Here is a 52,266-nt window from a genome sequence, read left to right on the forward strand (position 1 = left end):
TTGGTGATTCGTTAAACTCATTGGTCAAATCCTTCGCCAGTTTTTTTGCTTGATCATGGTACTTGATCATAGAAGCATAAGCACTGGCGATTTGGTTATCATACTTTATTTCAGATTGAGTATCGCCAATGGTAGCTGATTCCTGTTTCTGCAATTTCAAAAAACTTAATGAGTCCTGCTTCGCTTGAGCCTGTCGAATCTTTGCGTTGATTTCATTCACAGTAGATTCAATCTCTTTAATTGCTCCTTTGCGACCATTACCCAGACCGCTCGCCAAATTCTTACTAGCTTTTTCACCAGCCTTGCCGAATAGCTCCTCAAAACGTTTCATCTGGTTTTCTGACTGTTTATTCATTTTGTCGAACTGATCCGATAATTTTTGTGTCACCCGGTCAATATCTAGATTTGATTCCACTTTGTCCATGGTCCGGCCAGTAACCTGTTCAATTTTGTTCACTGCTGACTCTAATCGAGGGAGGTATTTATCCAAATTTTGCTGCAGTTTATCAAAGTTTGCCTCAATGATAATCTGCAGAGTTTCCAACTCAATAGCCATTATCACACCTCCATTCTTTTTATGTATGGATTACTTTTTCGCACGTTTTTCTCGTGTCTTTTTAATTGCGTTTGCGACTTCTAGCATTTTCATTTGATCAATTTTCCATTGAGGGAGCTCTTCTTTTTGCTTAGTATATCCAGTCTCTTGGACCCCTAATATCGGAAAAGCAGCTGCCTGTTTTGGCATTTTCTGCGGTGCATGGACCGAATAACTTGTTAAGTTCGCTTGAGCATAAGCCAACTGTGCTTGTTCCTTCAGTTCCTGAATCCGATTTTCTTTATAAGCTTCCACCTCTCGGATAATCTCTTGATAAGACAAGGACCAAAACCGATCTGCTTTAATTCCACATCGAATAGCTATCGGTTCCATATCCTCAAAGAGTTCGCTCAACATTAAGTATTCTTTTACAGGAGGCTGTCCTCTTGTTCCGGAACTTGTTCCGCTTCTTTGATCAGACTGATGTTTGTCCCATGTTGTGACTCTTCTGCCGTTTTCTTCTTGCCGAAAAAACCAGCATCCTCAATCAACTGCTGAGCAAACTCTAACAGATCCATGAAGTCTCCACCGTTGTCACAATATTCATCGAACAAATCCGGCATTTCTTGCATTTTTAAATTATGCGTTAATCGAGTAGCGCTACAATGGATCAATGTCAAAAGTTCCCCTAATCGTGGAAAATCCATTTTCATATCCGCCGTCATAAATAATTTTATTGGGTTCTTTTTAGCGACCCGCTCAAATTCTACAATTGCATTCCCGTCTAATTTACAAGTCAATTCTTTCTTTCCAAAGTTCAATTTACGTGCTTGCATACAATATTCCTCCTAGGTTTTAAGTAAAAATAAAAACCGGATTTCTCCGGTCTTATTGATTTATGCCATTATGCCACTGGTACGAAATCAGGTCCTGCTGACACTACAACTGACAGTGTAAACGTCAGAGCACCATTCACCTCAGCTCCGCCCATTTTTACAGCTGCTTCACCTGTAAAGTCAAAGGTACTGCCATCCGGAAATTTAACTTGCCAGTTCACTTGACCACCTGTTTCTGCCACAGTGTTTAATTCGTCATAAACAGTTGCATCATACAAAATACCGAACTGTAATGTGTCCGTATCTTGCAATCCTTTAATATATGTCTTCTTTGAATCTGCCAAGGTTGTCGTTTCTACTTGATCAGGATCGGACCCTAATTCCGGAGTGCTTTGTAAGCCGACGACCTCCGTAAAAGTTGGCGCACCGCCAACTTTGTAACTCAAAGTGGTATCTTTAGACAATAAGCCTGCAAATAGCTGTAAATCCATTTTTTTCATATTACTTCCTCCTAGTTTCGTGTAATTTGCAATGTGCGGTTATTGACCACTCCGCTTACGGTAATAATTTTTCTGTTTAAATTTTTGATGTTTGCATCTTTTACTCGAACGTCTGAAAAGCCCATTTGATTTATTGCTTGTTGGACACTCTCAGCAATCCGACCAATACCAGATTTATTTGTAAAAAGTTCAATCGTAATTGTCCATTGTGTTAAGAATTCGACTGTACTCTTATTTTTTCCAGCAGGTCTGGATTCGCAAGAATAAACCGCACAAGGCAACACTTTCCAATTTTCCGGATAAGTAGCAGCAACCGCTTTGATTTCTTCAATCTCCTTTAACGCTGCTACAATATCCGCTCGGATACTATAACGACTCATTCCATCAGTCGGCAAGGTCTCTCACCGCCTTGTCAATATGTTCTGCGTAAACTTCCTCGGCATACTCCGATACCTCTTTTAGCGCTGGGTATAGCGCTGGATGAGCAGGCTGTCCTCGTGTCATATAAAATTCAGTTCCTTGAATCTCAATGACTGGCATTCCGTAAAGTGCATTTAAATCTCGATCGACAGAATCGACAGGAAAGAACCAACGTCCTTGTGTATAAACAGGGTTGATACCTTCCGGCAAGTCCTTTTGCGATTCTTGGCCAACTTCACCAGTACCAAATTCAAAGAAAATGGCTTGCATCTTATCCGACCAGACTCGACCAACAATTTTATTCCCACCCGTCACCACTACTTCATTCTGATAAGAACCTGCTAACTCACCAGACGAGTGTTTCGCTGAACTTTGAATAGATAGCTGTGTTTTGCTTAAAACGTCATCTGTGAGCTCCCAAGTGGCATCCTTAGAAGCTTGTTCGATAGCCTTTGGCAAATTATTCAGCTTTGCCAGTAACGATTCTTTACCTCGAACAGTAACGCCCATCTAATCACCTTCTGTCGCTTTCCTAATAAAAGATGAACGATTCTTTGAAGGAGACAAAAGTTCTTTTACACGATCCTTATCAGGCTTGCCATTTCCTGCAGGGTATACATCGTCCTTTTTGTAGTTGTGCCCTCCATTTTTAGAATCATTAAATGGACGTAATACTTTATATTTTTCAGTCACAATCTCGCCTCCAATCTATAATCTTTCAAGTGTGACATTAACATGAGCCGAAAAAGTTTGAATAGCAATGATTTCAAAATCGGGCTTTTCTTCTTTCCCAACATATAAGCAGATGCCATCTTTTTCATTTTTTCCCTCTTTAATTTTGTCGCCTTGGTATTTGCATGATTTGATATAAGGTAGACGTTCACCATAGGTAGCTGCATCCGTTTTCCCTCCAGCTGATTGCACATTCATTTCGAGTTCCTTTGATTCGTCAGCGTATTCTGTAACTTCTTCACCTTCTTCATCAATTGAGACTATTCGCTGTTTCAAATAGACCGTTTCAAGATCCTTCTCTCTCAGGCGCATACTCATAAGGTCCTCACCGTCGCTAAACGATATTTGTTGAGTTTTACTCTAATTTTGGACGGGAGCCCAACCTCAAAAGATTGGGAGACACCACCCTCACTCCTAGCAGTCTCTCCCTCATTTCCTTCCATATTCAAATTGAAAATATAAAGTTCTTTTACTGAAATAGCCATATTTCCTGTTAATGTATCACGGTTACAGTAATCAAGAACTTCAAGTAATGCGTGTTCTAAATCATCCTTAAGAACCAATTTTTCTGTTTCATCAGTGATAGAATACTTTCTCTCCAGCTGTCCCTGTATCTTATCTAAAGCGATTTGATTTGTTTGATTCATAAGATATCACCCTTTTTACAAAGAAGTAATTCCGGCATTCAGCAACAATTCAATAATTTCTTCTCTTGTTACTTCTTCTGGAACTTCAATCTCTTTTTCTTTTGCAAGCTTTCTCAACTGAGTTTCTCTTACACCTTTAAAAGGCGATTCATCATCCTTTTTCTCTTCACATTTTTCAATAAAACTAAAATCATTGTGAGCAAAAGGGGATAATAAATGTTTGATTCTTTCATCATCCACTGCTTGTTCATCGAGTGGATACAAGTCGCCGACTTTGAATAAGTGACCATTTTCAATGAATTGTGATTTAACAATATATGACATAATAATCCTCCTATGGTTGTGCTACAGCATCAAGAATGAAAACTTTTTCCATGTTTTCAAATGTAGGTAAAGAAGTCATGGAAACTTTCGTTTCAACTTGAACTGGATCATCTTGATGCATTGTCGTAACTGCCACACCAGTGTCTACAATAGAAACATTAGATTTCCCACTGGTCATCAAATCAGATTCCTCTGGAGTAATTGCGAAGGCTGTATTGCCTAACGGTGTCCCTGGTAATAATGCAAACTTTTGATCCGGAACATATTTAACCCCATTCCCTGATTCATCCTCATAAAGTTTGTCATAAACAACAACATCCAGTCCAAGTTCTTCACGCAAATACTGCAACACTTTCTGTCTGCCAAGAATAATGTCTCCCCCGCCAAATACAGAAATAGTTTTGTTAATTTTTGTATTGGCAACAATTTGATTTAACGTAACTAAATTAGTGACAGCTCTCGTCGGCGTTTCTCCTGTATCCAATTCAATTTGTTCCTTAGCACGCTGAATGTCAAGAATAGGATTTGATTCGATTGAATCAGACCAAGAAATGGAAGCATTCCCCATATGCTTCGGATTAAACTCATAATCAAGTTCGTATTTCATACCGTTTCCTTCGACCTCTGCTTTTCCAGTCATTAACAACTGCATTCTCATTACTTCACGAGTAACAGCAGCGCCTAACACCAATTCTGTAATATCATCAAAAATCTTATTCAAAATAGTATCAATCATTATTTGATTACCGGAAGCAAGAACCAAGTTTAACTGTTGCCGTAAGTCCTCATCCACATACTTAGATTCCTTAAAGAAACCTAGTTTTGTCAATACCGTATCGAATTCTTTCCGACCACGAGGAACAGCCTTTGCACCAAAAGCTGAAGGTTTCAACAATTTAGGCGCTCCAGTTCCACCTTTTGCCCACTTTATTTCTGTCCCAATCTGCTTAGTATTTGGAAATAGTTCTTCTCCCAAAAACGGTGGCAATGTTTGAAGTTTTTCTGTCCAATATGCTGCAATCTCCGGAGAAGTGACAAAATCATAAATTGATTGTCCAGAAAACATTTGTAAATTCATTTCGCTACCAATATTTGCTAATACTTTTTTACCCATCAAAATCCCTCCTATGCATTCCGCTTAACGAAAGTAATTTTTCCGTCTAAAGCTGCTTTAACGTTGTCATCAATTTCAACACTGGATGCTAAACGCTTTTCATTTACAAAACCAAATACCAAAACTGTTCCGTTTTGAGTACCAGCTGTAACATCTACTTCATACAACAATACTCCTTGAATTTCTTCAATATTTGTTGTCATCTGTAATTCAGCCATTTCATTATCTAAAAAATCATCCGCCCCTCCAACAGGAGTGCCAGCTGGAATAATTTTCCGACCATTACTATCAGCTGTTATGTCAGTATCATTAATCTGTGCACCAAAAGCTTGAAACAATACTGTATTTGCTAAAATCTGTTTGCGGTTCTCTCCTTTAGTAACAACAGTTCCCATCTTTGCCATTGTAGTTCCTCCTAATTATTAAAGAATTTACTTTCTGTTTGTTGATTTAAATTTTGTTTTGCCAAACGTTGACCTGTTGAACCAACTTCATTTCCGCCCGTTCTGCTATTAAACGAACCAGGAGCACCAGCAGAATGAGCCAGACGTTTGTTTACAGCCTCCTCAACAGATTCTTGGAAAGACTTGCTTAATTCTTTGTAGGCTTCTTCCAATTGTTCAGGATCGCCACCACAAAGAGGAGCAAGCGTTTTGGAAAGAGAACTTGGTAACTGATCATCTGTCAGTCGCTTGATAATAGATGTTTCATCTCTATCTCTTTGAATAGCTTGACGCTCTTTAGCCAGTTGCTCCTTCTCTTTATCCAGCTCATATTTCGCTTGTTCTTCAGCAGTCATTTTCCCTTTTCGCTCAGCTTCTTTGATTCGTTCCTGAGCTTCAACATCCCATTTGTTTCGAGCAGTTGTTAATGATTTCTCAAGTTTCTTGTCGATATACGAATCTAGCTCAGATTGACTAGAGAACTTTATTTCACCTTCTCCAGCACCATCATCAGAACCACCTGGCTCTCCACCGGCTCCGTCCCCCCCGCTACCATCAGTAAATAGTTGCAGGTTTAATTCCAAATAATCTTTACATTTACTTAAAACAAAAGTTTTCATAAATCTTACTCTCCTCTTCCCATGCACAAATAAACGACATCACAAAAAGCACTCCATCCACGAGATTTCCCAGACACAGTGCTAAAATATTGCTTATTCAATTTATTCCCACATACGATTTTAGTTGTCTCACTTAATATTTAAAGCCCCAAGTAGGCAATGGGCTAACAGATAGGATGATATACCAATAGCTATCTAATAATCTCCCAATCATCTGCAAAAATATCTCCAATGCTTGGCACCCACATAGAATGAGAATTATCAGCATTCTTTATTTGTAAATAAGGCGCCACTTTGAATAAGTCTCCTTCTTTCATACTCCAAGCTTCAGCTGTCTGTTTATTGCATGGTATACCTTCCGGATATCCTTTTTGCATTACAATGAACATCCCTTTTCCATTCCAACCTAATCGAAATGCTTTTTCTCCAGATTTAATTAATGGTAATATTCTCTCGAAATTCATTATTCTACTACCTCCCAATCATCAGCGAACAATTCAATATTTGTTTCTCTCCAAGGAACTCGACCAAAGCGGCTTTCTACGTATAAATAAGGAGCTGTCATTTTACTGTGTTCATCAGGAAACTGAGCTTTAATAACAACATCTTTCTCCCACTGAGGCAGTCTCATCCCTTTACCTGTTTTAACTTGTTCAAATGCTTGTCCAAAATTCATCCTAATTCCTTCTTTCTATCATTTTATGCTGCTTTAAGCTTTTTCTTTTGTTTTTCAATTTCTTCCTGCGAATACCTCTTTTTGAGAATATTCATCCATCCATCATAAGTAGCAGATTGCTTAATTGTAAATGTTTCATTTGATATTGGATCATTGGCAGTTCTTATCCCTTTGGTTGTTCTTTCGCCGTGATAAGCAATAACGACTGTTCTGCACCATGGATGGAAGGGCGGGTAATTCCCTTTTTCTCCATTGACTACTGCTTCAGAAACTTTATAGACTTTGTCTTCTCTACTTTTTTTCTGACATATTTTTGATGTTCGGAGATCCAACACGACTACTAACTTGTAATGCTTTACACCTCGTGATTCCCATGCCTTCAATTTTGCTTGATTGGCCATATAATTTGCTTCGGTTCTAATCAAACGCCTTGCGACATTAATTGAACGATCAAATTCTTTTGCGATAGCTTTTGCCATTTCGAACTCAGACATTCCAGAAAGAGCTTCAACAGTGAATAGCTCTTCTAATCGCTTGGCTAGAGCCTCAGTGTCTCCCCATATTCGTTCAGAATAGTTAGAACCTAGCCACCTGGACTCTAATATGGTTCTTGTCTTTTGAATAGGAAGCTCTTTAAACTCATAAGTTCTATTTTTATTCCAAATTTCAAAGATTATGCCTTTATTACTAAGCTCGTGAACAAATTCTTCTGCCAAAGTGTCGTTGTAAGCTTCATGAATTTCAGAAATAAAAAAATCAGTAGTTTTGTTCAACTGAACATTAGCTACCCGATTCACCGTAATATGCATTTTTCCTTTTAAATCATCTAACCGAGTGATTCTACCTTTGGCTGCTAAAGCATTCAAAGTTCGTTTTGCTGATTGTTGTAATTCCGGATCAACTATCTTTTTTGCTATTGTTTGTAATTCTACTAAGCTACTTGGTGAAACTGATTCGTTCAAGATGCGTTTAAATTCGCTTGTTTCAAAACTATTTTTATTTTTCACTCGATTAAAAATCTTTTTTACCTGCGACGTAAGATAGTCCTGAGCTTTTAGATAAGCATTAGTAATTACTTGCTCGATATTATCTGTCCTAACTTGCGAAGCTTGTTCTTGTTTTAATGCTCTTTTTTTCCAGTAGGATAACTTTTTTTGAGCCATGATCCTGCCCTCTTATTCTGTAATAACCTTAACGTTATCGGGGTATTGTTCAGCAATTTGTTGCAATCCTTGGTAGAGTGTTTCGGTTAACAATTGAGCATCTTCGTTTTCTGACACAATAAAGAGGTTATCTATTTGATTAACTCCATTTCGCAGCATAAGCATGTTTGAGATCGTTACAAACAAAGCTGAAACAGCTGAACATACAATATCTGTTCCATGTTCGCTATGGTTTGCATGACCAGTTAACTGATAAGAAATAAACTGCTCCTTTTCTGCTTTAAATTTTGCTTTAATCATTTTCTCCATCTTCTCCTAACGGGTCATCTACATTAGAATGACTGCCTTCTGCAGCTATCCCATAAGCTTTTCTATTTAGTTGAATTTCTGCTTCTTTCTGTTTCTTTAGCATCTCCATCACTTCTTCCGGATTATCAATATCATCAAGCCATCCTAAACTAATTAACAAAGGTATAAACTCTTGTGATTCTTTAATTTGGTTGATGATATCCGATCTATTTATAGGCAGATAAGGTTTAAAACGTATCATAGTGCCTTCTACATCCACCTTGTGACCTTTTACCGTTAAAATGTTTTGCAATAGCTCTAACCGTTGAATAATGCCGTCTTCTAAATACCCGATTTTTATGGCTAAAACAAGCAGCAATCCAAATAGCTTATATTTCATGGCTTCCACCACTGTTATCGCAAAGGCTCTTTATCCTCTGCTTCTAGGAGTTTCCTCGCATTACGGTATGTCTTTTCATACCTAGGTCAGACTATCTCATCACCTACATCATTACATGTTTAGGTGTCGGATTTCTTGGATATTTTTCCATACAAAAAAGCAATCGATCATGATTGCTTTGCTTAGGATACTTTATCTAGTCGTTAAACCTTCCGATGTTTTCACATTCGGAGTGGTAATTGATTAGCTTGTTGTTTTCTTTAACCAACGTTCATGATGAACCAGATTGTATTCGGAAGGTTCAAGACCTTCTTTTTTAATTGTGTAATATCTATACCTTAAAGTAGGGAAGCTTATATCATGTTTTAAGCCTATTTTATCTAGGTACTCTCGCAATGCAATACCGTTTACAATTACATTTCTTCTTGTATTCCTTAGATTAATAGCAGGCGTTACGAATCTACAGTTATCAGGACCATAATTTTTGTTGTTATCAATTCTGTCCAACTGAAGTTCTGGTTTAAAACCGTTATCTTCACACCATGATAAAAAATTATTTATATCATGCCACTCATCTTCTACTTCAATACCTCTACCACCATAATGATTGTAAGCACTTTTTTTAGGATTGTAACATCTTGCCATCATTCCATTATAAGTGTCATAAGCGGGATGAAACCTCAATCCGTGTTTCGTGTTTCGTTTAACTAAAGTTTCTCTGTTTAAACATCCGCATGATTTAGTATTTCCTGTTTTAAGGCTATTCATCCTTACTTCTTTTTCATTACCACAATCACATTTTACCCAAGCATACATAATAGCTTTTTTACTTGGTTCTTTCTTTGAATACATTTCTAGTACAGTTAATCTACCATATTTCATCATGCACACCTCCAACACCATTATAACATATATGACGTTGAATAGGTTATATAAATAACAGTTTAGCTTTCCAATTTTAACCCGATTATCATTAAGCTATTTCTAGCAAAAGGGGCAAAGTCTACCCGATATGTTACCCGCAAATTGTTCATCGTTTAAATTTGGAACATAGGTCGTTTTATGAAAATCATCCAGTAGTGAATCTGCTAAAGTTTGGACCTCAGATTCCTGAAACGTATTAGTCACATACTCAGCACCTGTTCCATGCTCTTTGGCAGGAGCTTGAATTACATACTGACCATTCACTTTTTCTGGTTCTTCCTCAGGCAAGCCAAATCCATAGAGGAACATAATCGCTTTAACAAAATTCTCCTTGTCCTTAATGCGATCGGTTTGTAAAAGATTGTATTTATCAATCTGAGAGAGCTGCTGCTCGTAATCACCTTGTTTTTCTTCGTTATTTCTAAATTCAACAACTGGAACAGCTTGATAAAAATGTTCTTTGAATTTCGGCTGTTTGATCATATTATTCTGAGATAATTTTTTTGTCCTAGATAAATAAGTAATTACCCCTTTTTCAGTGTATACAGAGATTTCCCAAAACTTTTCTCTTTTAAGATCCCTTTTTTCAATCATTCGAACAGCAAAAAGCTTTGCACGTTCAATCGTATCATCTACCACTAAAAACATGCCTCGAGGATCGATCCAAGATATTTTCGGCACAGTTTCATTCGTTCCTGATTTAAGAGACAGATAGTGCAATTCCAACCCTACGCCCATTGTTGACAGACCTTTTTCGAGTTCTTTATCATGCTTCTTTATTCTCATTTTTTCCAAAACATCTAAGATGGGCTGTATTTCTTTACCTTTTGCTGCTGTATAAGAAATCGGCGACCCTACAATAAAACCAATCATCATGTCTGTAACGTACTTTGCATTATTTACGAATACCTCCCCTCTTTCGTGTGGAGTGGTTTGCGGTTCTTCATTTAATTTATGCGGGTTCCCTTCGTAGTAATCAAACAGCATTTTCAAACGAGGGATTTCTTTCTCGTGTTCCTCAATACAAAAATTAATTACTTCAAAACTTGGATTATTGATATCTCCAGCTAGTTCTCTATCAATAGCTATAGCCATTGCTCCACTCCTTTCTAATTCAGCCAAGACGGACGATTTGTAATCTTAGCTATTCTGCTCGGAGGCTCGTAAAAGGCAAGTGTCAATGCATCTGCGATATCCGGGCTTCCTACATTTCTCTTTTTCATGTCATCTTTACTTTCAAGTCGGATCTTACCTCGACTCGTTAACTTAAATTTCCGAGTGCTCAGTTCTTTTATTAGTGCACTGTTGTTCGGTAGCTCAATGATTGGCTCACCGCCATTTAAATTACTAGTCATGTTCTCTTCCAGCAATTCTTTAACGTTTCCCCATATTTGAGTACCCAAATTATCGTAATAATCATCTGTGGCACTGGAACCGTTATTTACAGGTATGATTTCAAAAGGCAGTTTTTCGTCTTCTACAATTTCTGACAAGCGGTCAGTAACACCTCCGCCAACTCCAGTATCATCAACCTTAATGATTATCTTAGAAAGAGTCGGGTATTTACTCATCAAATCTTTTGCCATCTTTATTACATAGCCAGTTGTTTTCATCGTGTCTTGTTTGGAATACTTTTCATATTCCAGTGCCTTCATAGCAAGTCGTGGAAAGAGTATTGTTAGGTCATCCCCAAATCTGGCAACATCGACACCGATATGAGCTGTTTTTACATTTTTAATTTGGTGGTCCTTCAGTTTCTTTCCAGAAGCAAGTTCAACAATTTCCAAACTGATAAACGAATCCAAAGCACCTTTAGGAAACTCACCATAGATTCGAACACGTACTACATCACTATCCTTGCCATATTTATTAATCAGCATGTCGATGTTGTCTTGATTTGTTCGCTTGCTGTCATAGCTTGAGACTTTGTGACATTTGTATTTTTCGCGGTCAACTGTGTGAGAATCATGAAACACACCTTCGATCCGGTTCGGATTGCCGCACATCAGCAGTTTATTATTCCCTCCGGATAAAGTACCCAAGATTGCTTCCATAATTGGATCTGCTACACCAGAAGCCTCATCAACAACAAAGAGCATGTTATCTTCATGAAATCCCTGCATATTCTCAGGTTTAGTAGCTGTCTTTGCAGTAGCAAACCACCGTTTTTCATCACCAACCATGTAAATTTTAGTTTTAGTCCACTTGAGGACATTTTTGATCAAGCTGTGGTCTAACCATTTAGCAATCTCAGCCCACAGCACATCATATAGCTGTTGCATTGTTGGTGCGGTTGCTACCACTTTCGCATAAGGAAAACATGTTAAAAACCATATGATTGCCCCAGCTTCTAATGCTGTTTTTCCGACACCTTGACCCGATCGAACTGAAATTCTTGGATGCTTGGCTAAGTCCAACAATACTTCTTTTTGCCAGTCGTCAGGTTCCATTAGAAGGATATCTTCAAAGAAAGCAACCGGGTCGGTTCGATAATATTCGATAGCATCTGCCAAATCTGAAAAAGGAGTAATTTCATTCATATGAATTCACTCTCCTGTTTGCAGCTTCTAATACAGCTGTCTTCCAATCAGTTGCATCTTCATTTCCAGCGCTAGAACCCTTTAGTTCCTCAATTTCAGCTTTCAACTTACCTATTTGTTGATTCATGAGTTCATTTCTATTTTCATATAACAAAGCTTCCTGCAGTTGTTTAACTGATCGTGTCAACTGATTACTAATACGAGTCAAAGCCTCTTCGATAGAAAGAATGTCGTTAATTTTCCTGAAAGTCTTCTCTTTCATTTCTGTCATTTGGAGTTCAGGAATAGAGATTTCAACTTGCTTACCTTTTCCCTCGACAACCTCTCTACGATCACGAAGTTCATACAAGATTTGTTGCTCTTTTTGATTGAGTCCCTTCTCTGCATCGCTAATGCGTTTCATCATTCGTCGCTGTCTGATTTTTAGAATCTTAATTTCTTCAGACAAAACAAAAAAAGGATCATCACTCATAGTTGAGTAAATGTTCCTCTCATCTTCTGACAACATATCAAAGAATATGGTTTCATGCTCTCCCGTTTTCACAGCATTTTTATTCCCGATTGGTGGAGAAGCCCGGCTATTCCCCTTATTTCCTTTAGCATTTTGGTTGCCTGGAGGAGCCCCGACTTTTTTTGTAGTACTACATTCATCATTTGAAGTACTGCAATTGTCGTTTCGTAGTACTTCATTCCATTTATCTCGTGATTTCCACGCCGAAATAGTTTTTTCCGGAACATCCAAAAGAGAGGCAAGCTTTCGATTGCTTATCTCTCCGTTACGTTCTATAAATATTTTCAGTGCTTCATCACGACGTGGGTCTCTTTTTCTAGCCATTCATTACTACACCACCTCACGATCATAGATTTTGAGTTTTGTTTCAGTTATCTTCTTTTATCCTAAGTTATTTATTTTTCAATTTCTTTCAACATCAAATCCGCTTCGATCAAAACTTTTAAATCTGAAATGCTGTTTAACTTTATATCTCCAGCTTTTAGATTTTTCAGCCATTGGCCTAACGCAACACGAATAATCTTCTTGTATTCATCGATTGATTCAGCTTTTTCCAATGCCTTCTCGATTTCATATTTCAACTGTTTTGCTTGGTCATCTATAAACTGAAATTCGTCATTATTGCTTTTCATTTGTGAAACGCCTCCCGCTATGTTTAAATAGTGAAAGACACTGAGTTGTCAAAACCTCGCGAGGTAGTTCTCAGTGTCTTCGGGGTGCTTCGCACTTTGTAGAAAGGGCTGGTGTTAGCGCATCAGCCTCTTTTTATTTGGTTAAGTCATAACGTTTAGAAATTACTTTCATCAAGATTATTCCAAGAATTTGTGATCCTAACTGTCCTAAAGCTACAGTGAACCATGTCATTAAAAATGGTAAATTAAGAACAAGGTTTAACTCAATCGCAACTAAGAAAGTAAAAAAAGTAGCTGAGATTGCTACGACAAGTTGCTTTATGAATTGATTTTTAATATTTTTATTTATAAAAATTGCAGCTCCTAAACCTAAAATAGATGTCCCTACTCCAAATACCAAATCATACCAGCCAAGTGGACTAAACATATTTGCGATAAACACTCCTAAAATAATTCCAAAGTAGTATTTTTTATTAAATGCTACTAGCTGATAAAGTGTGTTTGATAATCGTAGTTGAATTGCTCCAAAACTTGCTGCACCTAGCACTGTATTTATCACAACATACAACGCTGCTATTATTCCATTGATTGCAATATTTTTCTGTTTCTTCATGTGTTTCTTCCTTTCGCATCGATAAAATGTTGATATCTTATCCATTCTTTTAAATTGTTTGTATGAAGATTTTTTCTAATTCCTCTTTTGCTTTTAGGCTTTTCCTTAGAAATCATTTTTTCACCATCAAAAATGGCGCGTTTTCCAAATCTCTCGCCACCAGTCCAAGTGGACGAATCAACACTATAAAAACCGTACTGATAAGCATCTTGCCTCGTAAAAGCTAATCCGTGGACCTTGGTGTCTCTTTGGTTAGCGTACTTGACCATATTTTTTACTTTGTCATATTCACTTTGCTTGATTTCTCTATTTCCTAAACCGCCGATACAGATATAGTCATAATGAGATACAATTTCTTTGTAGGCTTCTATCCCTCTTGATTTATGCCAAACTGGAACACATTTCTTTCCCGTTTCTTTTTCAAGACGTTCTCTATAATCAAGGACCTTCTCATAACCTACAACAGAATCAATATCTAGTTCGATAAAATATTTAATATCATGTTTATTAATAAAAGCAATGTAAGAGTCTAAATATGTTTCAAAATCTATGCTTTTCGACTTACTTGAAAAAAGTGTAAAAGCTCCACTATCAAGCAAAAAATCTCCAGATTCATTCCTTTCAAGAATTAGCTTAAGTAATTCAGGGCGTTTCTCAATATTTTTAAGATAAAAAAAAGAACAAAGTACATATTTGCTCATATTTACTAACTCCCAATCTGCGACACTTCCATTATCGAAACTTGCTAACATAAGCTTCATAGTGTATTTACCAGCCATTCAACAAAAGTAAGATTTGATTCTGCTTCATTGAACTTCTTGTAACTTCTATCCATTGTTGAAACATCTTCTCTGGTAATCTTAATACTAGTTTCGCCCCACGACATTCTTTCTGCAGTTTCTTTAGGGGTTTCTACATTTAAATCTTCATATAGTTCTTCAATCTGTATTTCCTCATTTGAAAACAATGATAGTAGCTCTTCGATTTCAAACTCTGAAAAACCTGTCAAAGTCAAAAGTTCAGTATCTAACTCTGATATTAGTTTTGCCAATTTAACATTTTCCCATTTACCCTCAATCTTATTGAGAGCTAAATTAAGCGTCTTTTCTTTCTCGATAGGCAAATCTACAACAGATACCTCTATCTGGTCACAGAGACAAATTTGTTGAGCTACAGCTACACGTTGATGACCACCGACTAAGTTTCCAGTTTGTTTATTGAAAATTGGTGGATCGACAAACCCAAACTCTTCTAATGATCGTTTTAAACTTTCATATTCTTCCATTCCAGGTTCCAGATTAATTCTAGGATTATATTCTGCCGGTTTCAGTTCTGATAATTTCATTTTTGCTATTTCCATTATGATTCCTCCGTATAAAAATAGAGTGGTAATAAGTAATTAGCCACTCTGAATTCAGTATATTTTCTTTGTCTAGGATTTTCCAACAATGTTTTTGGTCGTTTAAACGTTGTATATTCTCGATCTTTTTCAACGATCTCGCAATTTAACTCAGGTTCCGTATATTGCCGACGATTCCAAGCTAATTTTACTTTTGCAATCATAGATGATTCTCCTCTGTCTATTTTTCGACACTATCATAATAACATCAAATTACCGAACCTAATCAGTACATTTACTGGATATTTTCCGTACTAGAACCCGATAAAAAACCGATTTCTAACGGAATTCTACAAGATCGAGTGCATCAGCGAACTGTATGATAGCCAATGCAGCATCCTGTGACACTAGATCCTCACTCACATTCAGCCGCTGAGCACACATATAGACGGCATCTCCTTTTATGTAACGATCGTAGAAAACCCGCTTACGCCTTTCGCAAATATCTGGCTTGAATGGATGCTGAATAGCAGAATAGCCCATGATGAAAAGATTGTGGAGATTCTCGAAATTCTCCTTTGCTTCCTCGTTCTCAATCAATATCTGTTCAGCCTCGGCATTATTTCCAATGCTGGTAGCAGGAGGAACCAAAGAAAAACTTGAGGTTATTTTTGGTTCCCGTGGCTGACCATAGCGTGATCTTGCTGCAAGATACGCTTTTAGAAACACCCCTACGTTGTATTTTGTCCGATCAAGATTGACGTCTTTTGGATCTGGAGTTTCATATTTGCTAACATCAAATAAGACCATGCTCCTTGATTCCTCCTATTGTGTTATAATTTAGCTGTCGGGCTGGGAGGAATCTCGGCTTTTTTTATTTCTCAGTTACTAATCCAGAATCAACTAAGTTTTTCAGGTATCTTAGTTGTTGTTTAATATACGGTTCTTCTTTACAGCACTGCAAGCGATAATTAACATCAGTTAGAATTTCTAAAGGAAAATCATATTTTTCAACTAAACTGTTGATTTCATCAATAGCTGCCAAAATAGCTGCCAATGGCTATCACCTCTTTTCCTTTCAAATCCCCCTCTCTTTTATTTAAACGCCACTTCTAAATGTTCGCTTGATCTCTTTCGCAAATAATGAATTGAGTTCATGATTCTTTGCGTCAATTCCTGATGAAGTTGCTGATCCTATTGTTGCTGAAATCATCTGTGAAGCAGCTTGTTTGATTACCCTTTCTTCTAAAAGTTTTTTCACTTCTTTGTACAATTCCCCTTTCGGAACAAAATTGAATTTGTATTTTTCAAAAAAGAGATCGTTCGACATTTGAAAGTAATCTAAAGCTAATTCAAATTTTGAATAGCTTTCGTAATATCCATACTTCGCTTTATAGTGACTCATATTAAAATCTTTGACAGTAGCTAGGTTCTTTTCTTCCACACGCATATCAAGAGCTGCTTTCTTGGCTGACTCCATATTCGGCTTGTCAGTGCAAATTCTTAATATTTTTTCTAATGCGATCGTTTGGCTTAATTCATCGCCTAATGCTTCAATGGCTAATACTGCTATTTTTGAAAGTTTACTCATTTTTATCTCTCCTTATCTTTATAATCTTTAAAAGCTACATAGATAAACTCTGCTGCTATTAATGTAATGAGCAGAGCTGTTAAGACTTCGAAGCTCATTGTTCATCACCGTCTGAGTTAAGTTCGTCTAGAATGTCATCTAAAGCTGTGCGTTCTCTTTTGAATTTCTTTCCACGCATTGGACAGTAATTGATTTTAGCTCGTTCGACGTCATCACCCATAATCACTAATTCTTTACTCTTAACATCTATAGCAGCTTCTTCATAGCCAGACTCCACTATTATTTTCCCTAGACAGGCATTTCCCAACTCCGTTTCTTTGACTTCACAATATTTACAGTTCATTCCGTCACACTCCTTCCAGTAATATACGCAGAATTATAGTAATGTCATTTGTTTGCCTTTTTCCATTCTATAAAATAGATAAAAATTTTTACGGGTCCGAAAATCAATAGCAGAAACACTGCAACACCTAACAAAACCACTCCGATGTTGAATACTTTTTCAACGATAGAAGCTGCCCAATCAACATTTGCTACAACTGCAGTCAAAAGGACTAACAAAAATATAAATGATATTGATACAAACATTTGAACAAATGCATTGATGATCAAATCATCCTTATATTTTAGAAAATACATAAATTTTTTTATTTTTTTCATAGTAACTCCTTTTACAGTAATGTCATTTGACCCGAAGACTCGTAGTTCATCCATAAGACTTCAGTTCTGCTCTGGCCGGATTCTGCTTGAGCATTGATATAGACTTTGTAACAATCGTTCAGGATCTCGTCATACAGTTCATTATCATATCCGGACAGGATGAATTTTCCTTTGAATTTCTTCAGCACTTCTAACAGTTCCGGTTGCTGATCGTCTTTCATGTCTGTTTCATAGTATCTGCCTTTGCGGGTTGATAACAGATACGGTGGATCGACATAAGCGAATACATCTTTTCTGCTGTATCGCTGCAGCAGCTTAACTGCATCTTGATTTTCTATCTGTGCGTGTTTGAGGCGGGCGGCTGCTTCCATTACCCTTTCAGGTATTTCGTTCCACTCATGTAACTTACCTCCGATTTTGTCTATATTTGAACGCCATCCGCTTTTATATCGTTGAACTCCACCCTGTGTCTGCCAAGACTGGACAAGAAATTTTCTGGCATTCTCTATCGGGTCTGAAGCCTCTTGATTGCTTGTTTGCTGTTCCTGTCTGCTGTGCGGTGTTAAGTAAGCTAGCTTCGCCAGTTTCTCTGGTTGATCCCTACAAACTTTGAAAAAGTTATATACACGTTCATTCAAATCGTTGATCGTTTCAATCTGTGACGGATCCTTTGAAAAGAAAACGGCGCCGGATCCGAAAAACGGTTCTAAATATGTCGTGTGACCTGGAATGTTCTCTATGATGATATCTGCAAGCCGCCACTTCGAGCCTGGATAATTTAATATTCGTTTCATATATTCACAAAGGAGTCAAAGCTTTGTTGTGCGCGCGCACTCCGCTCCTTTCGATTAGTTAAAATCCTTTGCGGTTCTTTTCTAACTCTTTAGCAATTTTTTTAAGATTGTCACTGCAATCTCTGATATTTGTATTTATCGCAAATAAAGCAATAACGATACCCAGCAGGTGTATTGTCACTCTCTTACCTCCTGTGCTGCTTCAAGTTCTTCAGCTGTCATGATTAAAACAAGATACAACGCACCTGTACATTTGTAATTTGAAGTGTTTAATACTTTATCGGATTTATAAACGACAACTACATCGCCGTCTTCATCCACATGCTGAGCGTATCCGATTTTGCCAGTCTTTTTATTTTGAACGATATCTCCGTTTTTGAATTCACTGTACTTGCGGTTTTTGCTGTGAAAATGCTCTGCACGTTTGAAGAGTCCGATTTCTTCGGCGGTGGCTTGTCTGTCTTTTCCAAAATAATCTTTATGCCAAACGTGCGCAGTTCCGAAAACCTTCTTTTTCTGATCGAAACAGTCAACAGTGTAAAGTTCTCTATCTTGACTGTATCCACGGATTTTATAAATGCGCTGATCTGGCGTGATGTAATACTCCCAGACCTTGAAAGTTTGCTGATTCCCTAACACTTCATCAAGAATAGATACACAGTTTTCAATGATTTCGTCAGGATCATACATATCTGAGTGAGGTGCCCTTAGTAACTCTTCGAGGTTATCTCTTACTGATTTCAGTTTTTCTTTCTGTTCTGTCATTGTCAGTCCTCCTGTCCGCACAGCTCGAAACAATCTTTAAATCGTTCGGCCGGAATCCCTAACCAATCGCCATCCTCAACATTATCGAGCATGACATCATAGTCGCTTGGGTTGTCTCTTCTTTCCCAGATACTATCTTTTTCAATTTCCATTTGCTCAGTAGGTTCATCATCGCGTTCTTCTGATTCGTAACGATCTACGAAAAATGGAATAACGCATTTATACTTCATCCCTGTTCCTCCTTCGTTGCATAATCCTTCCGCTTGTTCGTTCTTTTGTTGATTAAAACCTTCAATCTTGCCACATTGATAATAACTCTATTAAGTTCAATGTCAGTGCTTAATTGCTGAGTTGCTAACGAATTACTAGTATTTACGTCTAGCAATACTAGGTTTTCTAACTTCCAATTCGTTTCATCCCCGTCAAGATATTTCAAAGCGAATCCAGTGGGAATTTCCCCATTTTTTTCTTCCCAAACCACATGACTTTTTTTCATCCACTTGCTTTTATTATCACGAATAACTTTTATCCATTTCCTTTTTTTGCAATCTGTTCGTTCGCTTCCGATCAACAAATAATTAGGGTGTTCTTCGCCTGATTTATATCTCATATCTACACCGCTGACTATGTTTCTATGGCTATAAAAATTCTCCAATTGAGCAGGTGTAAATTCCTGGCAAAACTCTTTTTTTAATTGTGCCAGCATATCAATCTTCCTTATCCCTTTGTAATTCCGGAGAATAAAAGCTTGGACTTCTTCATCAAAAATTTGCTTGTACTGACCTCTTTTTTTGTAGCTCTTAATATTGTGTCTGTATTTAGCACTTTCTATTTGTTTCGTTGTCAGATCAATGTCAAACTCAAGTTTTAATGATTTTTGTAGCTCTTTTAACGTTTTACCTGCTGATTCCGACTTTAAATAATCAATCATCTTTTGACTCCATCTGATGTTTTTTCGCATCGCTTTTCCTCACTCAATCATTTTAGGTAGTTTTACATCAGAGCCCATATATTCTAACTTTAACTTTTCTGCTTCTAAAGACAATTTTGCATTGTCAATGATTTTACCAGCGATATCAGTCATCGCTTTTCCTCTGGCAGCTTCTTTTCTTAAAGCTTCATCAGATAATTTTTCATTATTCAATCGTTCAAGTTGTTCAAACATATGGTTATTAAGAGCTAGTAGTTTATTACTTTCCAATTAGATCGCCTCCATTAGTGCAATGATAGTCTCATTGTCCTTTTCCTCTTGTTCTTGCATCAGATGTATATAAACATCTTGTGTAATACTTAAGCTAGCATGCCCCAGACGTTTCGATACAGAAATCATTGGGATGCCTTGCATCAACAGCAAACTTCCGTGAGTGTGCCGCAATCCGTGAAATGAGATTGTTGGAATATCTAACGATTCACACAGTCTTTTTAATCGACGATTGATTTGCATCGAATAAATTGAATCCGGAAAAATCATTTTATTTTCTGTGATGTTATTCAAAAAAGTGTAGTGCTTGATTGCATCGATAGTGTTCTCATCTACAGAAATATTCCTAATGCTAGTTTTCGTTTTTGTTGTTTTGAATTTTTTAGTATATTTATAGTCGAATGTTTTGTTAACATGTATGGCTGATTCAAAGACATCAGCCGTTGTTAGACCTAAAATTTCAGCAAATCTCATCCCTGTTTTTAACGCTACAAGAATCATTAAATCGCATGGTCTTTCTAAAACTAACTGCGCAATCAATTTTTTTGCATCTGAAACTTCAAGATATTTTTTCTTTTTTGGCTTTTCTATGCCCGAAAATCGAACACCTGATGTAAAATCTCTCTTGATCTCTCCGTCCTCTAGCAAAGATTGAGAACAAGCTTTCATCTGTTGCAATATAGTTTTTACTGTCAATTTTCCATACTTTTTAGACAAAACATTCAGAAACACTTGGACGTTTTTTCTGGTTATCTGATCAACAGTCGCCTGTTTGAATTGTGCCTGAATCTTCTGATGTGTATTTTCATATTTTTTCCATGTCACTTCTTGAACAAAAGGCTTTCTGTACACCTCAGCCCATTCCATGAATGCATCACTGAATATCAAGTAACTCACCAACTCTGTTTTTAGCATCAATAAAATACTGAAGGCAATGTTCTAAAGTAGCGATGTTTTTCAAATCGTCTATTTCTCTATTGTTGCGAAGTTGGAAATTATATTCAAAAAGCGCATCGTTTTTCAATATTGTTGTCCTGTAATCTCGAATAGAAAAGGTTGCGTTAAACTCCTTAAATGCTGAAGAATAAGTAAGCGTTAATAGATACTTTTGCTCCTTAAATTCAGCCACGTTTTCTAACACTCCTTTGAACGGATGACGGTCAATTGCTCTATTGTCGTATTTTCTTTCAGCTGAATATGTTTTGTATTCTTCTCTTATGGCGTTTATTTCATCGACCGACAATGGAATTTCATCACTTGATGTTTTTTTATGAAAATATAATCTATCCCACTCTTCTTCGCAATTTAAATCTCTTGTAAATCTTAAGTTATTTTGATCACAGAATTCATGTAAACCTTTCCTCTCCAATTGTTCCGAAGTCTTGTGTTTCTCATAATCAATGTAGTTTGTCCCTAGTTCGATTATTTCCAAAATTTCTTGACCCAATATCTTTTTTCTTCGAAATTTCATTTTGCACCTTGGGCAACACAGTGGTGCTTCAGCACTGTATATTTCTTTATTACATCTTGAACAAATCGTCAAACTATTCATTTTTTATCCTCCTTCACCAGCACTATTCCAAGCACTACGTATCCAGGCTTCTGTTCATAATCAGTCATACAAGTCACTCGGACTCTGCACTCTCTGCCTGTGAACTCTCCTGTATGTGAGTCGATCGGATCATATTCTCTGAGAACAAGAATATTCCCTATTTGATAATTCCTGTCATTTTTGCGAATTTCAAATGTCTTGATGCCTTTTGCTACAGCATCAAAATAATCAACATGAAGTTTTAGTATTTGATATTTCTGCTCCTGTTTCGCGGTGTAGTTGCCAGTTAGCCATGCTTGCAAATATTTTTCTTGATTCTTAATATCTTGTTCTGTAGTGTCGTTGTCATGCAACCAGTCACCTACATTATTTTCTAATTCTGCAGCGGTTCTCATTGAATGATACGGTGTTCTATAATCGCCTTTGTATTCTTCCATCCAATCAGCAACAAACTCAGGAATCTCAACAGGCTTGTTCTGCTCTTCGAATAGCTCAATGATTCTGCAAGCGTGATGTCTCACAACTGGCTCAGATTCTTCCGCATTATCGCATCTCCAAGAATCTTCGACAAAATCTTTGAGATATGAAACGATTTTGTCTTCAACCTCTCTTCGTCTCTTAGCATCTATTGGGGTGTTCGTATTACTTGCTGCACTCGCTAGCGAATCATAAGCACCAGCTTTCTTCCGCAAATCTTCCTGCTCTGCTTGGATTTCTTTCAAGTCTTTCAATACAGTGTTTTTTTCAACAATTTCTATATCAGTTCCGCTTAGTGTGACTATTGATTTTTTCTCATATTTCTTGATCTTTTCCTCTACCTTACTCATCCCAACACCTCCAGAAGTTCATGATTTTCGTACATGTTGCCAATAACAAACAATTCAGTCGAATGGTCATAAGTGCTTGATACATCAGCAAAACTAAAACTGTCTAAAGGTGATATTCCATCAATGTAAAAGTAATAGCAATCTTCAGTCACGACTCCTATATATCCAAACTCTCCATCTTCGTACCGGACAATATCTCTTTCGTAAATCTCAACGCCGTTCTTGTCTTTTAAGCCTGTGTATTGCATTAATACGAATGGTTTATGCCAGTAATCCGTTTCCTGTTCTTTGTTTGGGCTAGTAACTCCGCTATCGAAGTAAACAGTCTCTCCCTTAAAATCAATGGATGTTATGTTGTATTCCATTTCTTTGGTAGGCTCACTCCACGCCCGAAACTTAATTTCTCTCATTCTGCTTCACTCTCCTCGATAAATGCTGACAAATCATTTTTCATTACATCAAAAGCGCTTGTATGGCCAACGACTATAAAAGCTGGTTCTCCGTCATGAAATAATTCTTGCAAAGAGTGTTTGTAATACTCACATTCCTTAATTCTATTTGTCCAATGATCGAGCTCTAGCCCTTTTATATATTTCCCTGAGACGCCTAGATAAATAAAATATCCCACTGACGGATGACCAGCCCATCGATTTAAGACTATGTCACCTTTTTTAAATTTAGAACTCATTCACTCATCCTCCTCGTCATCATCTATATATTGACCTTCATCGAAAATACTACACGCCATTTGACCGTCGTCATTTTCTGTTTCTCCCAGGCAATCTTCATCAAGAAATGCCACATAGCCGATTGGATAAAGAGTTACGCAGTCTTTGTGATAATAGTCATCCCTTACTTCGATCACTTCATCGTTCCACTCAAACGGCTCTAAGCATGCTGCACATTCAATAAGTCTACTCATTCTGATACCTCCAGTAATTCAGGGTTCTCCCAAAAGGTCCCCACCCATTCCATTTTTGAAACGTCAGATATGCCTTTATCATCAATGCATGGAAACAAATCAAAACCTCGCCATTCAAATACCACAGCTGTGATTCGAACTTTTGAATATTCGCCTACGAATTCTGGATGATTTCTGACTTCACGATCAAGAGTCTTTATTCGGATTCTGAAAATACGAACCTCTCCATCTGGCAATGTTAGTTTTACCAAGTCGTCATCAAATAATTCACAATTATTTCTATCGAATTCACCAATTGACTGCATGATATGAAAAGGGTAACCATCTAAAACATCTGAAAAATCTCTAATTATTTCACCATAATCTCTCTCTGACAGAATTGTCTTAACAATAAATTCATGATTTAACATTTGCTTGGACTCTACATTCCAAGCTCTAAATTTATTACCTATCAAATTATTCGACCTCCGACAAAATTGTGCGAGTTTGGATTTTAACAATCTGACCGCCATATTCTTCTGCGATTTTTACTGCATGTTCTTTCTTTTCCGATATGTCTGTTGCTTCAAGGTGATCAAGTGAGATAGAAACATCTTTTTCTTGAAAATCAATTTTCATAAAACCTTTGCCAAGCATGATGCATGTTTTCTCTGATTCATTCAAAAGAAGAGTAGTTTTTGATGTGATACTTTTTTCTTTTGTGATTACTGCCATTTTTTTGGCTCCTTTCAGTGGTAACTTCTTAGAACTTTCATTAAACTCCCACTCTGCAAGATCATCTGTGGTAATTACATTCCTAGTTAATTCGTTTTCCTTAATCCATTTGTCAAATTTTGCCCTATAAGTTCTACAAGCTTTGCGGATTGAATCATTTGTGTACCCTAAATATTTAAGGTACAGATAATTGTCTGAAGTCAGTTTTTCAAAGTCTAACTCAGGCAATGGAGAAGACTCTGAAATATCATCTGAACTCAGCAAATTCCCGAGGACTTCTACCCTTGCGACTATCTCAGAATCGCTCTCCCAATCGATTTTGTCGGTTAGGAGAGCTAGTTCCTTTATTGCAGAACGTTTTTGCTTCTTATTCATCTTCAGCATAAGGATCTTCGCCATCATGATCATTTGTTACAGCTTCATCTGATTCCGTCTCAGTTTCTGATGCTTCGGTCACAGAACCTTCGTTTTCGTTATCAGAATCGTTATTTTTTGTATCGTCTGCCGGTTCTTCTTGTTGAGTAGCAAAGAATCCGTCCCGTTGACGTTTTTCATCCCAAGCAGCTGCATAAGGAGCATAATAATCACGTGCTTTTTCAAGTTCGTTAATAACTGCAGTTTCAGACATTTCAAACTGATCTGCAATTTCAGTGAATGCCGCACCGTTTTCCAATTCAAAAAGAGCTGCACGAGGATTGATGTTCCCTGGGAATTCTAAACTTGGTGAATTCATGATAAATTCGTCAATGATTTCTTTTTCAACAGCAAAGAATCTGTTTTCGATATCATCAGATTTGTTTTCAAGATCAAGCGATAGTTGTTCTTCAACTACTTTTTGAACGATTCCAGTATTGTCAACGTCATAGCGAATCCCAGGTTTATTATCTATTTTGCTATAAGGGATAGCGTATTCGTATGATTGCTTTCTTAACAGGGCAGTGATCGTCTTACCTTCCAACTCAGCGATATCACCAAGTTTCTGTTTAACTGCCGTTTTATCTACTTCGAGAGTGATCTTGACTTTATCATTTGCTACTGTTACATTTTTGATCGATGGGTTGAATTCTACTGACATTTATTTATCCTCCTTCGAAGATAGGATTTTTGTCCATAATCTTCTTTCTTTTATAAAATTTCGAATCAATTGTTCATCTCTATTTGCCACAGTGACACTGTCTTTTATCCCGTGATTTCTTTCATGAAGAATAACGTTCTTCTTGCCTTTGAATGCTCTAAATACTTCCCAAGTCCCTTTAGGCTCCTCTATTCGATAACCTTTAGCTTTTAACCATTTTTCTAAATCAGGAAGATGCTCTTTTTTTAACAATGTTCTAACTGCCATAATTTCGTTCCCTTTTCTTTCTGATATTCGTTCATGTTAGGGCTCGTTTTCTTTCAGCTCTAACTTTAGCTCTCTGTCCTTGAAGATAGGCTGACTCAAAGCAACTCATTTCAATAAACAGGTCTCTGCTACGTTCGTATTTTGCAAAAATAACAGGAAATCCATAGCGAGAAGCAAACATTTTCATTTTTAACTTGGATAATGAATCCTGATATCCTTTCACATCGACAACTTTTACAATGTTTTGACCATCATGAAATACAAAATCGGCTTTATATTTAATTGGCTGATGTTTTTTTCCATCCAAGACGAAAGAATCCTGAAGAATAATATCTTCTTGCATAGCACAATATTTTCCAGTAAGTGGCATAAATGAAACCCCAGCAGCTTTAAGTTTTTCATAATATCTAGCTTCTGCTTTTGAATCGAATTTGATACCATCAACGGTTATCTTCTTGTTTGAATATTTGTTGTATACCAAGTTCTCTCCTCCTAACATCGCGTTCATTTTCAATATTTTCTGTTTCAGTTCTTACGAAATTTCCGTTTAAATTGCAAGCGGGACAAGGATTACAAGTAGCTCGGCCAAAATTGTCCTTAGTCCAAACAACCTGCTGATCATGACAGTTTATGCAAATCACAACTCCAACCTTCTGTCCAAACTAATCTGACAATCAAAGATAAATGATTCCAATTTCCTTTTGTTAAATTGGAATAATCGTTCACTTTCAGCCCAAGGACCTGTTAAAGTCAGTTTCAATCCTTGAAAAGATAAATACCCATTGTTGTCAAACTCCCTATCATAGTATTCATCATAGTCGCCACTAAAACTTTTTGCTTCTTTGGGTTCAAAACCATTCCAAAGTTTGTTACCTTGCTCAATTAGATATTTTGTCAATTCTTGAAATTGATAGTCATCAAACTCAAAAATCCATTTTTTGTCCATAGCAGGTTCTTTGCAAGAAAGAGTCAATTGAATGTTGCTCTTATTCGTGACAACCAAAAGCTCTTTGTTATCAGTTGAGTAGAAAGCATGGAAATCAATCATCTTAATTACCACCTCGCATCCAAGCCTGATTAGTCAAAGATTTTTTCTCCAGCTTATTTACTTGAGAAATATTTTCCCGTTTTTTCGAAACATTTTTCTCATGAACAATCTTTTTATGCACTGAACCTTGACAAAGAACTGCAGACAATTCTGCTTTTTCTTTGTCCGCAAAGACGGCAGCTTTATCAGGATGAAATGTTGGATTTCCGTGTTTATCCAGATAAGGATACCTGTCGAATTTTACAACATAGCTCATACGATCACTCCTCAATTCCGTGAATCCTCTTGTCTTTTGTCGTTTTGAATGTAAAACCAAATCCATTTGAATTGTTGGCCATACGAGAAACAATTCGTCGACCATAGGTTTGCGTTAGTTGGTTCACATTCAGATTTGTTGTATAAATCGTTGGCTTATTTTGCCTTGCATCTGCAATTCTAGTTAATGTGTCGTTGTTATATTGACTGCTAATCGTCTTTTCAGTAAAAACTCCAAGTTCTGCTCCTATATCATCGACTACAAGCATGTCAGCCTTTTGAATTTCAGACATCAACTCTCCAGTAATCGATCGACGAGCTTGTTCATCATTAAAAGCAAATTTCAACGAATCTAGTAATTTAGGGTAATTCACATAAAGACTCTGCTTGTTGTAGTTTGATTTTTCAATCACGTCCCAGCATACTCCCATTGCTAAATGACTTTTGCCAACACCTGGATTGCCAAGGAAAATAGCTTGTATAGGTTCACCAAGAAGAACTCTCGTGACAACCAAATTAGCTCTGGCTTGCGCTCGTTTAGTTTCTTCATCTACGATTTTGAAATTAGATATACGACAATCTAAGATTGCTTTATCAGAAAGTAGTGATCCGAATCTCAAAAAATTAACCACTTTCCCTCGAGTACTTTCTTCCGACAATTTTTTAGTCGCTACTGCTTCTTTTTTCTTTAACATTTTATAACCACAAGCCATACAAGTTGGACCACATCGATCTGACCCATCCCTATTTTTTTGCCGCCATGCATACATATCATTGGAACAGTGTGGGCAACTATCACCAGTAACATACAGTAGCTTAGCAATCATTATTTGAAATGCATTTTTCTCTGTTTTCATTTGCTACCCCCAATCAGGAAGATCATTTTCTGATATTTTTGAATGCTCTTTTTCCGCTGCCTGCATTTTCTTGTGCAACTGACCAGCTTTGGCATCAGCAACGGATAGATATCTCTTCTGTTCCCAATCTTTCAACACTTTGTTGGTATAACCGTAACTTCGCTTGTTATAGTCAACAGCAAAGCCCATTGCAAAAATTATTAACTCTATTGCATCAGACTCAGTAGCTCCAATTTTTTTAAAATCATTAATCCAATAATCAAAATCTTCCATGGTTTTTGGTGCCAATGTTCCAAATCCATTCGACTCATAAAACCGATAAATATCCTTCACACTTTTTTCGTTGTCAGTAGTATTACTAATTTCATTTAATTTACTTTCATTTACTTTACTTTCATTTACTTTACTTTGTTGATTAATGTCATCATTAACTACAGTTGAACTGAGGTTTCTGTCAACATTAATCACATACAAGGAAGGTTTTTGTATTTTTCGCCTTTTTGTCGCTTCGAAATAGGTGTCTTGGATTGATATACTCGTTAGTATCTCCGACGAATCAAACAGGGCTTTATCAAAAAACTCCCATAAAACTAATCGGTTCACTACACTTTCTAACATATCCTTGCTAACCCCTGGAAGGCGTTTTAAAAGTTTCATCTTCAGTAGTTCATTCCACAATACAAAATATCCTTTTTCATATATCGTGCAGAGCAGCTTGACTACTATAAGTTCTCCTTTTAAGCCAAATTCACCGGAAATAGCTTCTACCTTTTCATTTTCAAAAATTTTTACATCAAGCGGGAAATAACTTAGCCCTTCCTTTGCGGGTCTAGCCATAATTTCACCACCTATGCTATATAAACTGGAACGCCAGTAAGTTTCTGTGTTTCTTTTTTGAATAATGCTTCATCACTGTTTGAATCTGACAAATGGAGCAGCCAAATTTCTTGAAGTTTGTGAGACTTATTCGTCTTGATAAACTCAAGCGTATTTTTAAAATCAAAATGGCTTTCCATGAGTCTTGTTTTGTGTTTTCTACCAAAGCCAGATACAAGTTCTTTGTCAATGATGTCCTTGGAATAATTCGCTTCAATCATCATGTGAGTAACGTTTGGAAATTGATAACGAACATAGTAGCTGTCAGTGACAAATACAAGGCGATCACCAGCTGTATTGTCAATAAGGAATCCGCAAGGCTCTGATGCATCATGCTCTGTTTTGAATGGTGTAACACGCCATGTTCCGATCGACTCAGTCTCTTTATATTTAAGCGTCCTGAACCGATAATAATCGCTCTGCACGAGTTTTAGAACGTCATCAGAAAATAATCCATCAGCTGTTCCTCGTGTCGTATAGACGTCAACAGACGTCAAATCAAGCAACTGTTTAACTGATTTACAATGATCCCGGTGCTCATGCGATATTAAACATCCAGCAACTCGTGAAAAATCAAAATCCATTTCACGCTGAATAGTTTTGAATGAAACCCCACACTCAATCAATAGTTGAGAATGGCCATCATTGATAAGATAGCCATTCCCTTTACTGCCAGATCCGAAACTTTTAATTTTAAGCATACGGATCAACATCCTCAATTGGTTCTGATGCATTAGCTTGTTGTTCATGGGTCGTTTCAATATTATCTGCAGAACTTAATTTCTCAGTCTCTGCCGATGGAGTTTCAGGCTCTGGCTCAAAGACTTCTTTATTTGCTTCCTCATGAATTTCTTCTATGATTTCGGCTTCTTTCATTGCCAACCTTCTGCTCATGAAATCATCTTCAGCTTCTTCAAACTTAGTTGCTACATAAGCATTAGAAAAATCTTTAGGAATTTTTTTAACAATCCGATTCCGCATTTTACGAACTATCATAGATTCACGACTTTGAGGATCTTTCCAAGCAGGACTAATCTTTCCGAGTACTTGCATATCTTTGTCATTCAACATATCATCTAGACTATGTGTGTCCGCAAAAACACGAATTTTTTCTTTCTTGTCGTTTTTTTCTTTGTCCCACATTAGGTTATTGAACATATGAGCAATAAGATTGGCTTTCACATCTTCACGTTCACAAATAAAATATTCGATCTGTCCATCTTTATATTCAATAGGATAAACAACACGAACGACTTTTCCGCTTCCTTTGGGTACCCAAGTTGGCGGGGTTACACTTATTCCTGAGTAACTCATATACGTGAAATCATCATCTTCCTTAACTTCCCAGTGTCGGTGAACCTTCTCAATCCCACGTCCAAACCGTGCAAGTAATGCGTCGTTTCCATCTCCCTCGATTCCCATTTCAACAACTGTTGCCTTTGGATTCCCTTGACCACGAGACTCTCCTCTTTTGATAAAATAGACTTCTCGAGGTGTTGCTGCTGAATTTAGTTGTAAGGAAGCAACTGTCAGTAATATTTGAGTTAAATTGCTTTGATCAATTTGATTAACTGTCAGACCCTCTTTGAGCAGCATCTCATTGATAGATGAAATAGAATTCATCACACAAGTCCGTTGATATTCAGTCATTTGAATGCCGTTATCATACAATTGACTTTCTACCATTGGCATAAACGTGTCGTTGAGTTTAGTTAAACCTGTTCTGTATGTTGCTGGAGTTTGTTCAGTCATTCAACTTCAGTTCCTTTCCGATTTCATTAAAATGCGTTTCAATTTCTTCTTTTCTTTTTTTGATTTCTGCAGAAAGTAAAGTGGCGATAGTATCATTTAAGTTTTCGATCCCGAAATCATTTTTTATAAATCCGCCACACTTAGCTGGTTTTAGTTTCGCTGCATAACCATCCCAAATAACAACGTCAATACTAAAGTCCCTGAACCTGCTAGCCAATTCTTTTTCTAATTCTGACAGACCTTTATACTGTCTAAATAGACCGTCTGCTTCCTTGCTTTTCTTATCAAATCTATCTTTTATTACTTGTATGTTATCCATCCTTTACACCTCGACTTTCAATTTTTTATCGTCTGACACACGTAGCTCAATCACCTGTGATTCTGACTCAATCAACTCATTTACAGCCTCAGCATTGTCCACAAAGAGCGGCAAATACAGATCATGATGCTTGGAAAGAGTATTCACTATATCGATGTCACAGTTGATCTTAGCCCCTGTATTAAGAGATGAAGAGTATTCAATCCCTTCATAGGTCGCCTCGCAAACTTCGTTAAGGGCGCCGTTTTTTTGAACATCAAACAGTTTGAATTTTACGAGTTCAAATTTTGAATTGATACTTTCTTCCAGCATTTTTACTTTCAACCGGATAAATTCGTCAATCATGAACAGTTGGCGTTCAACATCCTGATTCTGTTGCTTTAATTCAGCATCTTTTTTCCGAATATCCGCAATGCGATCTTCAAAAGGCTTAACCTGATCAAATTTCATGAGTTGAGCTTGCACCTGCTCTTTTTGTTTAATTGCTTGCTCAAGCGCCTGCTGAGCTTCCTGAATAGCCAAAGAAGAATCTGCCTGAGCTGTTAACACTCTATTTTGTAGTTCGTCAATTTCCTGCTTAACTTGCTTGTAGGATTCAGTGTCTTCAAATTTTCCATTTTTCGATTGTTGGAAAGTCAACTCATCATTCAACAGGTCCAGCCCTTTTTCTTTGTCAGACAACTGAGATTCAATAATTTTTCTTTCCTCGTTAAGGTCAAGCAGTTTTGCATTATTGACTAAAAACACTTGTCTCTTAGCTTTTCCGGTCTCTACATTTTTTTCTAGTTTATCGGACTTGTCTTGATTGAATTTCTCAACCATTTGAGCTACCTGATCCTCTGGTAAATCTTGTCCGCAGGTTGGACATTCCTTCTGATGCTCGTCAAAAGTGAGTGAACTAAGTTGTTTGTGATCGGATCTTAAACTTTCCAATTCTTCATTTTGAAGTTTTACAGTCTGCTCAGTTTGGTAATAATCAACTTCTAATTGAGATTTTTTACTTCTCAACTCGTTGACTGTCTTCTGAAGTTCAAAAACTTGAGTTTGTAAATTTCCAGTAGCTAAATTTCCTCCAGCGAGGAATTTGTTCTTTTCTTCGTTCAATTGGATATTTAACTTAGATATCTGTTCTTGATAATCAAGAGCTGGATCGCCGTTCTTAGAAATTTGAAGGCGTTCCTCTTTTTCTTTTATCAACAATTCAACTGAATTTAGTTCTGTTTTGAACTGCTGCACATCAATTTCTTGTCCTTGTTCATCAAGAGTCAATCGGTCAATAGCATCCTTGTTTTCTTGAATCTGAAGCGGAATACCTTCGATCTGCTGCTTAATTTGTTTCTTTTGTTCAGCTAATATTTTCTTTTTATCATCAACCGAATGACCATCTAAAACCTTAGATAAGTCTTTCAACGATTCATTTTTACTGATGATCTTTTCATCAGTCATTCCAGAAAGCTCAATCAAGAGTTCTCTACGAGTTTTCCAAGGGAGTTTCATAAATGTTCCTGGATTTGAAAGGACGGAAAACAGAGCTTCATCAGCAATCTTAGAAATATAAACCTTCCACTCTTTTTCTTTTACTGGGACAGTGTCGATGAAATACTTTGTTGTGTCACTGCCACGTGTCTTTTCAATACTGCTACGTTTAGTAGTCCATTTTTCTTCCTGAACACGTTTGAGGATGACAATTTTTCCATCAATAGAAATCTCTGCTTCCACTTCTGGATTCAGCCCAAGTTGCTCCTTGTTATCAGAATCCAAAGGCTTAGGGTTTAATTTTTCATCAGATAGATTTTTTCCAAACAGAAGCCAGCGGAAACCATCTGCTAGCGTTGTTTTGCCGGAAGCATTCCGACCAAATGCCTTTGCATCTTGAGAATTAAGGTCAAGTTCATAATGAGAAATGCCTTTGAAATTTTTATATACAATTCGATTAATCAGGATTTTAGTCATTTTGAACTCCTTTCATCATTTTTGCCAACATGGAGAATACCTCATCTTTATTGATAGAATCACCTTCACGTTCTTTTTCTGCAGCTCGACGGTTCTGACAATGAGGGCAATTGCAGTTTTCGGATAAGGTATCAAGGAGAGAGAGTAGTTGCCTAAAATGATTCGCTTTCGCTCCGACTCTGTACACTTCGTTAGCACGCTTTTCTTTTTCTTCTATAATTACGATTGCAGAAATTCCATCTTCTATGCATGCGTTTAATAGTTCATTCGTTAATTGCTTGATTGTTTTCATCTTTTCAGTTTCACTCTTTTCGTGATATACTTTGTTTAGATTATTTTGTAATTGGTCGAACTCGTTGGCAGACGGTTCGTCCTTTTTTATTTTTGTTCCACAAATTCCGCAATATACGTGATCTGATTTAACATTTTTGTTTTGACACACTGGACATCTCACCTAAGTTTTCCTCCTCTGCAATAAGTGATTTGAACGTAAACACTTTCTCAATCGAAACACCAAAAACTTCTGCGATGTTATGTGCAAGCAGCAGAGATGGATTATAACGATCTCTTTCTAACTGAATAATTGTCTGACGTGAAACCCCAACTTTGTCAGCAAGTTCTTGCTGAGTCATACGCTTCATCGCTCTGAATACATGAATACTACTTTCGAATCTTGATAATTTTTTTGGCATGGCTAATTTCCTCCTTGAAATCTAATTAGATACAGCATTTCCATTTTTTTGTTTATCCACTGGATTTGTGTTTCTTCTGCTTCAGTAAGCAGTCGTTTCTTCGTTTTCATTCGATTGATAATCTCTTGTTTCTGCAGCATCAACCGACATGAGAATCTAATTACTGATGAATCGTTCAACATAATTCTTCCTCCTTGCAATATCAGCAAAATTGCAGTTCCATCAACTCATTTTCTTGTTGTCGCTGGATCACGTTGAACATCATTTTGAGTTGTACATCGTTCATTCCCTTCGCAACTCGTTCAACATGTTCTTTGTTCTGAATAACTTCAATCAGATACTTGATCATGTCCTGTCTGCTCATTTTCCTGTTCCTCCATTTCATTAATTAAGTATTGAAGTTGATTACGTTTGCAGCTGCTTACTTCCCATAAATGGAAATCAAACAATTCTGCTGCTAAAAAGTAGATTGTCATTATCAACACATATGCAATCGCTAGTCTTGAAACACCCTCAGAAATAACAAAGATTATCAATCCGATGAAGAACAGTGTTAAAGTGATCCTATTTAGTTCTTTTAGATTTTTTCTCATCTTCATCCCTCGTTATCTTTTCTTCTTTTGGATAGGCAACCTGTCTAAGCGCAGATTGCCAAATCATTTTCACTTCGTCGGAAACATTAACTTTTGATAAATCTTCGATAAGTTCTCCGTCGCAGTTGAAATTTCTCACTATCATTAATATCCCTCCTATGCTGTTTGTTTTGGTATACTATTCCTATCAGCAAGTGCAGTGCTGAAATTTTAGGAAAGTGTGGTGAAAATTATGAGTGATAAAGATACTCTTGATGAACTGATAGCCGACGCCCTCGAAAATCTGTACAAAACTGATTACAATGAAGAATCTACCGTAAAAAGAGCGGAAGAGTTTTCGAACGCAGACGGTTCAATGGGTCCATCAGAAATGATTCAATACGTGAACGGCGAAGCTAGACATTTCTCGACTCGCCTCTTACGAGAGACATTACAGATTCTCTTTGATAAAGGTTACTTGGTAAAACCTGATGAAAAAACTGACCACCAAGAGAACTAGAAATATCCTTTTCGTTTTGCTCCTCGCTACTCTCAATAGCTTGGAGCATTTTTGCTATTTCTTCTGGAGTACCTTTTAATGTTAACTCCATGTTTCCTAATCCTCCTATGCCGTTTGTTTTGGTATACTATTCCCTCTATTTCTCACTTCCTGTATACTTGATTTAAAGGAGGTGGAAATTATGAAACATACTAATGCAGTTGTAGATGTAAAGCTAAAGGCAATTGAGATTGCCAAAGAAATAACTATTGCTAAATTAGCAACATCAGCTCCTCAAACTACTGATGAAGCAGCTGGAACAAAAATTGGGCAACTGTTCCTAGCTATTCATTCTGAAGTCGAGAAGGCTTTTAATGAGTCTGAAACAAAATAGTAACTAGTACATTTGCGACTGCCGGCAGAACTTCTACTTCTTCGGCAGTTGCTTCTTGTTTACTTGCACGTTCCACAAATTCAATAAGCGAATTTTCTAGTCGTTCATACGTATTCTTTTCTTCCACATTTTCTCCTCCCTATGCTGGTTGTTTCGGCTTTTGTTCACGTTTTATGAACTTTTTCTTTAAAAAAATAACTTGGGATGTCCCCAACGGTTAAATCCAAAAGTTCTAGAACTTTTGCGATATCCGAATCTTTCCACCTTACTTTATGATTTAGTTTTAAAGATAAAGTTCTTTCGGAAACTCCCAATGCAACAGCAAAATTGTATTGCGTTCCATATTTTTCTGTTATTCTTCCTAATAATTTAGAATAATCAAAACTCATAGTCTTCCCTCCTTCTTTTAGTTCACGTTTCATGAACTTTGTAAACTTATAATACACAAACTCAAAAAACAAGTCAAGCATAAAATTCATTTTTCATGAACTTTCTATTGAATGTAAGTTCAATGGATTGTATAATGTAATTTAGAGAGGTGATATTATGAGGATTTCTACATCTCAAAGGCTCAAACAAATAATGAGTGAGAGGAATTTAAAACAAGTTGATATTTTGCGGAATTCGATCCCACTGCAAAAAAAATTAGGTATCAAAATGGGAAAAAGCACTCTGTCACAATATGTTACAGGCAAGCAATCTCCAGATGATCAAAGATATTACTTACTATCTAAGTTGTTGGATGTCAGTGAGCCGTGGTTAATGGGATTCGACGTTCCGAAGGAGCGGATTCCAGACGATAAAAGAGGAACAATAAAAAAAGATAATGTTTCTAATGCTGATATCACCACCCTTTACAATCAACTAGAACCACCTCGTAAAAAAGTAGTTTACGAAACAGCTGAACAACAACTAGAAGAACAGCACAAAGAACAAAATAACGTGGTCAATTTAAAAGATGACCCGTACAAAGACTCTATAGTAAAACATGGAGTAGACACCATGGCAGCACGCTTTACTGATCCTGAAAAAGGACTCCCAGAAGGCGTTACTATAGAAGAATTGAAAGCCTATTTAGAAGCAGAAGCTAAACGACGTGGCATTGAAAGCCGTCCAGATTGAATTATTTTTCATTTCCTAACACTTGTGATTTAATGTATAGAGAATAGGAAAGCGAGTGTATTTTTGTGGACAAATACGAAGAATTATTTTTGCGAATATATGATGAAGTGCCTATAATTGAAATGGATCTAACTACTTATAATCTAGACGGTTTTTACTGCAATAATGTCATTTATATAGAAAAAACTCTTTCGTCTATAGATAAATATGAAACTCTTTTAGAAGAATATGGACATTATAAAACGTCCAGCGGCATTATACTAGATTTAAAGAAGCAAACTAATAGGCAACAAGAAACTTTAGCGTTTAGTCATTCTTTAGGGGCTTGGATAACAATCGAGGATATTCTGGATTGTTATGAACAAGGCATGAAGTATTACTGGGAAGTAGCTGAATATTTAGGTCTATCCTCAGAATTTTTGTACAACCTTGTGCAAGAAGTACAACGGCGATATGGTTTAATCATTGAATACAAAAATTATGTAATCAAGTTCATTACTGAATCAGTATTACTTGTTTCACGAAAATAAGCTAATCAGAATTTATCATATTATGGAAATGAGGGATAGAATGAGTTTTTGCCCAGCATGTGGGAATAAGATTGATGGAATGAAATTCTGTTCGAAATGTGGACGAAAGATAATTCGGAAAAAAAGACCGCCTCAAAGCGAATCAAGCAATCAATTGTCAAATGATAACAATGGGTTCATTACGAAGATGAAAGATTTCTCCAATAAAGTACTTGAACAACATCACGCTCAGAAAAACTCCCCTATTAGATTAGAAAAAAATATAATCAAGAGCGAAAAAAAAGCTGAAAGAAAACGACTAGCACAAGATAAAAAAGTGCAAGCTAGAAAAGCTGGATTATTCCATAAGGGCGTACATTGTCCAAAATGTCGAAGCCTAAATGTGCATTTTATGCAGAACAAGAAAAAGGGGTTCTCTATAGGAAAAGCGATTGGTGGGACGATACTCACTCACGGACTAGTAATCGGATCTTTAGCTGGTTTCGCAGGAAAAAGGGGAAAGAAAAATCAATGGCATTGTATGCATTGCGGAAAGACATTTTTCAGTAAAAAATAAGCACATCCCAGCCGGCAAGCTTCAAGGATGTGCTATCGAAAATAAAACCTAATAGGCTTATTTAGCTATGCCTATTTTAACAGAAAATAGGAGTGTAAACAATATGGAAAGAACAGCAATCTATGTAAGAGTCTCAACCCTTGAACAAGCTGAAGGCGGCTATTCCATCGACCAACAAATCGAGAAACTTAAACAGTTCTGTGAAATTAAAGATTGGAATATCGCTCAAGTATATAAAGACCCTGGCTTTACTGGTTCAAATACAGACAGACCAGCTCTTACAAAACTCATTAAAGATGTTAAATTAAAAAATGTAGATACCGTTTTAGTTTACAAGCTTGATCGGTTATCACGATCACAGAAAGACACTCTGTATTTAATTGAAGATGTCTTTTTGAAAAATGATGTTGCTTTTGTTAGTCTGAGTGAAAACTTCGATACAAATACTCCTTTTGGCAAAGCAATGATTGGAATCCTTGCTGTTTTCGCACAATTAGAAAGGGAACAAATACGTGAACGAATGACCATGGGAAAAATCGGGCGTGCTAAATCAGGAAAGCCAATGAGCTGGATTCATGCTCCTTTTGGATACAAATTAGTTAATGGAGAGTATGTAAAGAATGAACTTGAAGCAGCTATTGTTAAGCAGGTATTCGATGATTACTTATCCGGCATTTCTATTACAAAGCTCAGAGATAAATTAAACTCAGAGGGACATATCGCGAAGGACATCCCGTGGTCCTATCGAACAATCCGGCAAACTTTGGATAATCCCACTTATGCAGGATATACAAAGTATAAGGATCAAAGATTCCCAGGTAATCACGAAGAAATTATTTCAAAAGAAACTTTTGATTTAGTACAAAATGAGCTTGTGATAAGACAAAAGAAAGCATATGAGAGAAACAATAATCCTCGACCGTTTCAAACAAAATACCTCGTCTCTGGCTTAGTTCGTTGTGGCTACTGTGGTTCAATTTTTGAATTGCGCCAATATGGAGTCAAAAAAGATGGCACTAGAACAAAAAAATATTTCTGTGTATCTCAGTCCACGAAGAAAAACAGGACAAACAAAAGAGCTTCTAGTTGTTCTGCTCAAAACTATAGTAAAGACTTTTTAGAGCAACAAATATTAGGACAGTTAGAAAAATTTAGAATCAGCCCCAGTCTTATAGATTTGATTGTTGATAAACCTCAAAAAGTAGATACAACCATATATAAAAAAAGAATCAAAGAACTTAATAGCCAGCTGGAAAAATTAATTAATCTATATTTGGAGGAATCGATCCCCCTTGAAATTTTAAACAATAAAAGAGAAGTGCTCCAGAAGGAAAAATCAGCCATTGAGGACAAGTTAGACAAAACAGAAAGCCGTAATAAAGATTTTACTGGAGAAGACGCTAAAAACGCTCTAGCGAACATCCAGGGGTCTGTATTTGATTTGGAATATGAAGTTCAGAAGAATCTTGTGAACAGGCTTATCGAAAAAATCACAATAAAAGATGATAAAATGGATGTTTCCTGGAAGTTCAAATAATCGGTATATTTACTATCCTTTATTTCTAAAAGTGTAAAGCCCTTCAATTGCCTCTGTCTGCATTTGGATATCTGCTGGTTGCGCAAGTTAACAGCTATTGCTTTATTTCTCTTTTTCATAAATTTTCTATCCCTCCGTAAATTGGCAGCAGCATCGCCGCGTATATGCTGACTACTGCCAGTGCAATGATTAAAAATATAATCGGCTGAATCCACTGAATAAGCTTCTCTATTCTGATAAAGAAATTTTTACGACAAATACTGCTGTAAATCATTAATTCTTTTCCCAGATTTCCTTTTACCTCACCTTGTCTGATGATCATTGACAACTCTTTAGCTAAAAAGGGGAAGCCATCCAACTGATCATAAACAGGCAGCCCTTCAATCAGTCGGTTCTCAATAACTACAGAAAGCTCCTTCATAAGAGAGGCTGTCATAAGTTCTTTCATTACACTGATAATTTGCTTAATCTCCATCCCTTGAGAAAAAAGCTTCCCCCATTCCAAGGCGAAAAAAGCTGAAGTATACTGGATATAATAGGAGCGAATCACAGGTATCCGTGCAAACAACTCGGAACGTTCAACCATTGTTTTCCTCCGTAAATAAAGAATCAGACATATCACAGAAAAAAAGCTGAGCAGCAGAAATCCGCTGATATAGTAAGGACTCTCCCGTACAAAGCGAATACCCGGATTATCAGCTGTAGTCAACCCGCTCATTTCGAGCTGCGGCAGTAAAAATTGACGCATCCCTAACAAAGCAGAAAAGAGAAAAAACAACAGAATTAACGGATATATTAAGATTTTTGATAGACTTTCCCGTTGTTTTTGCAGAATATTCATATGCTCTTCAATCCCCTGCAAGGTTGTTGAAAGGTCGCCATGCTTTTGAGCGAATTCTATTTGAGTGATATTTTCAGCTGAAATACCCAAGCGAAACAATGCAGCTGCCAATTCTTCCCCATTTTCAAGTTCTCCGATCAGATAGGTCAGCAGTTTTTCCGGAAAGACCTTTGCTTTCTTCATAAAAACAAAGCTTTCATTAATCGAAAAGCCATTTTTAAGCAGTTCTGCCAGCAACTTAAAAAGTGCAGCCGACTGCTTTTTAGAAAGTTTACTTCCGCTGTTCATTCGAAAAAGTGATATCATCAATATAGCCATACGCCCATACCTTTCTCAGCATGTCATTCCATGCTGTTACATTTTTTTCCGAAAAATAATATTCCATCAGTAACGCTGAAACTTTTTTCTCTCTTATTTTTGCAGGCAGCAGTCTCTGATAAATGACACTTTGCAGACATTCCGCCAGTTCTCTTTCCTTTACACCTAATTCGATCAGACGCTCTGTCACGCCTGCTATTCCTCTGCTGTGAATTGTTGCAAAAACAGTATGTCCGGTTAGCGAAGCTCTGATGGCAGCTTTTGCAGTCAATGAATCTCTAATCTCACCAATAATCAAAATATCAGGTCTATGCCTCAAACAAGCCTTGATTAACGCATCATAAGTTAAATCAATTTTTATATTCGTCTGCAGCTGAAGAAAACGCTCTTCCTCAATCTCTACAGGGTCCTCAATACAGATAACTTGATGACTCCCGCGCTTTTCTTTAGCCAATTTATACATCAAGGTTGTCTTTCCGGAACCGACAGGACCGCAAAATAAATGAAGTCCTGATGATTTTACAGCTGTTCGAATTTTTGAAAGCTGCCACGGCAGTAAATAGTGTTCTTTGCTGTCACCAAAATAGTGAAGAAAACGAATAACCAGACTTTCCCGCTGCTTAAAATCTCCAACTGTCGATAACCTCAACCTCCTTTCCTGATTATCAACCAAGTAAGATACGGCACCCACCTGAGCCTTTCTTTTCTCACCTACATCCATCTGACCAATAAATTTAAAATGAAAAATCAGTTTTTCTCCATACTCTTTTGAAAGCTGCTTATATCTCATATTAGACTGAGCTGTTCGAAATAAAATATTGTAACGATCTCTTTCAGGGAGAATATAAAGATCCTGAGCTCTGTTACGTATCCCCCATGTAATGAGTTCTTTTGAAAAATCCTTAATATCCATCACATCCTCCTCACAACTAAAATACGAAAAAAAAACTGAAAAGTTTTCCACTTTCCAGCTTTTTTCTTTTAATCTGTATAAAATGTCCAAGAGTTTCTACAACGAAAGATTTGAAATACTATATAGCATCTATATATAACTTAAAGAATTTCATAAAAAAATAGTTTTAGTTACTTATGTACTAATTCGTCAGAAAAAAATAATAGAGCAGATATCATTTCAATGATATCTGCTCTATTATTAAGAGTTTTAATGCACTATCTTCCCCAAAATAGTTTATTGCTTTTGATACAATTCATTATACTAAAAAAATCATCTTTGTGACTTTCAAAAATTATTAGTTTTTTTAAAATTTTTGAGAAAAAGAGGTATTTATCCGAAAGGGTCAGATAAATACCTCAGTTTTATACTAAGATAAAACACTAGATCTCTTTCAGTTTAACAAATAGTTGATTGAATATCCTCTCACTTTTTTTATGAAATATACCTTTTTTTGATAAAAGAAAAAATAAAATTCAACTATTTGAGAGACAAGCTACATACACTTATTGACCGTTTACTGTATTTCAGCCGTCCGAGACTCTTCCATTCTTTTTCACAAATAAGTTAAAATAACTAATTAAATCCTGCATGGTTGTTATTGTCCATAATATGCATTTTTTCCATGCTTTCTGAAATAGTGCTTATCCAGCAAATACTGAGGGATCGCTTTGATCTCTGGGTTATTGTTCTCCGTTAGAGTGCCCATCTCTGCAATTTCATCCAAAACGATACTGATTTCGACTGCTTTTTGTGGTGATACTCCCCAAGTGAAAGGTCCATGACCATATACAAGAACGCCCGGTACAGCCAAAGGATCAATCTGTTGAGTAGTAAAGGTTTCAATAATTACGTTGCCGGTTTCAGTCTCATAATTATTTTTCACTTCTTCTTTTGTAAGCTGTCGAGTACAAGGGACAGCTCCATAAAAGGTATCAGCATGTGTTGTTCCATAAGCAGGAAGTTCACGTCCCGACTGAGCCCAGGTTACAGCATTCTTTGAGTGAGTATGGACTACCGCGCTTATTTCTTCAAATTCTTTATATAGAACCACATGTGTAGCCAAATCTGAGGAAGGCTTCATTCCCTGTTGAACAACTTGCCCTTCCAAATCTGTTACAACCATATTCTCAGGAGTCATTTTGCTGTATGGAACACCGCTTGGTTTAATAACGATTACGCCAAGCTCACGATCAATCTCACTGACATTTCCCCAAGTCAGCTTTACCAGTCCGGCTTTAGGTAGCGCCAAATTTGCTTCAAAAACTCGTTCCTGTATTTTCTTGATTCTTTCATTACACAAGATATCCAGCCTCCTTCAAATAAGGTAAAAGAAACTCTTTTGCCTGCTGTATTTCTTTTTCAGGATTGGGGCTTGTCTCGCTCCACATTTCAATTAAAAAAGGACCATTATAATCCAATCGTCTCAGCGTTTTCAGACAACCACTAAAATCGACACAGCCTTCTCCAAATGGAACCTCTTTAAATTTACCGCCAAACCCCTCTGTGACTGCCAGCGTATCTTTTAAATGAACTGCAGAAATTTGGCTGATGCCTGCTTCCAGTTCATAGCCGACATCGTTCTCAGGCCATGCTGAAAGATTGCCTAAATCAGGATAAACCTGAAGATAAGGGGATGGAATCTGCTTTTTGATTTTAAGAAATTTCGAAATAGAGTTAATAAATGGATCATCCATAATTTCAATAGACAGGACAACTTCTTTGGCTGCTGCCATGCTGACTGCCTTTTTCAAGTTTTCAATGAAATAGTTTCGGGAAGACAATGCTTTTTCCTCATAGTAAACATCATACCCGGCCAGTTGAATAGTTCGAACGCCTAAATCAGAAGCCAAATCTATTGCTTTTTTCATAATCATCAATGATTCTTCACGTATCTCCTCTTTTTTTGATCCAAATGGAAAACGCCGATGTCCACTTAAACAAATGGATAAAATTTTGGTTCCCGTTTCATGAATTGCATCAATAACTTGTTTTCTTTCTTCTTTTGACCAGTCAAGTCTGGCTAAGCGTTCATCCGTCTCATCAATGGACATTTCAATAAAATCAAAGCCCAGTTTTTTTGTCAGCGACAGTCGTTCTGCCCAGCTGATATCCTTTGGCAAGGCTTTTTCATAAATGCCTAGCGATGTCATCTTTTCACCCCCAAATGCGTTTTATTTCATCTTTAAATGCCTGTGCTGCAACCTGGGGATCATCGGCCGAAGTAATTCCTCGTCCGGTAATAAATGTATAAACATCTACTCCTTTAAACAACTCAAGTGTCTCAACATCCAACCCACCGGTTACAGAAACCCTAAATCCCATATCAATTAACGTTTTTACTTTTGACAGATCTTTTTCTCCCCATGTTTCTCCTGCAAGCAGGGCATCTCGACTTTGATGATAAATTGCCTGAGAAATTCCGGCATCCAGCCATTTTTGTGCCTGCTCATAGGTCCAGTCCCCATATAGCTCTACCTGGACCTCCTTAACTTCAGCAGCTGCTGCTTTCATCGTAGGAATTGTTGCACAGCAAATCACCGTCATCCAGTCCGCTCCTGCATCTGCACAGTTTTTAGCGACTGTTCCTCCTGCATCCGCGCATTTGGTATCTGCTACAACCAGCTTTTCCGGATACAAAGCACGAATGCAGCGAATGGCTTCTTCACCTGCCTGCAAGCATAAAATCGTTCCGACCTCCACAATATCCACTATTTCTCCGACTTTCACTATGTCTGCCAATGCACTGGCTAAATTAGAATGATCCAGTGCTATTTGTAAATTGGGTAAACTCATTAATTTGCTTCCTCCTTATTTTCCTGTTAGTATGATAATTTGAACTTTATAGATTTGAAACATAAAAAAGAAGGCAGTCTAAGATACTTCATTTCTATACTGCACTTTTTTTCTGACTTCCTTCTTTAATCTTTTCAGCAGTAAAGCAGCTGATTGCCGGCAGCATTGTAGTATACTTGACTCCTTCATATCTGTTCAAAGTACTTTCATATAGACCAGCGCCAGCTGCTTTCAACTTCTGTTCAGCCATATTTCCTATAAGTTTTTACAGGAATCGTTCTCCCAAGTCCGTTTCCTTCACTTTTTCCTGTACTTCTTTTGCTGACATCACATTTTTAATTCCAATGACAGTGATACCTTTTTCTTTTGCATTATCAAACATATTCAAAAAGTTCATTGGTGTAAATACAACATCATATTGAGCAGCAGAGCTTTTCCCTTCTGCAATCGAACAATGGTGAATTTTCGTTATTTCAAATCCCAGATCCTTCAGACCTTTTTCCACACTCTTTTTCATCATTAAGCTTGTTCCTGATCCGTTTGCACATGATACTAATACTCTCATAATAAAATCCTCCTAAATTATTTTTTTCTACTGAGCTTAATTAAACAGCCATTTTTTTTACATATTCATCATAATCTTCTGTAATCAGGAAATAGCCTTCCGGATTCGCACGATACTGGAATTGAGGAATTGCCAGAAGAATCAGTACAACAATACCAATACCGGCATATCCCAGGAATTTCATGATGACAGTGAATGCAGGCCAGACTGTTGCCCAGTCAAACATTCCAAGATAACCTCCATATTGTGCAAGTCCTACAAAAGAAGCAATCAGTGCTGATCCAATTACCTGAATAATTCCTGACAGGAACGGGAAAATGCACGCCGCTTTTACTCCGCCTCGATGATTTGCAAAAAGTGCGATTGCTGCATTGTCAAAGAACAATGGAATAAACCCGGCAATAACAATAACCGGCGACTTGAATAAAATCATTAATCCGATTGTTAGAAATTGTCCCAGTGCTCCAAAAAGAAAACCAATCGTTACCGCATTTGAAGAACCAAAAGCCAGAGATGCCGATACATCAATTCCCGGAACAGCTCCCGGCAGAAGTGTGTTGGAAATCCCCTGGAATGATTCTGTCAGTTCATCCACAAAGGTACGAACTCCCAACTGCAGAATAGCCAGATAAACAGCAAAGTACAGAGAGGTTTGCAGAATGTAGAAGAAAAAGCTTTGACCTTCAACCATAAATTCTGCTTGAATCAGATAATCCTTGCCAAGTACCAGCATAATAATTCCAAAGAAGAATAGCATCAAAATGGAAGTGGAGACCATATTTTCATTAAAGATAGAAAGAAAGCCGGGGAATTTCATATCCTCAATCCGTTTATTCTTTTTCCCTTTTTTCATTTTCTCAGCCAGTCTGGCAAAGATATAAATTCCAAACATCTGCTGATGGGCGATCGCAAATCCGGCACCCTCCGTTAATTCCTGTGTAATTCCAACAGTTAGATTAGAACCGACTGCCCAGTAGCAACCAAGAACCAATCCCATAACCAGAAGCATTTCCACACGTCCCAAATCAGGGAAACAGAATAGCAGCAGCCAGAATGCGGTTGCAGCCTGTTGAATCTGAACGTTGCCTGTTGTAAATACTGCCCGCAGCTTCGTATATTTTTTAAAGCGTACCAGCAAAATATTCATGACAAAGGCAATCAGCAACAAGATCATCGTATCACTGAAAGTCCGTCCAAATGTCTCTTCAATCCCTGCTGTCACTGCATTTTGACCGAAATAAGGGTCAATAACCATTGCATCCAGATTAAATCGTTCTTTTAAACCAACTAGAATAGGGCGGAAATTATTAACTAGCCCGCCGGAGCCCACGGTTAATATCAAATATCCAACTGTTGCTTTTAAAAAACCGGCAACACTTTCATAAAATGGTTTTTTCAATAACATGTAACCCAATAACACTATAAATCCAATAAGAAATGCTGGCTGTGTCAGGATGTTTGCAGCAAAATAATCCCAAATCCCTAATAAAAAATCTAAAACCTGTTCCATTCTATCCTCTTCTTTCTTATAATTGATATTTCTCCATCACATCTTTATAATCCGACATTGTTTCAATTGCAGATAAATCATCAATCAAGCCGTCCACCATCAGCATTTCCGATAATTTTGAAATATTTTGAACATGTTCCTCGCTGTTTTTTGCTGCCAGAGTAAAAAACAGGCTCGCATTTTTTTCAGCATTTCCCTCTTCAAAAACAATCTCCTTCGGCATTTTTGTAAAAGAGATTGCCGTACCAAATACTCCTTCACTTTTTTCTGATGAATGAGGCATTGCGACACCCGGAACAATGACAATATAGGGACCAAATTCTTTTACACAATCAATGATTTCGTCTATATACGTCTGATTAATGATTTCTTTTTCCAGAAGATTTTCGCAGCTGATTTTAACAGCTTCTTCCCAATTCTCAGGTACTTTTTCACTCAATCGAATCAAATCATTTTCATAAAAATAACCAAGCATGTTGAATCCCCTTTCATTTTTGATAAATCATTTATTAACCTTTTTAGTTCTGATTACTTACACTCCAGTTGACTCCGTGGATATCGGAATCAACTGCAGCTTATCCTGCTAAATTTCCAGCGACTTTTCTGACGATTAGAGGAACGATGGAAACGGTGTATCGTTTTCCACTGTAAATACATCATCAAATCCACGATAGAAATTGAACTCAAGCTTGTCCTTATCATTCGGATAAATGAATTTTCCGCCAACCTGCCAGATAAACGGCTTAAACTGATAATTCAAACGATCTTTTTTAAATTTCCAGATTTCAGTAATTTCTTTGGGATCAGCCATGAAATTTGCCCAAATATCATAATGCACCGGAATCACTACTTTGGCATTCAATGATTCTGCCATTCTCAGCATATCAACTGACGTAACTTTATCTGTTATTCCTCTTGGGTTTTCTCCGTATGCACCCAGACAGACATCAATTTTATGCTCATTCCCGTGTTTGGCAAACATATTGGAATAATGGGAATCTCCTGCATGGTAGATATTTCCTCCGGATGTTTCAAATAAGTAGTTTACTGCAATTTCATCCATATCCTGAGGCATTTTTCCTTTCAGAGTCACTTCAGGATTTTCGCATGTCACTAATGCTGTACGATCGAATGCTTCCAAAGCAACCACCTCAATATCTTTGACTGTCACACGATCGCCCGGTCTTACCACAGTCGTTTTTTCTTCAGGAATGCCCCAATTCAGCCAGGTATTAACAACCTCCCGGGGACCGATAAAACGAGCTTCCGGACAATTTTGATGAACAGCAGCAGCTGTGTTAATATCCAAATGATCAGAATGAATATGTGTAACAATCAGTGCATCTACATTTTTTACCGCAAAGGGATCAATGACAAACGGCTGTGTTCTTAAGTTTGGCTGCATATTTTCACAACCGCTCATTCGCATCATTTGATGCCCTTTTTTCATTTTTCCATCTCCATGGCTTCGTTTACCTGTCCCGCACCACAGATCACAAAGAATATTTGTTCCTTCATGCGACTTAAGCCAAATACCTGTACAACCCAACCACCACATCGCCACAGTTCCTGCCTTAACTGCTTCATTTTCTATTTCCTCGTTTAAGTAAGTTCCCCATTCCGGAAACGTGCTTAAAATCCAACTCTCTTTTGTCACATCATTAATTGTTGCCATATGCTACCTCCATTTTGCTTTTTCTGTTTCGTTTACATTTTCATTCTACAATAAATTTAACCGTTTTCAATCCATTTATACGATCATTAAACATTTTTAGGATCATTTATATTGATATACAATTATTTTTAGATCGTTTAAGTATTTTAATGTTGATTTAAGAACGTTTTGTGATATTATTGCGATGAGGTGATGGAAATGAAGAAAATATTTTGGTCTTTTTTTTATACTAGTAAGAAGATTTTACTTTGGATTATTTATTTGATTTTCACGGTATATATCATATATTTAGTCAGCAATACAGATGGACTAGGTGCGAAGATTATTTTTGGTTTGATCGGCAGTATCGTTTTGACAGTGGTCCTTCTTTTTGAGTATTTAAAAAGAAAATATGAACAGATGATTTATGCTCTAACGATTGATTGTGATATTCCTCGGGCTGAGAACTTGAAAATGGTGCTGGAAATAAAAGATATTTTTAACGGTTTCAAGCGTTCTATGTATATTTTTGATGCATTGCTTCTTCTTGATAAGGGAGAATACAGAAATTGCCTGGAACACTTAGCAAAACATGAAAGGTTTTTCCGTTCAACCTATGACTATCTTTTCATTTACTATCATACACAGCTTCATTGCTATTATTTTTTAGAAGATTATGAGAATGCAGAGCATATTTTGAATTCAATAGTAAAACTTAAATCATTGAAAAAGAAGCAGCTCAGCGGACTCTATTCATGGCATGAAATTGAAGGAATCAAGTTCTATTTACAGGGAAGAAACAAGAAGAGCCTTGAAGCCTTTAGCCAAGTAGATACAAGTCGCCTGAACAATCGGGAACTCGCTTACCTGTTTTATATGCAGGGATGCAGTCTTATTAAAAGCGGAGATACATCAGAAGGCAATCACTTCATTAACAAGTCACGGTCTGTAGGCAAAACACTGTGCATAAATATAGTTTAATGCGGGGAGAGAATAAACATGAAAAGTTCGTATAAAACAATTCAGAACAGACGAGATCAGATTTTTGAGATAGTAAAGGAAAAAGAAATAGTTACTGTCAGAGAAATCAGTGATATGTTAGCTGTATCAGAAATTACTATTCGTCGAGATTTGAATGCTATGGAAAAAATGGGCTTGATTTTAAGAGAGCACGGAAAAGCAAGGATTCTTCAGAAAGAGAACGGACAGGTGTTTAACAAGGAACTGGAAAGTCTAAAATGCTGTATTGCCCAAAAAGCCGCAGAGTTCGTCAAAGATGGAGATACTCTTTTTATTAATACTAGCTCTACTGCTTTGGCTGCCATAAAAAAACTGGAAGAAAAGCGCGTGACAATCGTTACAAATAATGTGAAAGTTGCCAACATTGATCATAATCCCAATTCAACAGTCATTCTTTCGGGAGGAGAAATTCGATTTCCAAAAGAAGCACTGGTTGGCGATATTGCCATTGAATCTTTTTCAAAAATGTCCTCCGATATTTCCATTATCGGCTGCTCCGGATTGAGTCTTGAAAATGGCATCACTACGCCTGTTCTGCATGAAGCAAAAATCAATTCTCTGATTATAGAAAGAACAAGAGGACCAGTAATTGTAGTAGCAGATTATCGAAAAATTGGAGTTTCTTCTAATTTTACCAGCGGGAACATAAAAGATATTGATTATTTAATTACAGATTCTTTTGCCTCACCTGAATCTCTGAATACCATTGAAAAAATGGGAGTTCGGGTGATACAGATTGAGATATAAAGCAAAGAGGTTGTGACAGCTCTTTGCTTTTCTGAGGAGGAATGCAAGTACTTGCTCCTACGCTTCTTCGAATGCTTGAATAGGCTACACTTTGTTTGACAATTTTTCTGTGGAAAATAGAGCGTTAAAAAACACGATCTACGGTGGTTCGTTGGCGAAGCGAACCATTGACAATGAGTTGAGGGATGTTATCCGGAGGGAATCGTCTGTGCCGTTTCTAGGCTCAGGCGACAAGACGAAAACACATACCCCAGAAGGCTCATTGTCAATGGCAACCGTAACAGAACAAACGGATGTGCCTCAATTATTTATAGAAACTGTCAAAAAATTGTTGCCATTCCAGCTCGTCACATATCTGAGAGTCCTGCAAGTACTTGCTCCTACGCTTCTTCGAATGCTCGTCGCATGTCTGAAGGTCCTGCAAGGGCTTGCTCCTACGCTTCTTCGAATGCTCGTCGCATGTCTGAGGGTCCTGTAAGAACTTGCTCCTTCGCTTCTTCGAATGCTCGTCGCATGTCTGAAGGTCCTGCAAGGGCTTGCTCCTTCGCTTCTTCGAATGCTCATCGCATGTCTGAGGGTCCTGTAAGAACTTGCTCCTTCGCTTCTTCGAATGCTCGTCGCATGTCTGAGGGTCTTGCAAGGACTTGCTCCTTCACTTCTTCGATTGCTCGTCACATATCTGAGAGTCCTGTAAGAACTTGCTCCTTCGCTTCTTCGAATGCTCGTCGCATGTCTGAAGGTCCTGCAAGGGCTTGCTCCTTCGCTTCTTCGAATGCTCATCGCATGTCTGAGGGTCCTGTAAGAACTTGCTCCTTCGCTTCTTCGAATGCTCGTCGCATGTCTGAAGGTCCTGCAAGGGCTTGCTCCTTCGCTTCTTCGAATGCTCGTCGCATGTCTGAGGGGGTTCCTTGCAAGGCAGGCCAATACTTTTTCAAATAGGTGCACATTTGTATTGAGAATCGAACAATGTGAGACTCGTAGAGACAGAAGTACCCAGTTTTAAGAACTAGGTAAGTACTGTTTAACGCTAGTATGAACTAAACTACGATGAGTGTTCTATAAGAAACCTCGGGCAAGCCCGAGGCTTTCTTACAAAATAGTGATTCTCAACAATTTCTAAATGGCTTTGCCATTTAGAATTGAAGGCTCTCGCTCCAATCCTCAAAGTATATACAGACTGGAACACCGTTTATTCGGTTGCAAATATCCAAGACAGACTACTGTCACAAATCCTCTTTTCGATTCTAAAGTCAGCCAAACTTCCCCCATTCATTTCTTTTTTTGCAGGTCGTCTGTTTTTCTCTTTTCTTAAAAAGAACATCTATTATCAGCCCACTTCTTCACACTCTCTGCTACTATTCCCTGCCAAAATCTTGTATACTAAAAAAAATAAGGAGGGATGCTTATGAGTGAAAAAATTGTTTTACTGCTTTTAACCGATGAATGGGCAGATTGGGAAGCCAGCTATGCAATTTCCAACATCAATCATACTGCTCCATACAAAGTTAAAACCCTTTCTATAGATTCCGATCCCAAAGCTTCAATCGGCGGCCTTAGAGCAATGATTGACCTGACAATAGACAGCTTCGAAGATTTTGAAAAGACTGCACTTCTGATTATTCCCGGCGGTCTTTACTGGAAAGAGTCTGTGGCGGAGCATAAGCAAATCAGCACATTCATTGAAAAAATCAGAACACATGAAATACCCATTGCTGCTATTTGCGGAGCAACCATTTTTCTAGCCAGACATGGTTTTCTGGATTCCGTTGATCATACCGGAGATGAATTTGCTTACTTCAAAGATGAGAAACCGGCTTATCAGGGAGCTGATCATTTTAAAGAAGCTCAGGTCGTCGTCGACCAAGGATTTATCACAGCTAATGAAACCGCAGCAGTAGATTTTGCCCACGCCATTTATACATTACTTAAAATTGACACGACAGAAGAAATTGAAGCTTGGCGGGATAATTTCAAGTTTGGATTGGTTCGTTAACAAAAAAATAATTGGACACCAAAAAAAGACTCCTTCTGCAACAAACTCAAAAAGTTAGATTTTCGGTCTAACTTTTTGAGTTTGTTTTATTCCAAAGTCTTCTTTTTTCTATTTTGCTGTTACTTTCTTTTCTTTTTGGATTTGCTTGCTTCTCAGCTGTCCGCAGGCTGCATCAATATCGGTGCCATGCTCCTTGCGAATCACGCAATTTACTCCGTTTTTCTTCAGAACATCATAGAACGCCAATACATCTGCTTTATCACTGCGGCTGTATTGGTCATGTTCGCTGACTGGATTATAAGGAATCAGATTGACATAGGTTAATTTCTTCTTATCCTTCAGAAGCTCTGCCAACTGACGGGCATGCTCCGGGCGATCATTTACATGGTTCAGCATAATATATTCAAATGTAATTCGTCGATTTGTTTTTTCAAGATAATTGTCTACTGCTGCCATCAGCTTCTCTATTGGGAAGCTTCGGTTAATTCTCATAATGGACGTTCTAACGTCATTATTCGGTGCATGAAGTGAGATAGCCAAATTTACCTGCAGACCATTTTCTGCAAACTCATTAATTTTAGGTACAAGACCGCTAGTTGAAACTGTAATATGGCGTGCACCAATTGCCAGTCCTTTTGCATCATTAATGACATGCAGAAAATCCATTAAGTTATCATAATTGTCAAATGGTTCGCCAATACCCATGACAACTACATGACTGACACGTTCTTCTTTCTGGCGTTCATCAAAATAATGCTGAACTTCCATAATCTGCGCCACTATTTCCCCGGCAGTCAGATCTCGTTGTTTCGTCAGAAGTCCGCTGGCACAAAACGTACAGCCGATGTTACAGCCCACCTGAGTTGTTACGCAAACAGACAAGCCGTATTCCTGACGCATCAGGACTGTTTCAATCATATTTTTATCAGGAAGTTCAAAAAGATATTTAACTGTCCCATCTTGAGACTCCTGAATAATCACCTGACGCAGCGGATTAATGATAAATGCTTCTTCAAGAACTTCAATCAGCTGTTTGGATAGATTCGTCATTTCACCAAATGTTCGAACCCGTTTTATGTATAGCCATTCCCAGACCTGAGTTGCTCGAAATTTTTTCTCACCATGTTCTATAAACCAGTTGATCAGTTCGTCTTTTGTTAATCCATAAATGGAGATCTTTTCCACCTGTTTTCCTCATTTCTTCTTAACTTCGTTTCATTACTATAACTCATTCTTACAGTCATTGCAACAGAAGCTGCTATGCTTTTCACAAAGTTCTAATA

At 37.3% G+C, this 52,266-nt stretch carries 84 protein-coding genes and 1 pseudogene (1 of these 85 cut by a window edge); 8 read left to right on the plus strand and 77 right to left on the minus strand.

The window, feature by feature from the left end; translation table 11 throughout:
* The 64 genes and pseudogenes from IW492_RS17935 to IW492_RS02945 form a co-directional block, all read right to left on the minus strand.
* Positions 1–556, minus strand: partial view of a phage tail protein gene (locus IW492_RS17935; RefSeq protein WP_236671749.1) — the 5' portion only. 3,131 nt of this gene lie to the left of the window's left edge; the window shows 556 of its 3,687 coding nt (coding positions 1–556); its start codon is at positions 554–556; its stop codon lies beyond the left edge, outside the window.
* 30 nt (positions 557–586) lie between these two features.
* Positions 587–952, minus strand: a complete 366-nt coding sequence (locus IW492_RS02640) for a hypothetical protein (RefSeq protein WP_202064840.1) — start codon at positions 950–952, stop codon at positions 587–589.
* An 11-nt stretch (positions 953–963) separates the two neighbouring features.
* Complete coding sequence (locus tag IW492_RS02645; RefSeq protein WP_202064842.1) at positions 964–1,371, minus strand: DUF6096 family protein; 408 nt, start codon at positions 1,369–1,371, stop codon at positions 964–966.
* Positions 1,372–1,439: 68 nt separating this feature from the next.
* Entirely contained in the window at positions 1,440–1,871 is a 432-nt protein-coding gene (locus tag IW492_RS02650; RefSeq protein WP_202064844.1) for a phage tail tube protein, read from the minus strand.
* Positions 1,872–1,882: 11 nt separating this feature from the next.
* Positions 1,883–2,266 (minus strand): hypothetical protein, encoded by a 384-nt coding sequence (locus tag IW492_RS02655; RefSeq protein ID WP_202064846.1) that lies wholly within the window; start codon positions 2,264–2,266, stop codon positions 1,883–1,885.
* Positions 2,256–2,801 (minus strand): HK97 gp10 family phage protein, encoded by a 546-nt coding sequence (locus IW492_RS02660; protein ID WP_202064849.1) that lies wholly within the window; start codon positions 2,799–2,801, stop codon positions 2,256–2,258. The genes IW492_RS02655 and IW492_RS02660 overlap by 11 nt, the downstream gene beginning before the upstream one ends.
* Complete coding sequence (locus IW492_RS02665) at positions 2,802–2,984, minus strand: hypothetical protein (protein ID WP_202064851.1); 183 nt, start codon at positions 2,982–2,984, stop codon at positions 2,802–2,804.
* Between the two features lie 15 nt (positions 2,985–2,999).
* On the minus strand, positions 3,000–3,335 hold the full coding sequence (locus tag IW492_RS02670; RefSeq protein WP_202065051.1) for a hypothetical protein: 336 nt from the start codon (positions 3,333–3,335) through the stop codon (positions 3,000–3,002).
* Between the two features lie 2 nt (positions 3,336–3,337).
* Entirely contained in the window at positions 3,338–3,670 is a 333-nt protein-coding gene (locus tag IW492_RS02675) for a phage head-tail connector protein (RefSeq protein ID WP_202064855.1), read from the minus strand.
* 15 nt (positions 3,671–3,685) lie between these two features.
* On the minus strand, positions 3,686–3,994 hold the full coding sequence (locus tag IW492_RS02680; protein ID WP_202064857.1) for a hypothetical protein: 309 nt from the start codon (positions 3,992–3,994) through the stop codon (positions 3,686–3,688).
* 10 nt (positions 3,995–4,004) lie between these two features.
* On the minus strand, positions 4,005–5,108 hold the full coding sequence (locus IW492_RS02685; protein ID WP_202064866.1) for a major capsid protein: 1,104 nt from the start codon (positions 5,106–5,108) through the stop codon (positions 4,005–4,007).
* A gap of 11 nt (positions 5,109–5,119) precedes the next feature.
* Positions 5,120–5,512, minus strand: a complete 393-nt coding sequence (locus IW492_RS02690; protein ID WP_202064868.1) for a hypothetical protein — start codon at positions 5,510–5,512, stop codon at positions 5,120–5,122.
* Between the two features lie 11 nt (positions 5,513–5,523).
* Positions 5,524–6,171, minus strand: a complete 648-nt coding sequence (locus IW492_RS02695) for a DUF4355 domain-containing protein (protein WP_202064870.1) — start codon at positions 6,169–6,171, stop codon at positions 5,524–5,526.
* A 191-nt stretch (positions 6,172–6,362) separates the two neighbouring features.
* Complete coding sequence (locus tag IW492_RS02700; RefSeq protein WP_202064872.1) at positions 6,363–6,635, minus strand: DUF2829 domain-containing protein; 273 nt, start codon at positions 6,633–6,635, stop codon at positions 6,363–6,365.
* The gene (locus IW492_RS02705) at positions 6,635–6,847 is read right to left on the minus strand and encodes a Thoeris anti-defense Tad2 family protein (RefSeq protein ID WP_202064874.1); all 213 of its coding nucleotides are present in this window, start codon (positions 6,845–6,847) and stop codon (positions 6,635–6,637) included. The genes IW492_RS02700 and IW492_RS02705 overlap by 1 nt, the downstream gene beginning before the upstream one ends.
* A gap of 23 nt (positions 6,848–6,870) precedes the next feature.
* Positions 6,871–8,010 (minus strand): minor capsid protein, encoded by a 1,140-nt coding sequence (locus tag IW492_RS02710; RefSeq protein WP_202064875.1) that lies wholly within the window; start codon positions 8,008–8,010, stop codon positions 6,871–6,873.
* Positions 8,011–8,022: 12 nt separating this feature from the next.
* Positions 8,023–8,310 carry a ribosomal-processing cysteine protease Prp gene (locus tag IW492_RS02715; protein WP_202064876.1) on the minus strand — a complete coding sequence of 96 codons (288 nt, stop codon included), beginning with the start codon at positions 8,308–8,310 and terminating at the stop codon, positions 8,023–8,025.
* Positions 8,303–8,698 carry a phage portal protein gene (locus IW492_RS02720; RefSeq protein ID WP_236671750.1) on the minus strand — a complete coding sequence of 132 codons (396 nt, stop codon included), beginning with the start codon at positions 8,696–8,698 and terminating at the stop codon, positions 8,303–8,305. The genes IW492_RS02715 and IW492_RS02720 overlap by 8 nt, the downstream gene beginning before the upstream one ends.
* A 243-nt stretch (positions 8,699–8,941) precedes the next feature.
* Complete coding sequence (locus IW492_RS02725; RefSeq protein ID WP_202064877.1) at positions 8,942–9,580, minus strand: hypothetical protein; 639 nt, start codon at positions 9,578–9,580, stop codon at positions 8,942–8,944.
* Positions 9,581–9,682: 102 nt separating this feature from the next.
* Complete coding sequence (locus IW492_RS02730; protein WP_202064883.1) at positions 9,683–10,717, minus strand: phage portal protein; 1,035 nt, start codon at positions 10,715–10,717, stop codon at positions 9,683–9,685.
* Between the two features lie 14 nt (positions 10,718–10,731).
* Entirely contained in the window at positions 10,732–12,162 is a 1,431-nt protein-coding gene (locus IW492_RS02735) for a DEAD/DEAH box helicase family protein (RefSeq protein WP_202064886.1), read from the minus strand.
* A complete protein-coding gene (gene terS, locus IW492_RS02740; RefSeq protein WP_202064888.1) occupies positions 12,155–12,997 on the minus strand; it encodes a phage terminase small subunit in 843 nt (280 codons plus the stop codon). The genes IW492_RS02735 and terS overlap by 8 nt, the downstream gene beginning before the upstream one ends.
* A gap of 71 nt (positions 12,998–13,068) precedes the next feature.
* Positions 13,069–13,305, minus strand: a complete 237-nt coding sequence (locus tag IW492_RS02745) for a hypothetical protein (RefSeq protein WP_202064890.1) — start codon at positions 13,303–13,305, stop codon at positions 13,069–13,071.
* Between the two features lie 133 nt (positions 13,306–13,438).
* A complete protein-coding gene (locus IW492_RS02750; protein WP_202064892.1) occupies positions 13,439–13,918 on the minus strand; it encodes a QueT transporter family protein in 480 nt (159 codons plus the stop codon).
* A complete protein-coding gene (locus tag IW492_RS02755) occupies positions 13,915–14,619 on the minus strand; it encodes a hypothetical protein (RefSeq protein WP_202064895.1) in 705 nt (234 codons plus the stop codon). The genes IW492_RS02750 and IW492_RS02755 overlap by 4 nt, the downstream gene beginning before the upstream one ends.
* 266 nt (positions 14,620–14,885) lie before the next feature.
* Positions 14,886–15,278 (minus strand): annotated as a pseudogene (locus tag IW492_RS02760) (DNA modification methylase); the annotation flags it as partial.
* Complete coding sequence (locus IW492_RS02765; RefSeq protein WP_202064898.1) at positions 15,278–15,481, minus strand: hypothetical protein; 204 nt, start codon at positions 15,479–15,481, stop codon at positions 15,278–15,280. The pseudogene IW492_RS02760 and the gene IW492_RS02765, both read right to left, overlap by 1 nt.
* 115 nt (positions 15,482–15,596) lie before the next feature.
* On the minus strand, positions 15,597–16,067 hold the full coding sequence (locus IW492_RS02770) for an ArpU family transcriptional regulator (RefSeq protein ID WP_202064899.1): 471 nt from the start codon (positions 16,065–16,067) through the stop codon (positions 15,597–15,599).
* 64 nt (positions 16,068–16,131) lie between these two features.
* A complete protein-coding gene (locus IW492_RS02775) occupies positions 16,132–16,305 on the minus strand; it encodes a DUF6877 family protein (protein WP_330927513.1) in 174 nt (57 codons plus the stop codon).
* Positions 16,306–16,356: 51 nt separating this feature from the next.
* Entirely contained in the window at positions 16,357–16,848 is a 492-nt protein-coding gene (locus IW492_RS02780; RefSeq protein WP_202064900.1) for a hypothetical protein, read from the minus strand.
* Positions 16,849–16,942: 94 nt separating this feature from the next.
* Positions 16,943–17,191, minus strand: coding sequence for a hypothetical protein (locus tag IW492_RS02785; RefSeq protein WP_202064901.1), 249 nt, complete (start codon positions 17,189–17,191; stop codon positions 16,943–16,945).
* Positions 17,192–17,235: 44 nt separating this feature from the next.
* A complete protein-coding gene (locus IW492_RS02790; RefSeq protein ID WP_202064902.1) occupies positions 17,236–17,508 on the minus strand; it encodes a hypothetical protein in 273 nt (90 codons plus the stop codon).
* An 11-nt stretch (positions 17,509–17,519) separates the two neighbouring features.
* Entirely contained in the window at positions 17,520–18,302 is a 783-nt protein-coding gene (locus IW492_RS02795; RefSeq protein ID WP_202064904.1) for a DNA adenine methylase, read from the minus strand.
* 58 nt (positions 18,303–18,360) lie between these two features.
* Entirely contained in the window at positions 18,361–18,483 is a 123-nt protein-coding gene (locus tag IW492_RS18280) for a hypothetical protein (protein ID WP_269160905.1), read from the minus strand.
* On the minus strand, positions 18,480–19,067 hold the full coding sequence (locus IW492_RS02800) for a hypothetical protein (RefSeq protein WP_202064906.1): 588 nt from the start codon (positions 19,065–19,067) through the stop codon (positions 18,480–18,482). The genes IW492_RS18280 and IW492_RS02800 overlap by 4 nt, the downstream gene beginning before the upstream one ends.
* Positions 19,068–19,069: 2 nt before the next feature.
* Positions 19,070–19,297 (minus strand): hypothetical protein, encoded by a 228-nt coding sequence (locus tag IW492_RS02805; RefSeq protein ID WP_202064908.1) that lies wholly within the window; start codon positions 19,295–19,297, stop codon positions 19,070–19,072.
* Positions 19,294–19,998 (minus strand): HNH endonuclease, encoded by a 705-nt coding sequence (locus IW492_RS02810; protein ID WP_202064910.1) that lies wholly within the window; start codon positions 19,996–19,998, stop codon positions 19,294–19,296. Before IW492_RS02810 ends, IW492_RS02805 begins: the two co-directional genes overlap by 4 nt.
* Positions 19,999–20,037: 39 nt before the next feature.
* Positions 20,038–20,268 (minus strand): hypothetical protein, encoded by a 231-nt coding sequence (locus tag IW492_RS02815; RefSeq protein ID WP_202064912.1) that lies wholly within the window; start codon positions 20,266–20,268, stop codon positions 20,038–20,040.
* The gene (locus tag IW492_RS02820) at positions 20,269–21,135 is read right to left on the minus strand and encodes a tyrosine-type recombinase/integrase (protein ID WP_202064913.1); all 867 of its coding nucleotides are present in this window, start codon (positions 21,133–21,135) and stop codon (positions 20,269–20,271) included.
* 7 nt (positions 21,136–21,142) lie between these two features.
* Positions 21,143–21,820, minus strand: a complete 678-nt coding sequence (locus IW492_RS02825; protein ID WP_202064915.1) for a hypothetical protein — start codon at positions 21,818–21,820, stop codon at positions 21,143–21,145.
* Positions 21,817–22,647 carry a DUF3850 domain-containing protein gene (locus tag IW492_RS02830; protein ID WP_202064918.1) on the minus strand — a complete coding sequence of 277 codons (831 nt, stop codon included), beginning with the start codon at positions 22,645–22,647 and terminating at the stop codon, positions 21,817–21,819. Before IW492_RS02830 ends, IW492_RS02825 begins: the two co-directional genes overlap by 4 nt.
* Positions 22,644–23,057, minus strand: a complete 414-nt coding sequence (locus IW492_RS02835) for a YopX family protein (RefSeq protein ID WP_202064920.1) — start codon at positions 23,055–23,057, stop codon at positions 22,644–22,646. The genes IW492_RS02830 and IW492_RS02835 overlap by 4 nt, the downstream gene beginning before the upstream one ends.
* Positions 23,054–23,335 carry a hypothetical protein gene (locus tag IW492_RS02840; RefSeq protein ID WP_202064921.1) on the minus strand — a complete coding sequence of 94 codons (282 nt, stop codon included), beginning with the start codon at positions 23,333–23,335 and terminating at the stop codon, positions 23,054–23,056. Before IW492_RS02840 ends, IW492_RS02835 begins: the two co-directional genes overlap by 4 nt.
* Entirely contained in the window at positions 23,336–23,569 is a 234-nt protein-coding gene (locus tag IW492_RS02845; protein WP_202064922.1) for a hypothetical protein, read from the minus strand.
* Positions 23,566–24,024 (minus strand): YopX family protein, encoded by a 459-nt coding sequence (locus IW492_RS02850; RefSeq protein ID WP_202064923.1) that lies wholly within the window; start codon positions 24,022–24,024, stop codon positions 23,566–23,568. The genes IW492_RS02845 and IW492_RS02850 overlap by 4 nt, the downstream gene beginning before the upstream one ends.
* 1 nt (position 24,025) lies before the next feature.
* The gene (locus IW492_RS02855) at positions 24,026–24,667 is read right to left on the minus strand and encodes a hypothetical protein (protein WP_202064924.1); all 642 of its coding nucleotides are present in this window, start codon (positions 24,665–24,667) and stop codon (positions 24,026–24,028) included.
* Positions 24,651–25,358 (minus strand): hypothetical protein, encoded by a 708-nt coding sequence (locus IW492_RS02860; protein WP_202064926.1) that lies wholly within the window; start codon positions 25,356–25,358, stop codon positions 24,651–24,653. Before IW492_RS02860 ends, IW492_RS02855 begins: the two co-directional genes overlap by 17 nt.
* Complete coding sequence (locus tag IW492_RS02865; protein ID WP_202064928.1) at positions 25,359–25,625, minus strand: hypothetical protein; 267 nt, start codon at positions 25,623–25,625, stop codon at positions 25,359–25,361.
* 31 nt (positions 25,626–25,656) lie between these two features.
* Positions 25,657–26,106: a DUF1064 domain-containing protein gene (locus IW492_RS02870; RefSeq protein ID WP_330927511.1), complete on the minus strand. Its 450-nt coding sequence runs from the start codon at positions 26,104–26,106 to the stop codon at positions 25,657–25,659.
* Positions 26,107–26,262: 156 nt separating this feature from the next.
* Positions 26,263–26,673 (minus strand): hypothetical protein, encoded by a 411-nt coding sequence (locus IW492_RS02875; RefSeq protein ID WP_202064931.1) that lies wholly within the window; start codon positions 26,671–26,673, stop codon positions 26,263–26,265.
* Position 26,674: 1 nt separating this feature from the next.
* Positions 26,675–26,929, minus strand: a complete 255-nt coding sequence (locus IW492_RS02880) for a hypothetical protein (RefSeq protein ID WP_202064932.1) — start codon at positions 26,927–26,929, stop codon at positions 26,675–26,677.
* A 4-nt stretch (positions 26,930–26,933) separates the two neighbouring features.
* On the minus strand, positions 26,934–27,785 hold the full coding sequence (locus tag IW492_RS02885) for an ATP-binding protein (protein WP_202064934.1): 852 nt from the start codon (positions 27,783–27,785) through the stop codon (positions 26,934–26,936).
* Positions 27,786–27,788: 3 nt separating this feature from the next.
* Positions 27,789–28,622 (minus strand): Lin1244/Lin1753 domain-containing protein, encoded by an 834-nt coding sequence (locus IW492_RS02890; protein ID WP_202064937.1) that lies wholly within the window; start codon positions 28,620–28,622, stop codon positions 27,789–27,791.
* A gap of 11 nt (positions 28,623–28,633) precedes the next feature.
* Positions 28,634–29,362 carry an MBL fold metallo-hydrolase gene (locus tag IW492_RS02895; RefSeq protein WP_202064939.1) on the minus strand — a complete coding sequence of 243 codons (729 nt, stop codon included), beginning with the start codon at positions 29,360–29,362 and terminating at the stop codon, positions 28,634–28,636.
* Positions 29,355–30,413: a hypothetical protein gene (locus tag IW492_RS02900; RefSeq protein ID WP_202064940.1), complete on the minus strand. Its 1,059-nt coding sequence runs from the start codon at positions 30,411–30,413 to the stop codon at positions 29,355–29,357. The genes IW492_RS02895 and IW492_RS02900 overlap by 8 nt, the downstream gene beginning before the upstream one ends.
* Entirely contained in the window at positions 30,406–30,732 is a 327-nt protein-coding gene (locus IW492_RS02905; protein WP_202064941.1) for a hypothetical protein, read from the minus strand. Before IW492_RS02905 ends, IW492_RS02900 begins: the two co-directional genes overlap by 8 nt.
* A 3-nt stretch (positions 30,733–30,735) precedes the next feature.
* Positions 30,736–32,685 carry a hypothetical protein gene (locus IW492_RS02910; RefSeq protein ID WP_202064942.1) on the minus strand — a complete coding sequence of 650 codons (1,950 nt, stop codon included), beginning with the start codon at positions 32,683–32,685 and terminating at the stop codon, positions 30,736–30,738.
* Complete coding sequence (locus IW492_RS02915) at positions 32,678–33,139, minus strand: hypothetical protein (RefSeq protein ID WP_202064943.1); 462 nt, start codon at positions 33,137–33,139, stop codon at positions 32,678–32,680. Before IW492_RS02915 ends, IW492_RS02910 begins: the two co-directional genes overlap by 8 nt.
* Positions 33,105–33,377, minus strand: a complete 273-nt coding sequence (locus tag IW492_RS02920) for a helix-turn-helix transcriptional regulator (protein ID WP_202064944.1) — start codon at positions 33,375–33,377, stop codon at positions 33,105–33,107. Before IW492_RS02920 ends, IW492_RS02915 begins: the two co-directional genes overlap by 35 nt.
* Before the next feature lie 2 nt (positions 33,378–33,379).
* Positions 33,380–33,559 (minus strand): hypothetical protein, encoded by a 180-nt coding sequence (locus IW492_RS02925; RefSeq protein ID WP_202064945.1) that lies wholly within the window; start codon positions 33,557–33,559, stop codon positions 33,380–33,382.
* Between the two features lie 20 nt (positions 33,560–33,579).
* Positions 33,580–33,741: a hypothetical protein gene (locus IW492_RS02930; protein WP_202064947.1), complete on the minus strand. Its 162-nt coding sequence runs from the start codon at positions 33,739–33,741 to the stop codon at positions 33,580–33,582.
* Positions 33,707–33,970: a hypothetical protein gene (locus tag IW492_RS02935; protein WP_202064950.1), complete on the minus strand. Its 264-nt coding sequence runs from the start codon at positions 33,968–33,970 to the stop codon at positions 33,707–33,709. Before IW492_RS02935 ends, IW492_RS02930 begins: the two co-directional genes overlap by 35 nt.
* Positions 33,942–34,115 carry a hypothetical protein gene (locus tag IW492_RS02940; RefSeq protein WP_202064951.1) on the minus strand — a complete coding sequence of 58 codons (174 nt, stop codon included), beginning with the start codon at positions 34,113–34,115 and terminating at the stop codon, positions 33,942–33,944. Before IW492_RS02940 ends, IW492_RS02935 begins: the two co-directional genes overlap by 29 nt.
* 250 nt (positions 34,116–34,365) lie before the next feature.
* Entirely contained in the window at positions 34,366–34,560 is a 195-nt protein-coding gene (locus tag IW492_RS02945) for a hypothetical protein (protein WP_202064952.1), read from the minus strand.
* 90 nt (positions 34,561–34,650) lie between these two features.
* Between IW492_RS02945 and IW492_RS02950 the strand changes: the two genes are divergently transcribed.
* Entirely contained in the window at positions 34,651–34,842 is a 192-nt protein-coding gene (locus IW492_RS02950) for a hypothetical protein (RefSeq protein WP_202064953.1), read from the plus strand.
* On the opposite strand, the gene IW492_RS02955 is transcribed toward IW492_RS02950, so the two are convergent.
* Both IW492_RS02955 and IW492_RS02960 read right to left on the minus strand, forming a co-directional pair.
* Positions 34,820–34,969 (minus strand): hypothetical protein, encoded by a 150-nt coding sequence (locus IW492_RS02955; RefSeq protein ID WP_202064954.1) that lies wholly within the window; start codon positions 34,967–34,969, stop codon positions 34,820–34,822. The genes IW492_RS02950 and IW492_RS02955 overlap by 23 nt on opposite strands.
* A gap of 37 nt (positions 34,970–35,006) precedes the next feature.
* Positions 35,007–35,231, minus strand: a complete 225-nt coding sequence (locus IW492_RS02960) for a DUF739 family protein (protein ID WP_202064955.1) — start codon at positions 35,229–35,231, stop codon at positions 35,007–35,009.
* Between the two features lie 157 nt (positions 35,232–35,388).
* Here IW492_RS02960 and IW492_RS02965 point away from each other — a divergent pair, with 157 nt between their 5' ends.
* The 4 genes from IW492_RS02965 (at position 35,389) to IW492_RS02980 (ending at position 38,587) form a co-directional block, all read left to right on the plus strand.
* The gene (locus tag IW492_RS02965; protein ID WP_202064956.1) at positions 35,389–35,964 is read left to right on the plus strand and encodes a helix-turn-helix domain-containing protein; all 576 of its coding nucleotides are present in this window, start codon (positions 35,389–35,391) and stop codon (positions 35,962–35,964) included.
* 65 nt (positions 35,965–36,029) lie between these two features.
* Positions 36,030–36,494, plus strand: coding sequence for an ImmA/IrrE family metallo-endopeptidase (locus IW492_RS02970; RefSeq protein WP_202064964.1), 465 nt, complete (start codon positions 36,030–36,032; stop codon positions 36,492–36,494).
* A 40-nt stretch (positions 36,495–36,534) separates the two neighbouring features.
* Positions 36,535–37,050 carry a zinc ribbon domain-containing protein gene (locus IW492_RS02975; protein ID WP_202065067.1) on the plus strand — a complete coding sequence of 172 codons (516 nt, stop codon included), beginning with the start codon at positions 36,535–36,537 and terminating at the stop codon, positions 37,048–37,050.
* Between the two features lie 103 nt (positions 37,051–37,153).
* Complete coding sequence (locus tag IW492_RS02980) at positions 37,154–38,587, plus strand: recombinase family protein (RefSeq protein ID WP_202064965.1); 1,434 nt, start codon at positions 37,154–37,156, stop codon at positions 38,585–38,587.
* 115 nt (positions 38,588–38,702) lie between these two features.
* Here IW492_RS02980 and comGB read toward each other — a convergent pair whose 3' ends face one another.
* The 10 genes from comGB to ulaG all read right to left on the minus strand — a co-directional run bounded on the left by comGB (position 38,703) and on the right by ulaG (position 47,244).
* Positions 38,703–39,746 carry a competence type IV pilus assembly protein ComGB gene (gene comGB, locus IW492_RS02985; RefSeq protein ID WP_202064969.1) on the minus strand — a complete coding sequence of 348 codons (1,044 nt, stop codon included), beginning with the start codon at positions 39,744–39,746 and terminating at the stop codon, positions 38,703–38,705.
* Positions 39,700–40,659, minus strand: a complete 960-nt coding sequence (gene comGA, locus IW492_RS02990; RefSeq protein WP_202064977.1) for a competence type IV pilus ATPase ComGA — start codon at positions 40,657–40,659, stop codon at positions 39,700–39,702. Before comGA ends, comGB begins: the two co-directional genes overlap by 47 nt.
* A 637-nt stretch (positions 40,660–41,296) precedes the next feature.
* Positions 41,297–42,004: an L-ribulose-5-phosphate 4-epimerase gene (locus IW492_RS02995; protein WP_324254745.1), complete on the minus strand. Its 708-nt coding sequence runs from the start codon at positions 42,002–42,004 to the stop codon at positions 41,297–41,299.
* Complete coding sequence (locus tag IW492_RS03000) at positions 41,994–42,851, minus strand: L-ribulose-5-phosphate 3-epimerase (RefSeq protein WP_202064979.1); 858 nt, start codon at positions 42,849–42,851, stop codon at positions 41,994–41,996. Before IW492_RS03000 ends, IW492_RS02995 begins: the two co-directional genes overlap by 11 nt.
* A 4-nt stretch (positions 42,852–42,855) precedes the next feature.
* Positions 42,856–43,494, minus strand: coding sequence for a 3-keto-L-gulonate-6-phosphate decarboxylase UlaD (locus IW492_RS03005; protein ID WP_202064982.1), 639 nt, complete (start codon positions 43,492–43,494; stop codon positions 42,856–42,858).
* A gap of 94 nt (positions 43,495–43,588) precedes the next feature.
* A complete protein-coding gene (locus IW492_RS03010; RefSeq protein WP_202064985.1) occupies positions 43,589–43,744 on the minus strand; it encodes a hypothetical protein in 156 nt (51 codons plus the stop codon).
* Positions 43,745–43,759: 15 nt separating this feature from the next.
* Positions 43,760–44,059, minus strand: coding sequence for a PTS sugar transporter subunit IIB (locus tag IW492_RS03015; protein ID WP_202064987.1), 300 nt, complete (start codon positions 44,057–44,059; stop codon positions 43,760–43,762).
* Between the two features lie 40 nt (positions 44,060–44,099).
* Entirely contained in the window at positions 44,100–45,569 is a 1,470-nt protein-coding gene (locus tag IW492_RS03020; protein WP_202064989.1) for a PTS ascorbate transporter subunit IIC, read from the minus strand.
* A 16-nt stretch (positions 45,570–45,585) separates the two neighbouring features.
* Entirely contained in the window at positions 45,586–46,044 is a 459-nt protein-coding gene (locus tag IW492_RS03025; protein ID WP_202064992.1) for a PTS sugar transporter subunit IIA, read from the minus strand.
* 135 nt (positions 46,045–46,179) lie between these two features.
* A complete protein-coding gene (gene ulaG, locus IW492_RS03030) occupies positions 46,180–47,244 on the minus strand; it encodes an L-ascorbate 6-phosphate lactonase (protein WP_202064994.1) in 1,065 nt (354 codons plus the stop codon).
* A gap of 198 nt (positions 47,245–47,442) precedes the next feature.
* Between ulaG and IW492_RS03035 the strand changes: the two genes are divergently transcribed.
* The 3 genes from IW492_RS03035 to IW492_RS03045 all read left to right on the plus strand — a co-directional run bounded on the left by IW492_RS03035 (position 47,443) and on the right by IW492_RS03045 (position 50,983).
* Complete coding sequence (locus IW492_RS03035) at positions 47,443–48,204, plus strand: hypothetical protein (RefSeq protein WP_202064997.1); 762 nt, start codon at positions 47,443–47,445, stop codon at positions 48,202–48,204.
* 18 nt (positions 48,205–48,222) lie between these two features.
* Positions 48,223–48,990, plus strand: coding sequence for a DeoR/GlpR family DNA-binding transcription regulator (locus IW492_RS03040; RefSeq protein WP_202064999.1), 768 nt, complete (start codon positions 48,223–48,225; stop codon positions 48,988–48,990).
* 1,405 nt (positions 48,991–50,395) lie between these two features.
* On the plus strand, positions 50,396–50,983 hold the full coding sequence (locus tag IW492_RS03045; protein ID WP_202065001.1) for a DJ-1/PfpI family protein: 588 nt from the start codon (positions 50,396–50,398) through the stop codon (positions 50,981–50,983).
* Positions 50,984–51,091: 108 nt separating this feature from the next.
* On the opposite strand, the gene rlmN is transcribed toward IW492_RS03045, so the two are convergent.
* The gene (gene rlmN, locus IW492_RS03050) at positions 51,092–52,168 is read right to left on the minus strand and encodes a 23S rRNA (adenine(2503)-C(2))-methyltransferase RlmN (protein WP_202065003.1); all 1,077 of its coding nucleotides are present in this window, start codon (positions 52,166–52,168) and stop codon (positions 51,092–51,094) included.
* Positions 52,169–52,266: the final 98 nt, after the last annotated feature.

This window comes from Enterococcus sp. BWB1-3, from assembly GCF_016745275.1.
Lineage (GTDB): Bacteria > Bacillota > Bacilli > Lactobacillales > Enterococcaceae > Enterococcus_L.

Bases quoted from the DNA above. Each gene is read 5' to 3' on its own strand.
- IW492_RS02640 (WP_202064840.1), bottom strand. From the start codon at position 952: ATGTTGAGCGAACTCTTTGAGGATATGGAACCGATAGCTATTCGATGT.
- IW492_RS02645 (WP_202064842.1), bottom strand. From the start codon at position 1,371: ATGCAAGCACGTAAATTGAACTTTGGAAAGAAAGAATTGACTTGTAAA.
- IW492_RS02650 (WP_202064844.1), bottom strand. From the start codon at position 1,871: ATGAAAAAAATGGATTTACAGCTATTTGCAGGCTTATTGTCTAAAGAT.
- IW492_RS02660 (WP_202064849.1), bottom strand. From the start codon at position 2,801: ATGGGCGTTACTGTTCGAGGTAAAGAATCGTTACTGGCAAAGCTGAAT.
- IW492_RS02670 (WP_202065051.1), bottom strand. From the start codon at position 3,335: ATGCGCCTGAGAGAGAAGGATCTTGAAACGGTCTATTTGAAACAGCGA.
- IW492_RS02675 (WP_202064855.1), bottom strand. From the start codon at position 3,670: ATGAATCAAACAAATCAAATCGCTTTAGATAAGATACAGGGACAGCTG.
- IW492_RS02680 (WP_202064857.1), bottom strand. From the start codon at position 3,994: ATGTCATATATTGTTAAATCACAATTCATTGAAAATGGTCACTTATTC.
- IW492_RS02685 (WP_202064866.1), bottom strand. From the start codon at position 5,108: ATGGGTAAAAAAGTATTAGCAAATATTGGTAGCGAAATGAATTTACAA.
- IW492_RS02690 (WP_202064868.1), bottom strand. From the start codon at position 5,512: ATGGCAAAGATGGGAACTGTTGTTACTAAAGGAGAGAACCGCAAACAG.
- IW492_RS02695 (WP_202064870.1), bottom strand. From the start codon at position 6,171: ATGAAAACTTTTGTTTTAAGTAAATGTAAAGATTATTTGGAATTAAAC.
- IW492_RS02700 (WP_202064872.1), bottom strand. From the start codon at position 6,635: ATGAATTTCGAGAGAATATTACCATTAATTAAATCTGGAGAAAAAGCA.
- IW492_RS02705 (WP_202064874.1), bottom strand. From the start codon at position 6,847: ATGAATTTTGGACAAGCATTTGAACAAGTTAAAACAGGTAAAGGGATG.
- IW492_RS02710 (WP_202064875.1), bottom strand. From the start codon at position 8,010: ATGGCTCAAAAAAAGTTATCCTACTGGAAAAAAAGAGCATTAAAACAA.
- IW492_RS02715 (WP_202064876.1), bottom strand. From the start codon at position 8,310: ATGATTAAAGCAAAATTTAAAGCAGAAAAGGAGCAGTTTATTTCTTAT.
- IW492_RS02720 (WP_236671750.1), bottom strand. From the start codon at position 8,698: ATGAAATATAAGCTATTTGGATTGCTGCTTGTTTTAGCCATAAAAATC.
- IW492_RS02725 (WP_202064877.1), bottom strand. From the start codon at position 9,580: ATGAAATATGGTAGATTAACTGTACTAGAAATGTATTCAAAGAAAGAA.
- IW492_RS02730 (WP_202064883.1), bottom strand. From the start codon at position 10,717: ATGGCTATAGCTATTGATAGAGAACTAGCTGGAGATATCAATAATCCA.
- IW492_RS02735 (WP_202064886.1), bottom strand. From the start codon at position 12,162: ATGAATGAAATTACTCCTTTTTCAGATTTGGCAGATGCTATCGAATAT.
- terS (WP_202064888.1), bottom strand. From the start codon at position 12,997: ATGGCTAGAAAAAGAGACCCACGTCGTGATGAAGCACTGAAAATATTT.
- IW492_RS02745 (WP_202064890.1), bottom strand. From the start codon at position 13,305: ATGAAAAGCAATAATGACGAATTTCAGTTTATAGATGACCAAGCAAAA.
- IW492_RS02750 (WP_202064892.1), bottom strand. From the start codon at position 13,918: ATGAAGAAACAGAAAAATATTGCAATCAATGGAATAATAGCAGCGTTG.
- IW492_RS02755 (WP_202064895.1), bottom strand. From the start codon at position 14,619: ATGAGCAAATATGTACTTTGTTCTTTTTTTTATCTTAAAAATATTGAG.
- IW492_RS02765 (WP_202064898.1), bottom strand. From the start codon at position 15,481: ATGATTGCAAAAGTAAAATTAGCTTGGAATCGTCGGCAATATACGGAA.
- IW492_RS02770 (WP_202064899.1), bottom strand. From the start codon at position 16,067: ATGGTCTTATTTGATGTTAGCAAATATGAAACTCCAGATCCAAAAGAC.
- IW492_RS02780 (WP_202064900.1), bottom strand. From the start codon at position 16,848: ATGAGTAAACTTTCAAAAATAGCAGTATTAGCCATTGAAGCATTAGGC.
- IW492_RS02785 (WP_202064901.1), bottom strand. From the start codon at position 17,191: ATGAACTGTAAATATTGTGAAGTCAAAGAAACGGAGTTGGGAAATGCC.
- IW492_RS02790 (WP_202064902.1), bottom strand. From the start codon at position 17,508: ATGAAAAAAATAAAAAAATTTATGTATTTTCTAAAATATAAGGATGAT.
- IW492_RS02795 (WP_202064904.1), bottom strand. From the start codon at position 18,302: ATGAAACGAATATTAAATTATCCAGGCTCGAAGTGGCGGCTTGCAGAT.
- IW492_RS02800 (WP_202064906.1), bottom strand. From the start codon at position 19,067: ATGACAGAACAGAAAGAAAAACTGAAATCAGTAAGAGATAACCTCGAA.
- IW492_RS02805 (WP_202064908.1), bottom strand. From the start codon at position 19,297: ATGAAGTATAAATGCGTTATTCCATTTTTCGTAGATCGTTACGAATCA.
- IW492_RS02810 (WP_202064910.1), bottom strand. From the start codon at position 19,998: ATGATTGATTATTTAAAGTCGGAATCAGCAGGTAAAACGTTAAAAGAG.
- IW492_RS02820 (WP_202064913.1), bottom strand. From the start codon at position 21,135: ATGGAATGGGCTGAGGTGTACAGAAAGCCTTTTGTTCAAGAAGTGACA.
- IW492_RS02825 (WP_202064915.1), bottom strand. From the start codon at position 21,820: ATGAATAGTTTGACGATTTGTTCAAGATGTAATAAAGAAATATACAGT.
- IW492_RS02830 (WP_202064918.1), bottom strand. From the start codon at position 22,647: ATGAGTAAGGTAGAGGAAAAGATCAAGAAATATGAGAAAAAATCAATA.
- IW492_RS02835 (WP_202064920.1), bottom strand. From the start codon at position 23,057: ATGAGAGAAATTAAGTTTCGGGCGTGGAGTGAGCCTACCAAAGAAATG.
- IW492_RS02840 (WP_202064921.1), bottom strand. From the start codon at position 23,335: ATGAGTTCTAAATTTAAAAAAGGTGACATAGTCTTAAATCGATGGGCT.
- IW492_RS02845 (WP_202064922.1), bottom strand. From the start codon at position 23,569: ATGAGTAGACTTATTGAATGTGCAGCATGCTTAGAGCCGTTTGAGTGG.
- IW492_RS02855 (WP_202064924.1), bottom strand. From the start codon at position 24,667: ATGCTGAAGATGAATAAGAAGCAAAAACGTTCTGCAATAAAGGAACTA.
- IW492_RS02860 (WP_202064926.1), bottom strand. From the start codon at position 25,358: ATGTCAGTAGAATTCAACCCATCGATCAAAAATGTAACAGTAGCAAAT.
- IW492_RS02865 (WP_202064928.1), bottom strand. From the start codon at position 25,625: ATGGCAGTTAGAACATTGTTAAAAAAAGAGCATCTTCCTGATTTAGAA.
- IW492_RS02875 (WP_202064931.1), bottom strand. From the start codon at position 26,673: ATGATTGATTTCCATGCTTTCTACTCAACTGATAACAAAGAGCTTTTG.
- IW492_RS02880 (WP_202064932.1), bottom strand. From the start codon at position 26,929: ATGAGCTATGTTGTAAAATTCGACAGGTATCCTTATCTGGATAAACAC.
- IW492_RS02885 (WP_202064934.1), bottom strand. From the start codon at position 27,785: ATGAAAACAGAGAAAAATGCATTTCAAATAATGATTGCTAAGCTACTG.
- IW492_RS02890 (WP_202064937.1), bottom strand. From the start codon at position 28,622: ATGGCTAGACCCGCAAAGGAAGGGCTAAGTTATTTCCCGCTTGATGTA.
- IW492_RS02895 (WP_202064939.1), bottom strand. From the start codon at position 29,362: ATGCTTAAAATTAAAAGTTTCGGATCTGGCAGTAAAGGGAATGGCTAT.
- IW492_RS02900 (WP_202064940.1), bottom strand. From the start codon at position 30,413: ATGACTGAACAAACTCCAGCAACATACAGAACAGGTTTAACTAAACTC.
- IW492_RS02905 (WP_202064941.1), bottom strand. From the start codon at position 30,732: ATGGATAACATACAAGTAATAAAAGATAGATTTGATAAGAAAAGCAAG.
- IW492_RS02910 (WP_202064942.1), bottom strand. From the start codon at position 32,685: ATGACTAAAATCCTGATTAATCGAATTGTATATAAAAATTTCAAAGGC.
- IW492_RS02920 (WP_202064944.1), bottom strand. From the start codon at position 33,377: ATGCCAAAAAAATTATCAAGATTCGAAAGTAGTATTCATGTATTCAGA.
- IW492_RS02925 (WP_202064945.1), bottom strand. From the start codon at position 33,559: ATGTTGAACGATTCATCAGTAATTAGATTCTCATGTCGGTTGATGCTG.
- IW492_RS02930 (WP_202064947.1), bottom strand. From the start codon at position 33,741: ATGAGCAGACAGGACATGATCAAGTATCTGATTGAAGTTATTCAGAAC.
- IW492_RS02935 (WP_202064950.1), bottom strand. From the start codon at position 33,970: ATGAGAAAAAATCTAAAAGAACTAAATAGGATCACTTTAACACTGTTC.
- IW492_RS02940 (WP_202064951.1), bottom strand. From the start codon at position 34,115: ATGATAGTGAGAAATTTCAACTGCGACGGAGAACTTATCGAAGATTTA.
- IW492_RS02945 (WP_202064952.1), bottom strand. From the start codon at position 34,560: ATGGAGTTAACATTAAAAGGTACTCCAGAAGAAATAGCAAAAATGCTC.
- IW492_RS02950 (WP_202064953.1), top strand. From the start codon at position 34,651: ATGAAACATACTAATGCAGTTGTAGATGTAAAGCTAAAGGCAATTGAG.
- IW492_RS02960 (WP_202064955.1), bottom strand. From the start codon at position 35,231: ATGAGTTTTGATTATTCTAAATTATTAGGAAGAATAACAGAAAAATAT.
- IW492_RS02965 (WP_202064956.1), top strand. From the start codon at position 35,389: ATGAGGATTTCTACATCTCAAAGGCTCAAACAAATAATGAGTGAGAGG.
- IW492_RS02975 (WP_202065067.1), top strand. From the start codon at position 36,535: ATGAGTTTTTGCCCAGCATGTGGGAATAAGATTGATGGAATGAAATTC.
- IW492_RS02980 (WP_202064965.1), top strand. From the start codon at position 37,154: ATGGAAAGAACAGCAATCTATGTAAGAGTCTCAACCCTTGAACAAGCT.
- comGB (WP_202064969.1), bottom strand. From the start codon at position 39,746: ATGGCTATATTGATGATATCACTTTTTCGAATGAACAGCGGAAGTAAA.
- comGA (WP_202064977.1), bottom strand. From the start codon at position 40,659: ATGGATATTAAGGATTTTTCAAAAGAACTCATTACATGGGGGATACGT.
- IW492_RS03000 (WP_202064979.1), bottom strand. From the start codon at position 42,851: ATGACATCGCTAGGCATTTATGAAAAAGCCTTGCCAAAGGATATCAGC.
- IW492_RS03005 (WP_202064982.1), bottom strand. From the start codon at position 43,494: ATGAGTTTACCCAATTTACAAATAGCACTGGATCATTCTAATTTAGCC.
- IW492_RS03010 (WP_202064985.1), bottom strand. From the start codon at position 43,744: ATGGCTGAACAGAAGTTGAAAGCAGCTGGCGCTGGTCTATATGAAAGT.
- IW492_RS03015 (WP_202064987.1), bottom strand. From the start codon at position 44,059: ATGAGAGTATTAGTATCATGTGCAAACGGATCAGGAACAAGCTTAATG.
- IW492_RS03020 (WP_202064989.1), bottom strand. From the start codon at position 45,569: ATGGAACAGGTTTTAGATTTTTTATTAGGGATTTGGGATTATTTTGCT.
- IW492_RS03025 (WP_202064992.1), bottom strand. From the start codon at position 46,044: ATGCTTGGTTATTTTTATGAAAATGATTTGATTCGATTGAGTGAAAAA.
- ulaG (WP_202064994.1), bottom strand. From the start codon at position 47,244: ATGGCAACAATTAATGATGTGACAAAAGAGAGTTGGATTTTAAGCACG.
- IW492_RS03035 (WP_202064997.1), top strand. From the start codon at position 47,443: ATGAAGAAAATATTTTGGTCTTTTTTTTATACTAGTAAGAAGATTTTA.
- IW492_RS03040 (WP_202064999.1), top strand. From the start codon at position 48,223: ATGAAAAGTTCGTATAAAACAATTCAGAACAGACGAGATCAGATTTTT.
- IW492_RS03045 (WP_202065001.1), top strand. From the start codon at position 50,396: ATGAGTGAAAAAATTGTTTTACTGCTTTTAACCGATGAATGGGCAGAT.